Below are 57,671 nucleotides of genomic sequence, written 5' to 3'. Positions count from 1 at the left end.
GTCCTCTCCTTAATACCACTAATATGAAATTTCTCCACGAAAACTTGATATCCATCTATCATGTATGTCTACCTTCCATATTCACATCTACTAGACTATTAATCTACCATTTCAATAACCCATTCATCATAAATCTTTTGAAGTTTTTCTAGTATTTCCTGTAGATTGTTGTCATCATATAATGTATCGAAAATATTCAATAGGTCCGACTCTTTCAGATCTACCATTGGTACCGTAGCCGTATAAATACGGGTGTATTTTGCTTCAGGCATAAGTCCTTTTTTATTAAATGTTATCCCCTCTTTTTTGACCTTTTTCATCAAGAGAACACGTTTATCCGATTCAATAGGACCTATCTCTAACGTAAAATACAAAGAATCTGATTTAACATTTATCCAAAATAAAAATGGACCATTATGCCACCACCATTTTTCTCTTGTTTCTCCCAGTATCCCTTTGAACGAATCAAATAATGGGATTTTAAAAGATAGATTCCGTGTAGATACCCGGTAATGCTTTTCATGGAAACCTTTCGAAAACATCCAATTTTCAAAAGATTGTTGGACATGGACATTTGTTTTATCTATGACGGAAGTTTCTACACGCTTTGCTATTTTATCTTTTACTTGATTTTTACTATTTAAAATAGTGGCTACTTGTTCTCGAATTATCGCAAACTTAGGTCCATCATATAAATCTATCATTGCTCGTGTGAGTTCTTCCATATCATCCCACTTGTTTATATCCATTTTTTGAGAGAAAAACCTTGTATAACGTGCCTTTTCTAATTTCGAATTACTCTTAATAGATACTCCAACTTTTTCTAACTGCTCCAAAAGCCAAAGTCGCTTCGTATATTCCATCGGCCCTATTTCTGCAATAAGACGTAATCGATTGTCCTTTGTCTGTTCAAACCAAACAATGAGTCCTTTTCCTAACCAATAGTTTGCTTCCTTTAATGAAATACTACTAACAGCATGCCATTCAGGAGGTAGTAAATGTGGGACTGTAGGATGAGCGTGATAAAGAACTTCCTTATTAAACTGTTGATGAATAAATTGCTCAAAACTATAAGATAAAATGTTTTGACCATGTTTATAAATATATTGAATGGTATTTTTATATTTCGTCATGAATTCAAATGGATAGCCAGATTCAAATAGTAATCCATTAGGAAGTGACGAAATTCTCTGGAATAACGCATCAATGATCGATTTATGATTACGGTATATTTCTATAGCTTTTACGATTTGATCTTGATTTGGATTATACCGTTCCCTTAATAGTTGATTATAATTTTCAATAAATGTATAGACACGATTACTTAATTGATTCTGAAAAGACATAAGTAACGTATGTAAAATCGCTTCAATTCGCTCATAGGTTAGAATAAAGTATTGTTCATTGGATGGTTCTTCCCCATCAAGCGTTAGGTATATTGGGATAACGGTAAAGTCACTAAAGTAATCCTGAATATAGTTTAAATAATCATCCAATTGATTCTCTGATTCCGTAGAATAAAATTTATTTTCTATCAGAAGGACAAACTTCAATTGTTGATTAATAATCACTAAATCAATATATCGGTTGTTATCTGTTTTAACCTCCCGATAGACATAGCTATCCACTAAAGAATAATGAAGGAATCTACCAACTGCTTCATATATCGTATTATTGTAATTCTCATCGATTAGCATAAGATGTTCCATCATTTTACGTAAAAAGTAATCTTGAAGCCCATGATTTTCTTTTGGACTTAATAACCATGCTAATACATTCGAATGACGAATTTCGTGGTTTTCCAATTTTAAAATTTTTAATACATTAAACGAATTCACTTGTTGATTAAGTTGTTGAAAGGATGTGTCATTCTCTAATTCAAACAGATCCCGTATGTCCATGTAAAATCCCCCAATTATTTATATCAAATTACCATACAAGTATTAATAACCTTTAATCTTTATCTTACACTACTTATAGTAAGTTTTTATAAATTTTATATTACTTTACATTTTTAACCATGAAAAAACACCCCAGGAATTAGATTTTTTCATTCTAACTCCCAGGGTATACCTTTTGGAAGGCAATTTTATTATTGTAAACTATTTAACACCAGGTACCCAGCCAGGACGTGATTGCATCATGCGCATCATTTGTCCGGGAATGACATGATCACGTGTCATATCCATTTCTGTCATGACTTCTTCCCCTGCCTTCATTTTTTCAACCCAATGCGGTTCAATTAATAATTCTCGACCCAATGCTAAAAGTTCTGCACCTGTTTCCATAGCTTCTAGTGCGTCTTTTTTCGAATGAATGGCCCCCACACCAATAAGCGGTACACGACCATCAATGACACGATGTATGATTTTGATGCGATTTTCTTTCTCACCTTCGTAACGGCGTGCTAAGGAACGGAAATCTCCGAGTGAAATGTGTAAATAGTCAAGTGGCTCATTCGCTAAGCGATCTACTAACTGTACCGTATGATCAAGCGTAATACCATCTTCTTCCGACTCTTCTGGGCTAAACCGATAGCCAACGATAAATGAATCATCTGCAAATTGTTGCTTTACGCGATTGACTTCCGCTACTACTTCTAATGGGAAACGCATGCGGTTTTCAAGCGTACCTCCATATTCATCTGTGCGTTTGTTAGTGAAGCCAGAGAAAAATTGTTGTAGTAAATACGTATTTGCACCGTGTATTTCAACGCCATCATAGCCTGCTTCAATGGCACGACGCGTTGTTTCACCAAATGCTTTCACAATTTCTTGAATCTCCTCAACCGTTAATGCGCGCGCCTTTCCCCCATCTGCCGCTATCGTATCACTTGCACTGACAACATCGCCATTTGGCACAAGTTCACGAGGCGATTGTCTACCTCCGTGGTAAATTTGTAAAATCGCTTTAGCGCCACCTTTATGAATCGCCTGTGCTACTTTACGTAAACTATCAGTATAAGCATCCGTATGTCCCGCGAATTGGCCCGGGAAGCCTTTACCGCTTGGAATTACATATGTACATGCCGTAATCACGGCCCCTACTCCATATGAACGCTCTTCATAATACGCTAATTCTTCGTCCGACACCGTATCATCTGGATTAGCAGAATATGTCGTCATCGGCGCCATCACATAGCGATTACGAAGCTCGACACCGTTATGAAATGTAAATGGTTTTAAATAAGTTGTCATTCTACTTCACTCCTTGTATTTCATCGTAAAAGAATAAGTTTTATTGGTCAAAGGTTCTGCCTGTCCTCCTGTGAAACGTATAAAAAAGAGTTATCATCTACAATGATGAGCATAAACCCTATTTAACTTGGAGCCATTTTAACTTAAAAATGATATGTTGATGTAATACTTCAGGTTTTTTGTAATGGTTCGCATCAAAGAGTCTATATCTATTGCAGCAGAAGAATGCGAATATTACGTAGGTTGCTTACGAGTTGGATGGAACAGGTTCCGTCTTAGAAAAGAAGGCAAAATTAAAAATGAGTCCGGTATACTACCGAACTCATTTTGAGCAATTAACTGATGAAATAACCATGTCTAACTTTTAAGTGTCACTTCAGTTAGTTTAGGTTACAGAAGAGCTTTTTACTATAAATGATTATTTAACAACGTTAGCTGCTTGTGGTCCACGATTACCTTCTTCGATATCGAAAGAAACTTGTTGACCTTCTTCTAACGTTTTGAAACCGTCGCCTTGAATTGCTGAGAAGTGTACGAATACATCGTCTCCACCTTCAACTTCGATAAAACCGAAACCTTTGTCTGCATTAAACCATTTTACTGAACCTGTGTTCATATGAAATTCCTCCATTGTGCATCATGCACGTTTATTACTTTGGTTGTTCTGATATTAATTCAAGACGATGATATACGTTGTAAAGATATGACATAGGTCCTGTATTGCTAACACGAACAATTAAGTTACTCTAAGTATAACACGTATCACTCTAAAAAGATACTGTATTTTTTAAATTAATTAATAGTACCATCTAAGTCTGTTTCTTGTTGATAAAACATCCGACACAAATTAAATCAATTTCATAATTGCCCTTTTTAATAATGTATGTAAATCACTAAGTGGAACATCAATCTTTTATATTACATTAAGTAATATCTCACATTATAATGAATTACGGAAGAGAGTGTAGAAAAATTTGCATAAAACTTCCAATTACAAAAAAATAAAAACTTCCTATACCTGTGTTAGAATGGTAAGTTGTGAACGAGGCAATGGTAAAAGTAGATTGGAGGATTAGCATGGCCAACATACCCTTTATTACAATTGAAGGACCCATTGGAATTGGAAAGACCTCACTTGCTAAAAAGCTATCTAGTCATTATAATTTTCATTTACTAAAAGAGATAGTAGAGGAAAACCCGTTTTTAGATAAGTTTTATGAGAATATGGAAGCATGGAGCTTTCAAACAGAAATGTTTTTCTTATGCAATCGATTTAAGCAATTAGAGGATATTAAACAACAATATTTGTCGATGGGGAAACCTGTAATGGCTGATTATCACATATTCAAAAACATGATTTTCGCTCAGCGTACCTTATCCTCCGACAAAATGATTAAATTTGAGAAGATCTATGAAATTTTAACCGAAGATATGCCAATGCCTAATATGATCATTTATTTACACGCTAGTATCGATACTATTATGAATCGAATAAAGAGACGTGGTAGAACCATAGAGAAAAATACACAAGTATCCTATCTTGAACAATTGTCATCGGATTATGAGGACTATATCAATTATTTAGAAAGATCTCATTCAGATCTCTCCGTTATCCGAATTGATGGCGATATAATGGACTTTGTTCAATATCAAAGTGATTTAGAAGAAATTATACAAATGGTCGATGAACAACTTAGAAAATTAGCATAATAAAGGGGGATTCGGATGAATCTTAGAGAAAAGTACCAAATACCTGGTGATAGCGTCATTACTATCGCAGGTACAGTAGGCGTTGGCAAATCAACCATGACAAAAGCATTAGCCAATGCACTTCAATTTAAAACATCATTGGAAAAAGTTGAAACAAATCCATACTTAGAAAACTTTTATAGTGATTTTAAACGCTGGAGTTTCCATTTACAAATCTACTTTCTTGCAGAGCGTTTTAAGGAACAGAAGAGAATATTTGAGTATGGTGGAGGATTTATACAGGATCGTTCCATCTATGAAGATACAGGGATTTTTGCAAAAATGCACTATGAAAATGGCAACATGTCTAGGACGGAATATGAAACGTATACTAAATTATTCGAATCCATGGTAATGACACCTTATTTCCCCCATCCTGATTTACTTATTTATTTAGAAGGTCCTTTTGAGGTAATATTAGAGCGAATTAATGAACGTGGAAGGACAATGGAGAAAAGCACCCCTACTTCTTACTGGGAAGAAATGTACCATCGTTATGAAGATTGGATAAGTAATTTCAATGCTTGTCCAATTTTAAGAATAGACATCACAGACTATGACTTAATAAAAGAGGATAATACCCTTGATGTTATATTAGAAAAGGTCGGAAATTTCATTCGGGCAGCTAGACTACGTTCATCTAAAAATTAAATAGTAATAAGGGTGGTTATTCAAAACTACCCTTATTTATCTTTATTATCTTCTAAAGTTCTATCTACATTATCCAACCGTAACTGGTACTAACCGCTTTGGTAACCTCTATTAAAAACGAATTCATATTCTGGTTCATCTTAATCCCTAGCTCATTAATGTTCCATCAAATTTCACATAATCCCCTTCTTTGATTCGGTTCTTTTCAAACCATCCCCAATTCACTTCAATGGCATAATGATAAGAAATTTGTGGATCATAGATAGGACATATATCTCCTATACAAGGCGCCATATCCATTATTTTTAGAATTTCCCCATCTGAATCAACAAAAGCAATAGATAAAGGAATGAATGTGTTTTTCATCCAAAAGCCACCATATATTTCTCTTGGAAACACAAATAACATCCCCTCATTTTCGGGTAATCTTTCAACAAACATTAAGCCTTTTTCTATTTTTCCTGGAGTGTCTGCAACATGAACGGTTAATTTAATTCGCCTGTATCCGCTAAATATTATGATCGTTTTTGTTTTTAAGCTGTTTGTCATGTTCCCACACCTTCACGTATTATTATAAGTAGTTTATTGCTCGCCAAGTGTAGATGTTCCAGATGTCAAGACATGAAACAGTATAAAAAACCCTAGATTTATTCAAAAAAATCTAGGGCTTCATGTCTCATTAACTTTTTTCAAAATCTAATTAACTAATCATATTCATCAACTCATATTGACGTAATTTTAACTCAAACAAGGTAAGCGGGTCTCGATAGATTTCGGGTCTTTCGCGCATCTTATTTAAGGAATCGTTATGTTTTTCAATATCCATCTGCACTTCTTCTATTAAACTATGAAGCTCTTTTTGTGGATTGGAGAAAAATCGATTAATATCCCATTCAATGGATTCCTCAAACAATTCTAATTGTTGTATGAATGAATTAATGATTTCCCCTGTTATTTCGCTATAATCCACATTTTCAATATGGTTTTTATATTTAGTATGGAGCATATCATTATTTTTCGAAATCGATCCTAAAAGTTTTCCCACACCTTTTAATAACAGCTGGGAAGGATTATTGCGCAACAATATATTTACTTTTTCAAACCGTAGTACTCCCCTTGAGATACGGTCTATATCTCGTTGCCAGTCATCCAATACCTTAAAGTCACCTGTCAATGTTAGCTTCTCTTCATTAAATTGTTGGTTCATACTATCGTTAAAGGCATTACATCTATTCTGGCTGTCCTGGAACTCTCTTTCGCAATCCTCTATCCATGCTTGAAAACTATCTTTAAACTCAGGTATAGCATTCTTTTCCATATAGTCTGTAATCCGTCTATTCATTTCTTCATTTAATTCCATATGGATTTTAGAAAAGTCACTGTCCTCCTTCACTAATTCGGAACAATTTCGAAGGATTTTGGGCAATTCAACCTTAATATTCTTGGTTAATTTATTTGTTAATTTATGGAACGATTCTGTCATGATGCTGGCTTTTTCTTTTTCCATCTCACCTAACTGATGCTCGATATCATACAGTTCTGTTAAAACTTCTTCGTTCCAATTAATTTCTTCCAAAATAACATTTTCCAATTCTACCCTTTGTTCTAACATAAATTCGATCGCAGCTTTAATCAAATTCCGTATTCTGGTCGGACTTGCCACATCCATGTTGAATTCATCTAGCATAGGCTTCATAAATTCAGATAAATCTTCTAACAAACCTTCTCTCTCCGCCCATGTTTTAATAGAATTGAAAAGTTCCATTCCTTCTTGGCTGCCATTTGGGTTAGGAGTTGAATTTTCAAATTGGTGTTCAGCTTCATTAATCACTGTGGCAGCAATTTCGGATGGAAAAGTCTCTTCCCAGGCAAGGACTGCGCTTGATGAACGTAAGGTATCAGAACCAGAAGACAACTCTATCCAGTTCGCTAAATGATTGTTTACTAAATTCGAAATATCCTTTATTAAAAACTCTCCGCTAATTAAATAGAAATACGATTCTTCAAATAAGGTCGGGAGCTTCTTGCAGGTATAAGAGGCTTCCATGCTGTGATTCAAGAGAAGTTGGTTAATCACTTCTAGCCATTGGATATAAAAGTCACTTTGCTTATAACTGATCCACAATCCTTCAGTCAGACTTTCAAAACGATATTTGTCGATTTGTAATAATGTTGCTAGCACATCATTAAAATAGTTTGGTTCCATGTTGGATGTAAAACCTTGCCTAGCATACCCTTCTAAAATCTCAAACCATGAAAGAGATTCTGTTCGTATTGCCTCATTAACTGCAAGCTCTACTGCGCTATCCCAATCTTTGATATCCTCAAAATAAGTCTTGGCTATTTCTGTTACATCGGTATAATCCGGATTTAACGTAACAGCGTTTTTAATCGTATCAACAGATTTTTCTAGTTGACCTTGTTGTATATACAGAGAAAATAGCTGCAGTAAGACTTCCGATTTCAACTTAACGGATTCCGTTTGAACTTCCATATAATATTTTTCTGCATGATCCAATAAGCCCATTTCCATATGTGAATCTGCTATATTTTTCTGAGCCCATGGAATGAATTGTTCGTCTAAAGGATATTGCCACTTATAAATTGCCGCTTCATAATCTTTATTCAAGAAGTAAACTTCCCCTTGAGCAAAACGAATGGCGGATAGCTCTGGCCGTTCCTTTTGCATTTCCTCCATGTACATTTCACCCAAAAGCTTGATTGGGTGTTCTTCTTTGTTTTTATCTATAATCGTTTGATAATAGGATTTATTAATTAGTTCATTCTCCGTTGACACAATAATCCCCCACATCATTATTTATTTTTTATGTGATTACAATTTTTTAGAATACATAACTAATATAAGATATACCATTCACGAATTAAACACAATAATATCATAAAAAGCTCCATATGTATTAAGATTGCGCCCCTTGGGAAGTCCAAATTTTATATTCGGATGTAGAAATACACATCCAAAAGAAGGCCGAATATGCTGGTAAAAACACTAATGATGGTTAGATAGGAGGAAAAATTATTGATACAACTAGCAGGAATGGATTTTCAACAAAGTGACATGTGGCAAACGGATGACATTGAAAGGTTAATCATTCGGCTAATGCAAGATAATCCCATTGTTTATTCGTATCAGTCCAAAGATGAATTTTTGTTTGAAATTAAGTTGCGAAAAAACATCATAGTAAGTGCAAAAGCCATGAATCAAGGCAATTCACCATTTTCACTACTAGTAGAATCTCGTTGTAATCCCGAATATTGGCTATTGACAAATGCTGGTGGATTCCAATTAAGGGATGGTGTAAAACCATCTGATGCGATTCGAGACATCTACCAAAATAGTTCACTATATGCATTTGAATGTGCTACCGCAATATTGATTATCTATTACCATGCCGTTCTAAATAGTATGGATGAAAATGCATTTAATCAATTATTCCGAAATCTCTATTTATATAGTTGGCATGCAGATCCCGATCTTGGAATACACAACATGATAACGAATTATATCTTACCTGGAGATGTCGTCTACTTTAATAATCCAGATTATAATCCGGAAACGCCTTGGTGGAGAGGAGAAAATGCCGTTGTTCTTGGAAATGACACATATTTCGGACACGGAGTAGGAATAGAGAGCGCTGAACATATGATTGAATTTTTAAACAAGACAAGAAGGCCAGGAAGTAATCTATCAGCCTATCTGAAAAATTTTGTCACAAGACCATCGTTTAAACATTTAGCAAAATATTCGATCCTGCCACGGGCTTATATAACTCCCAAAATTCTGCATCCCATTATACTCCATAATCAAAGTTCCATTTCATATGATCAATACCTATACTATTTAAATAAGGTTTATAGTCCCTAAAAGAACTTTCAAACATAAAAATAAATGAACTCCGGAAGACCGGGTCTATTTCCCGTTTTCCGGATAGATGTTTACCATGATGACTTGTTCCACACCATTTATAACCATCTGCAAAAACGATACAAAGCATTCACATTATACTAGCGAATGAAAAGTAAAACCCTATTCAAGTGCAACTGTACACTCACCTAATATTTCCTTATCCCAAAACAACTTTAATTTATCCCCATTTTCGACATTTCCTACCCCTTGAGGTGTTCCGGTGAATATAATATCCCCTTCCCCTAAACCAAATTCAAGACCTACAAAATCAACAATCGTTTGTAAATCAAAGATCATATCCTTTATATTTCCAACCTGAACGGTCTTCTCATTTTTTTCTAGACTAAAGTTTACTTTTTTACAATCTTCCACACCCGGAAAGGGAATAAATGGAGTGATAATTGCTGAATTTTTGAATCCTTTAGCCAATAGCCAAGGCTGGCCTTTTTTCTTTAAATCATTTTGAACATCTACTAGTGTCATGTCAAGCCCAAGAGCCATGGAATGGACTAGCTCATCAACTGTAATACCTCTTTTATAAGATTTGCTAACTTTTAAAACTAATTCCGTCTCATACCTAATGGCTCCTTTGTCCTTAGGCAGCACAATTTTTTCACCATTTGCCTCAACAAGTGCATGAGATGGTTTTAAAAAAAGGAAAGGCGATGTTGGTACTGGATTATTTAATTCTTTAGCATGCATAGCAAAATTACGACCAACACAATAGATATTATTCATGTGATTATTTTTTAAATTCATTTTGCACCTCTTCCATTACATTTTCCTATACATTAGGTAATATATATTCATTTTTTTAATTTGAAGGAAGCATGGCTCACGATATTTTCCCTCAGCACAATATTCCTACAGTTGCTTCACCAATATGAAATTCATCATGGTGTACCCCTTTATTCAAACCGACTGTTGCGGCTATTGGGTCAGTTAGTCATATTCTATCACTCTAGTGCCCGAACTCTACCCTATTTTTGAGGAGTGGTCTTTACAACAACTTTCGTAGAGTTCTGAACATGATAAAGAAAATTCCATTGAATAAAGCTAGCGTCAATCCATCAACGATAATCGCATCGAACATCCCAGTTGGAACCGTTTGAAACAATCGCAAAAACGCCCCGCCTAACAGGTGCGCAAATAAAAGAAGCCCGACATCTCTTAAAGAACGATACCATCTCACCTTTTCACGCCAATAAGCCCCAACTATTATAAGAAGCATAAAGTTTATTATATTTATTAAAAAAGATGGAGATTCATCACCGAACATGCCATCATCCAACTGCCATGATGGCATCCAATTCACCGCAATAAGAAAATTCCCGATGATCAGTGCAAGCAAAATAGGATTGAAGAACTTCTTATCATGCATTTTTTCCTTGTTTCGTTTATTCTCTTTCATTTCCGAACTAAGCCATGGCTTTAAGTCTCTATAGCGAATCGTGCCAATCCTAGATGAACTTCTGTCACTATCATATGGCATCTTCGGCAAATCATCGTAACCATTCTTGTAATCTTCTAGCTGTACCCTATTAACATTTACCGCTGAGCTATAGACTGGGATATTGTTTTGAGTGAACTACCCCCTCTTACCACCCTCACGGGTTGCTTGAAGTGGGGGCTTCTTGGGTAATCGCCACTTTTGGTAGCTGACGAATTTGACCAAGCTAACCCTCTTGTTCCAAGAGTTTATTTTTTTATCAGGCACTTTCTAACAATCGAATGCCTTCTTTTTTGATATTGAGTGCTGAATTGTAATCCCTATCAAGGTTTAGTCCACATGCACATTGATAAGTGCGTTCTGATAATTTGATTTCTTTTACTGCCCCACATTTCGAGCAGGTTTTTGTAGAGGGGAACCATTTATCTATTTTGACAAGTCGTTTCCCTTGTTCTTTTAATTTGTAGTGTAAGAAAGAAGTAAACATCCCCCACCCATTATCAGCGACACTTTTACCAAACTTTAGTGCTTGTGACATCCCCTTCATGTCTAAATCTTCAATCACAACAGCATCATAGTTAGTTACTAGTTCTTTCGACTTATGATGAAGAAAGTTCTTCCGTTGATTGGCGACCTTCTCCCCGATTTTAGCTACTTGAATACGTTGTTTATTCCAATTAGAAGAGCCTTTCTTTTTACGCGAAAGTTTACGTTGTTCCATTGCTAATTTATCAAGCATTTGTCGATAAAACTTAGGGTAATTGGCTTTCTCACCCTCGCTATCGACAAACAACCCATCCATCACAAAATCTAACCCGACTACTTTTTCAATTTCTTTGCTTTCTATCTCCTTCTCGTACTCTGTAAGAATAGAAATATAGTATTTTCCTGATGAGGTCATAGATAGGGTACAAGATTTGATTTTGTATTCGGATGGTATCTTTCTATGTTGCTTGATTTTGACCATTTTTAGTTTAGGTAATTTGATATGACTATCCAATAACTGAATATTACCGTTTACAACATTTGTTGTGTAGCTTTGCCTGTGTCGTTTACTTTTGAATTTCGGGAATTTGGCATTTCCCTTGAAGAATGCTTTATATGCCTTATCCAAATTTAGTTGTGCGTTCGCTAACGCTAAGGAATCTACCTCCTTTAGCCATTCGTACTCTTTCTTGTATTTGGCAGGAGTAGGGTTCTTCACCTTTTTTAAGGCATCTTTATCATCCTTTAATAAATCATAAGTCTCTTTACGTTCAGCTAACATCTTGTTATTGTATCAGTAAAGTAGACAATTTTAGAAAGTGTCCTATTCATTTGATAATCTTATAGTAGAAAAAGATAGAAATTAGGGGATGAATATGGCAAGACAACTAAAAAGATACAGTTATGAATTAAAGAAAACAGTAGTTGAAAAATATTTCGAGGGGCACGCGATCCGTGATTTGATAAAAGAATATAACATTAGTGCACCTCGAGTAGCGAATCGTTGGGTTAATAAAGTACGTGAAGGAGGTTATGAAGCGTTAAAAGATACAAGAGGTATGAAAAGCATAGGTAAACAGAAACGAAAAGAAGAGGAAACCAAAGATGAAATTATCGAAAGACAAGCATTACAAATTGAATATTTAAAAAAGCTTTTGGAGCTGGAAAGGATGTGAGAAAGCAGAAAGAGGTACAATTTTCCTTTATAGAAGCGAATGAGAAAGATTATCCTGTTACGATGTTAGTTCAACTGACTGATGTATCACGATCTGGTTATTATAAATGGAAAAAACGTGGAGGGGGTAGTGTTCAGGCACAAAGGGATGAAGAATTATACAACTACATCATCAAATTACATCATAAACATCGTGGTACGTTGGGGAGAAAAAGAATGAAAATGGCATTAAAAGATGAATATGGCATTGAGGTTGGAGAGAGGCGTGTATCCAAGATCATGCGGAAATATGGTATTCGTTGTAAAATCCGTCAAAGGCGTTCTGTCAAGCGTAACGAAATAAATAAAAAAGTACCTAATCTATTAAACCGCAACTTTCAAGCGAAGAAACCTGGAATAAAGTTTGCGATTGATATTACCTATTTACCAGTGGAAAAGGGACCAAACAAATATATTTATCTGTGTGCGATTAAAGATTTATTTCATGACGAGATTGTGGCGTATGCAATTAGTCATCGTCAAGATATAGAACTTGTGTACGAAGCATTAAATCGTTTAAAAGAAAAAAAGTTTGTGAAAGGTGCCATTCTACATAGTGATCAAGGCACACAATTCACAAACGCTGGTTATCAAATGCGTGTCAAAGAGATGGGCCTCACCCCATCTATGTCTCGCAAAGGCAATTGCTGGGACAACGCATGCATTGAGAACTTCTTTAGTCATTACAAGTGTGAAATAGAATGCTTCTTTGAAAATGCAAAGAATGTATTTGAAGTTCAAAATGCGGCAAACCAATATATCCATTACTTTAATCATAATCGAATCAACACAAAATTACAAACAAGTCCCGTAAAATACATCAAGCGTTATGCCAGTTAAAAATGCATGCAGGGAGCCACAGCGGAGCTGCTTGCCCTTGCCAGGCATGCCTCTTCTTGGCGATTCGTTGTGTTGGGGATAGGGGCCCCGACCAACGAGAGCTTAGAAGAGATGGTTCGTGGTACGCTGTGTGTGCGAATAGGGAGCTTTAATAGCTTTATTTTTCCCGATTCGCCACTTTATTCACCACCACGAACCCAAATGCCTGGCAAGGGTGGTGGATATGATAAGAGCTCAAATATTTGGTAAGACAATGTATTGAGTAAAAATTTAGAGACACTTCAGTACTGTCTACTTGACAGAACCAGGTGCATCTTGTTGTAGACAAAACGGACACATCCAAACGTTTTGCGTATGATCAAAGCCTGTTCATCTGTTGGATACAATCTAAACTTGTACGCTTTATTTTGTTTAGCCATATCAAATCACCTCACTTTGCCCCTTGATTTTCAATATATTTTTTCACCACTTCAATTGGTGAACCACCAGTCGTCAACAAACAAAAACTTCTTGACCAAAACATTTCTTTCCATAATTTTTTACGAACATGAGGAAAATCCTTCTTGATAAGTCTTGAACTGGCACTTTTATAGGCATTGATGAATTTCGATAATTCACTGTTAGGTTGTGCTTTGAACAAAATATGAATATGGTCCATATCGTGGTTCCATTCAACTAATGTAATATTATACCTTTCACTCAATGTCACAAATTTATCTTTGGCATAATCTGAAATGGTATCATCTATTACTTTTCTACGATACTTCACGACTAACACAAGATGATAATACATCGAGAACACTGAATGGTTATTACTATCTAATTTCATTTTTATATCAATCCTTATGTTTTATAAGACTGATTATACCTTAATGAACAATAAAGGCAAAAGAAAAAGCCTTGAGGCTGTCGCCCAACCGAAATTCATCTCCCCTTACCATTGGGCTACGCCCTTCACACGCTTGAAGAGGGAGACTTCTTTCGGAAGTGCGTTAAATCGCTGGACCCATTCTTCCATTTTTTTAGAATCTTCCAAACCGAATAAGGAATATTGCGGGTGTCCCTGCTCATCCGTCCATTTCATAATCATTTTAGCCCCAATAACCTAGCTGATCCGAGCCCTTAGACTGATAACGGGTTGTCCGAGCGATCAATACTTCTTGCATTTGTTCGAATGGAACGAATTGTTTCCACTCCTCTCTTGTTTTTTTTATTCTGAACGTATGTATAATAACCTTCTTCTTGCAATTCGCATTTCAGGTCAATGTCGGAATACATCTTGTTGGATTTTTTAATAATAGAGCTAGCCCATAAAATAAAACCGCTCACAGCAAAACAAGCAATTACGCCAAACCATTGTTGCCAATAGATTAATAAAATCCCGAAGCCAAATGCTGTAATTCCGATCAAATATAAGAACCATAATATAATCATTTGAACAATTCTTGCCCATCCCGGAATATCGTTTGAGTATTTCAGATCTTCTTTTTCACGCATTTCAATCAAAACTAGTTCCTCCCATTGCCATGGATTCAACTTTAATACGAATAATATGAACAGAGGTTTCATTATTTTATAAAAAATAGTTAGTAAAAAAGACTATAATGGAAATACACGAAAAAAAGTCCCCTACTATACAAAACCATTCATATAGTAGGGGACCTTTTACCTGGTATATATCTAATATAAAACTCATTGAAAGGTTATTTTACTTCAATAATTCGGCACCAGCAATTCCAGGATGTGTCATTTCATCTGGATTTAATATCAAATTTAATTCCTCTTCTGTTAATACATCGTATTTTAAACATAGTTCTCGGATAGAAGTCCCGTTTAGTATTGCCTCGCGTGCAATGTTGGATGCTGCTTCATATCCAATATGAGGGTTAACCGCAGTAATAATTCCGGCACTCTTTTCTACATACTCTTTTAATCTTGCTTCATTGGCTTCTATTCCTTTTAAGCAATTGTCTGTAAAAGTACGGAAAGCGTTATTCATGATACTAATTGATTGCAATAAATTAAATACGAGTACAGGCTCCATGACGTTCAACTCAAACTGTCCTGCTTCAGATGCAAGGTTGATGGTTTGGTCATTACCTATGACCTGGAACGCCACCTGATTAATTACTTCCGCTATAACTGGGTTTACTTTACCAGGCATGATAGAAGAACCAGGCTGTCTTGCAGGTAAACTGATTTCACCTAAACCGGCTCTTGGACCTGAAGCCATTAAACGTAAGTCATTCGCTATCTTTGACATATTAGTCATACAAACTTTCAATGCTGATGAAACCTCTGTAAATACATCTGTATTCTGCGTTGCATCAACAAGATGTTCGGAGCCAACTACCGGAAGACCGCTAATATCGGCGATGTGTGATACAACTAATTTTATATAACGAGGATCTGCGTTTAAACCGGTACCGACAGCCGTTGCGCCCATGTTCAATTCATATAAATACTGGCGCGTTTGTTTAATCCGTTTTATATCGCGTTCCACTACACGACTATAAGCTGCAAACTCCTGACCGAGTCTTATTGGCACCGCATCTTGAAGATGGGTGCGTCCCATTTTAATGACATGGTTAAATTCTTCGGCTTTCAGTTGGAATACAGAATGCATATCCTCCATCGTTTCCAATAACTTCTCTAATAGTCGAAGTACAGCAATATGAATCGCTGATGGTACGGAATCATTCGTCGATTGCGACATATTGACATGTGTATTCGGACTGCAATGGGAATAATCCCCTTTTTCATACCCCATTAATTCAAGTGCACGGTTAGCAAGGACTTCATTTATATTCATGTTGGTGGAGGTCCCTGCCCCACCTTGAATCGGATCAACTATGATTTGATCATGCCACTTACCGTTAATCATTTCATCCGCTGCCCTAGTGATTGCTTCCCCAATTGTAGTATCAAGGCGCTTCACGTCCATGTTTGCAAGCGCTGCAGCTTTTTTCACGATGGCCATTGTCGCAATCAATTCTTCATGAATACGGTATCCTGTAATAGGAAAATTTTCAACCGCACGAAGGGTTTGAACTCCGTAATAAGCTTCAGCTGGAACTTCCCTAGGCCCTAAAAGATCTTTTTCAATTCTCGTTTGACTCAACGTGATGGACATCATTTTCACTCTCCCAAGTATATTTAAAAAAGGAAAAGAGGAGCTGTAATTTTTGCTTCACATTTTCCAATATAGACTATCCATTAACAATATAACATAAGATAAATCTTCAGCAACAAATACTTTTAAGAATTACAATCAAATAGGTTATTTCTTTTAATTCTCCATTATCTGTCCATTCAGACAATCTTATTTGATACATTATTTATCCAAGTTTATATAAGAACGCTTTAGTTTCCCATTGTTGATAAAGCAATAAAAATCATGTAATCTTTATTCATGTGACAAAAAATAAGGTTTTTTATAGATAAAAGGCCTCGTTGTTCCAAGATGAGGCCTTTTTTTCGGGGCAGAGAAGAATAAAAGATGTGTCCCGTTTTTACTTTGGAGGTAGACAATGAAGCAAGGAAATCCATGGGCACTGATCCCATTTGTTGTTTTTTTAATTTTATTTATAGGTTCAGGGATAATTACAGGTGATTTTTATGCCTTTCCCGTCATTGTCGCCATCGCCATTTCAGGTGCTGTGGCTCTAGCAATGAATCGAAAAGAACCGTTTGCACGTAAGGTTGATATTTTCTGCCAAGGCGCAGGAAATTTAAATGTCATGCTGATGGTTGTCATTTTCCTCTTGGCTGGGGCCTTTTCAGAGGCGGCAGAAGGCATGGGCGCAGTGGATTCCACTGTTAACTTTGCTTTATCTTTCATTCCTCAGAATCTGCTTGTTGCAGGCTTATTCATTATTGCTTGCTTTATCTCCTTATCCATGGGTACTTCGGTGGGAACGATTGTTGCACTTGCACCAGTTGGGGTTGGAATAAGCGAGCAAACCGATCTTGCTATGGCTTTAGTAATGGCGGCCATTATTGGCGGTTCCATGTTCGGCGATAATTTATCCTTTATTTCCGATACAACCATTACTGCCGCCCGTACACAAGGTGCAGAAATGAAGGATAAATTTAAGGTGAATTTTTGGATTGTATTACCAGCAGCTATTGTAACATGCCTAATTTTAGGGGTAATTACCATGGGTGAAACGACATCAGTAGAGCATGTAAGCTACAATTGGGTAAAAATCCTCCCCTATGTTTTAGTTATTATTTTTGCGTTAGCTGGTATGAATGTTTTCCTTGTTTTGGCATCAGGGATTGCTCTTACAGGGGCTGTTGGCTTAGCGGATGGCAGTTATCATGTCATGAGCTTTTTGCAGAAGATTGGTGAAGGAATGGCAGGTATGTACGAAATTGCCTTTCTTGCCATATTAATAGCTGGAATGGTAGAGGTAATTAAATTTAACGGCGGAATTGACTATCTTCTTCACCTTGTGACACGGAAGATTAAATCGAAAAAGAGTGCTGAATTAAGTATTGCCGGTCTCGTGGGCCTAACTGATTTGTCGACTGCTAATAATACGATTGCTATTTTAATTGCTGGCCCACTCGCAAAAAATATTGCAGAGCAGTATGAAATTGAGCCACGAAAATCCGCAAGTCTTTTAGATATTTTTGCCTGTGCAATCCAGGGCCTTCTGCCATACGGTGCTCAATTTTTGGCAGCCGCAAGCGTAGCCAGAATATCACCAGTGAGCATTATGCAATACTCTTTTTATCCAATTCTTATAGGAGTTTGCGGAATCATCGCTATACTTATTGGATATCCGGCAAAAAAGAGAGCCTAGGAAAATAAAAACAGAATCCCGGAATTTTCTATCATACGATGGTGGTGCTTAAGCCCTTTGTCTGCATTCATATGCGGCAGAGGGCTTTTTCATGAAACTTTATCATCTATTCACCTTTCTGCTTGGATGGAAAGATGGTATACGACCATGAATATATAAAATCAACAATAAAAACTAATCCCCAAACCATCGAAATCCCATATAAGGTTTCATTGGAATATGGTGTTTCTTCAACATATTCTGTACCTATCCATGATAAGTCTGTTAAATATGGTATTGCTTGTTCCATACTATCTAGGCTATAAGACAAAAATATCAGTTGCGCAATTACAAAAAGCAGGAAATGGATCATAGAACTGTATCGATATTTCTTAGCAATATACTTTGGATCTTTTTGTTTCTTCATCACGTACTTATCTTTTTCCGTCAGTAGCTCTGTACCTCGCCAATTTCCTATTTTTAAACGCATCCAACGATCTAGCTTCTTGAAATCACTAATCCCAAACGTGCAGGCATATATAACAAATATCGTAATGACGATTTGGAATGTAGAAAATTCTCCAGTTTCCCTATAAATAAAAATTGCCAAAGCAGCTTCTAGAAATAGCAATAACACAAACAAAAATAAAAAGGATAAGCTTCGTTTCTGTTTATTAAATACATAGCGAACAACCCCAAATAACAAAAGGGAAACTAATGATAGCACTTCTATTCCGATAAAAACTTCCCACTGGTATTCTAATATAACGTCCATTTTACCCCCACCCTTTATCTACGCAGTAAATATATATCCGGAGTATATATTCATTGTGTACATATGTCAATGATAGGTTAGAAAATTCTGATAAGTACTTTTACCAAATACATACCGAAATTCCTGATTAGGAGTAACTAAGTATCTTCCTCAAAATGATTATCCACACACAATTAGATCGAATCCAAAAATGTTTGAACAAATGGTATGGCAGCACCTTTGGGAACTCCCATTGCTGGTGAACGGCTAATATGAATAAATGGCTCATTCGTTGGAAATGCCGTTTTTTCGTTAACTTTTTCATGAAGAATTTCCATATCTTCTTCGTTTAAGTATGGAGAAAGATGGCCACCTAAAATAAATTCTCGATTAATAACAAGATGTATATTATTGATTGACAACGCTAAATGATCTAAAAAGACATTCCATCTTTCCGCATAAGAAGGGACATTAGAACGTACCTGTTGAAAGAAGTAATCTAATGATTCATCATCCTCTAGAAGCGCGCTTATAGAGCTGTAGGTTTCCATGCAACCCCTTTTTCCACAATAACAAGGAGGGCCTTCGGGATTAATTATCATATGTTCAACTGTACCACTGTGGCCGTCTTTCCCCATATAAAGTTGATCATTTATAATAATCGCACCCCCAAGATGTATACCAATAGACAAATAAACAGCATCGCCAATATCATTTCTTACCCACAACTCTGTTGTTGCGGCGCATTTGGCATCATGAACAAGCTCGCAAGGATAATCGAGATATTGGGAAAATGCATCAATTTCTAACCCTGTAGGCAGTAATATTTTTCCGTAAGTTATTTTTTGTCCATCATTTGATGTTAAAGCTTCTACGGCAAAACCAATACCGAGAACCTGTTCTTGATCCACATCAAGTGTTGTGATGAAAGCTTGTACAGCCTCGCTCACCTCCTTGTAATAACGGTCGACATTAGAATAATGAATGGATAGTTCCGTTTGCTGAAATACGCTTCCACGCAAATCGATTGCTAAAATTTTCACATGTTTTTTCTGGATTTCCACCCCGATGCTAATTTTAGCCCGAGTACATATCCCGTAAGCAGTTGCGCGTCTACCAATAGAAGATTGAAAGTATCCACTCTTCTCTATCAGTTTCTCTTTTTCCAACCGTACTAGATTCTGAGTGATAGTTGGTAAACTCAAATGAAGTTGATTCGCGATTTCTTGTTTAGAAATTTTCCCTTTTTGATAAATAAGATGGTAAATGGATGAGTAATTACTTCTCTTAATATCTTTAAAAGTGATGTTATTATCCATGAACATACCTCATTACATAAAATAATTTTATAAAATACGTTAATTTAATTCCGTTTAAAATATATCATATTAGACTATGCAAAAACAATTTCTTCAGAATTCATGGGATTTAACTTATTGACTATCCTAGAAAAAAACCTTATTATATAAATGAATTTTATAAAACCATTTTACAAAAATAATTAACAAAAGGGAAAGGAACATAAAGATGGGGATTATTGAGAAAATGCGGCTAGATGGAAAGAAAATTTTTGTAACAGGTGGCGCTAGAGGCATTGGTAAAAGTGTTGCAACTGCATTTGCCGAAGCAGGAGCAGATATAGCCATCATCGACCTAGATATAGATGAAGCAAAAAAGACTGCTATAGAACTAGAAAAAAATCACGGAATTAAGTCGATCGCTATCAGAGCAGATGTAACAAATCCAGATGATGTAAATGCGATGATTGACATAATATTAGATAAATTTGGTCGTTTAGATGTTGCTTTCTGTAATGCGGGAATTTGTATGAATGTTCCAGCGGAAGAAATGACGTTTGAACAATGGAAGAAAGTAATAGATATTAATCTTTCAGGTGTATTTTTAACTGCACAAGCAGCTGGAAAAGTCATGCTAAAACAAGGTGGGGGTTCCATTATTAATACAGCCTCTATGTCAGGACATATTGTAAACGTTCCACAACCACAATGTTCCTACAACGCTTCTAAAGCAGGAGTAATACAATTAACTAAGTCTCTTGCGGTGGAATGGGCAGATAGAAATGTACGTGTAAATTCAATTAGTCCAGGATATATCGGAACAGAACTTACATTAAATTCTCCGGATTTACAACCTTTGATTAAACAATGGAATCAAATGGCACCGCTTGGCCGAATGGGCAAACCGGAAGAACTCCAATCTATATGCGTTTATCTTGCAGGAGATACGAGTAGCTTTACTACTGGCTCAGACTTTATAGTAGATGGAGCGTTTACTTGTATTTAATAGAATAGGAGGATTATGATGAACTACTTACTCGGAACAGATATTGGAACATCTGGTACTAAAACAATCTTAATGGATACAGCGGGAAATCTAATTGCTCAAGATTTACAAGAATATGATGTATTAACCCCAAAACATCTATGGGCTGAGCAGTGGCCAGATGTCTGGCTAGATGCAACTAAAAAATCTATTAAAAACACGGTTAAAAAATCAGGAATACCGGCAGAGAAAATTCGCGGCATTGCTATTAGTGGTCTATATGGTGGTTCTGGGATTCCATTGGACAAAGAAATGAAACCGGTTAGACCGTGTATGATTTGGATGGACCGGAGAGCTGATGAAGAAACACAATGGGTCTTAGATAATATCGGTGAAGAAAAACTACGAGAAATCACACATAATGGGGCCGATCCTTATTATGGCTACACGAAAATGTTATGGATGAAAAAGAATGAACCGGAAAACTGGGAGAAAACAAAACTCTTTCTACCACCAAATGACTATGTAATTTATAAACTTACTGGTGAAATTGTTATTGATTATTCTTCTGCAGGAAATATTGGCGGCATTTTTGATATGAATAACAGATCCTGGTCTAAAGAAATGATGGACGCAATGGGAATCCCTCTTTCGATGATGCCAGAAAGAATTGTGGAATCAACCGATATTGTTGGTGGAATTACAAAAGAAATTGCGGAAGAATTAGGGGTTTCTGAAGGAATGCCAGTGATAGCGAGTGGTATTGACTCTGGTGCCGCTAATATCGGACTTGGTGTATTTGAATCCGGTATTTATGCTGCAGCTATTGGAACCTCTATGTGCGCAGCATTAATTTCTGATAAACCAGTGAAAGGAAAAGATTTGATTGCTTGGCCATACTTATATGATGCCAAAAGATTGTCTTATTACTTCGCTGGTGCAAACACAGCCGGAGCAATTGTAAAATGGTTCCGTCAAATCATGTGTCAATATGAAATGGAGTTGGAGAAGGCTGGCGGGAAAAAAGCGTATGACATTCTGAATGAACAGGCAGCAGACATTCCAGCTGGCAGTGAGGGGCTAATCGTACTCCCCTACTTTATGGGGGAAAGAAGTCCTATTTGGAATTCAGATGCAAAAGGAACCATCGTAGGCCTATCATTGGCGCATACAAAGGCACATATTTACCGTGCATTTTTGGAAGCAGTTGCATTTTCTTTAAGAGATGCAATGGAAGCTACCGGAGAAGATCTTGGCGAATATATATTACTCGCCGGTGGTGTGACAAAGTCCAAACTATGGAGACAAATCTTTGCAGATGTGACTGGCTACCCAGTTGTCTGTCCCGTAAATGATGTAGAAGCAAACATGGGTGATGTCATGCTTGCTGGCATTGGAACGGGTCTACTATCTTATGAAGATGTGAAGCAATGGCAAGTTTTGGATGAAAAAATTATACCAAATAAACAGAATCACCAAACATACAATGAGTATTATAAAGTTTACAAATCTGTTTATAACAATTTAAAACAGGATATGAAACAATTGACGGTACTTTCTTAAGAATATAAAGTTGTACAAAAAAATACCAAATTCTCCTCTATAATTGTACTTGATTTTAAATAGCATTTTCAGAAAAAAACGCCCTTTCTGTCGAGAGACAAAAAGGGCATAAAATAATCAATATATTTTTTTCAACACCGATTTAACCCCCCAATTACACGCCAAAAGGATTGCTCTCTACCTTACTTTCTTCATTAAACAACATAGTTTCTCGTTTGGTTAGATTATATTCTGGCCAGTCCGGAATTCCCTCGTGATTCGGGTTGCCTGAATGAGCGAACGCAATCCACGCTTGATGCATTTGTTTTGCAATCCCCTTCTGTTCTGGAGAATTACCTGTTAACTGGTTGGTCTGAGGTTCGTTAAGGTTGTTCCATACAAATGGAATTTCTAGTGCGTGACATGCCTTTAATGCACCACCTGCGACAGGACTTTCCCAGTCGAAACGATACATATAAGTAGGTGCACCCTGCCTTACCTGATATTCCGCAAGTTTTAGGGCTGGATTCGTGAAAATTTGCGCTGTCATTAACTTATCGTACAAATCCTGATCCAAAGTATCATTTTCCGAAAGCTGGCTTTGAATAGCTGGCATGGCAGTTCCGAATGTGCTTTCAAAAATTTGCTCTACTTCTCTTTGCTCGGCATTTTTCCATCTAGGATCAAAGTAGGTAAATAGACGATACTCATCTTTATTTACCCCAATAATTATAGGGATGTCCTTCGCAAATCCATCTTTCAAAGCTTCTTCCGGGTTATTTGGTAATGATACTCCGTCAACAACTGGCACAAGCTTCATCATTGGAAGCGTGCTTGATACTTCTATAAGCTTTTCAACTGGGATATCCCTCAATTTGAAAACTTCATTATCTTCAATGCCAAGGGAGGTTAAAATTCTCTCCGCTACCTTTGTGGCCTGAGATGATGGAATAGTATTACTCGCAGCACCACTTTGTAAAATAGCTTGATTAAAAAGCCCTTTTGCTGATGGCATGGCCAATAATACGCCAACACTCATCGCTCCAGCTGACTCTCCAAAAATAGTAACTCGGTTAGGGTCTCCTCCAAAACTTGCAATATTGTCTTGAACCCACTGCAATGCAGCAACCTGGTCTAGGATCCCACAATTTCCTGAGGTTGCATACTCCTCACCAGCCAATTCACCCAAATGTAGAAAGCCTAAAATCCCTAATCGATAATTGATTGTAACAACAACGACATCCCCCAAACTTGCAAAAGAAGTTCCATTGTACAACCCACTAGAACCGGAACCATTCATATAAGCTCCCCCATGAATCCAAACCATAACAGGACGGAGCTTATCTTTATTTATACTAGGAGACCAAATATTAAGATTCAGACAATCTTCACTAGAATTAACAGAGTCATTCCCTAAGGTTTCCATTATTTCACTTTCTGGCTGAGGTGCAACCGGGCCAAACTGGGTAGCATCTCGAACTCCATCCCACGAATCTGGCACTACAGGTGGTTGAAAACGTAATGACCCTATAGGTGGTTGTGCATAAGGTATTCCCTTCCACACATAAATATTTCCATCCTTTTCCCCTTTAACTTGACCATACGTCGTATTTACAATCAATGATGACATTTCCCTTCCCCCTAACTTTTGTCTATTTTATCTATTCTATTGTACCACTTGCTTGAATATTCTATCCCTAAAATGAATGCTCCCACTACTTAATTTATTTAAAAACTCACTACTAATATGATACTTCTTGGATGATAAAATCCCCCTTCGCCAACTATAATACTATTTACCCAAAAAAACTTATCCTTAAGTAATCCGTCCTATTTACCATATGATAATAATAAATTAACATGAGGTATGGAACGTAATCTAGTAAATGAATACTAAGGAGGAACCGATGAAAAAAGTTTAATAGTATCATATATCTAGCTATCCTATTTCTATTATTCCTTTCGGCTTGTTCTACTGACAAAGTACCGAAGTCAGATGCAAATCAGAAAACAGAATATACGGACGCGGCAAAGGATGAAAGCGAAAATCAAGTGGAAACAGTAGATGAAAATAATTCTAGGGACTCTAAAGAAACGGCTGAAGAGGAAAACTTAGAAATTAAAAATGCCCCAGCAATTCCTACTTCTTTTGAAGAGTCCATAGAATATCCAATAATAGGTCAATTTGCTGGGGTTGAATTTACAGATCAGGATGAGATTATCGAAGTTTTAGATTCATTTCCAAAATTAACTTCGGATAGTTCGAAGGAAGAATTGGAACAGTGGAAACGGTATCTTTGGACATTATTTAAAGAAGATCTAAAGCCAGTGAATGTTCCTATTGATCAATGGGATTCTATGAAATTTGACAATCCAACTGCAGGAAATAAAGAATTCCAGCTTAAAGAAAATTATAATATCGCTCTTTTATTAGATTCTAGTGGAAGTATGGGAAACTATGAAAATGATCGGACTAGAATGGATTTGGCAAAGGAAGCAATTCAACAATTCGTCCAAGACCTCCCCGAGAAAGCGAATATTTCTCTTTATGTATATGGACATGAAGGAACTGGTAGTGACGCCGATAAGAAGAAATCATGTTCCACTGTGGAAGAAGTCTATCCTCTTTCCACTTACAATAATGGTGAATTTACAGAAGCTTTGAATCAATTTGAACCAGCTGGGTGGACTCCAATGGCAAAGGCAATCGAATTGGTTACTGAAAGGTTCCAAAAATATGATGGCAAAGAGAATACAAATGTTATTTATGTAGTAAGTGATGGGGTAGAAACATGTGAAGGTGATCCTATTGCAGCAATTAAATCTCTTGCGGATTCAAATATAGAACCTGTGGTCAATATTATCGGTTACCAAGTAGATAATGAAGGTCTTACTCAATTAAAGGAAATGGCAGATGCTTCACAAGGACGTTATATTAATGCAACAAGCCAAGCAGATCTAGTATCAGAATTTGAACAAACGGTCGACATGTCAGAGATTTGGTCCGAATGGCATAAAGACTCAAATGAAACCATTGAAAAATTATATAATACAATTAATGAACAATTAAATAATTGGTATAATGAGCAAGGCATACTAATAAATCGTGAACATACAAATTTAGCTAAAGCTGTAGAATATTTACAAAGTAAGGGGATCATTGGTCCTAATGTTTTTTTAGATTATAATGCAGAAGTTGCTAATTACTTTCTTGATGTTAATGTAGACTATTCCAATTTATTCCTAGATCTAAATAGTGCAAATGCAAATGAATTTCTAGATGCGAACGGAGATATATCAAAGCGTTTCTTAGATTCTCTGGGGGAATAAATTTTTTAAAAAAACAAAGAGCAGGTCCTTCTAACTTTATCAAGGTTTAAGGATTTAAGATTACCCAACCTTGTTTTGTATCATTATAGCCACCTACTTTTATTGTAACTAAAGAAAGATATGATTCCTATCAAAAATTCAGGAATCATATCTTTCTATTTTTTATCCTTCACTAACGGCATCTTCTCCTGATACTATGCCTGTTGAATCCCCTTCTAAAAAGGATCTAATTACCTCTTTATTTTCTTCAAAGTCAATATCCAATGCCATTCCTACCCCTTCATATCTTACATTTGTATAAGAGTTTTCCACGGGTATGGTTAATGTTTCTACGGTCTGAGGTGGCTCTAGTGCAATGTCTTTTACAAGATTAAATAGATCAGCGCTTTGAAAATTCGTTTGAACATATGGTTGAACAGTACCAATTAGCTTTGGTAGCTTTAATGCACCATTAGTGCTTAGAAGTTCGTTGCTCATGGCATTTATAATCTGTTGTTGACGTCTCACCCGACCAAAATCAGCTTCTGCGTCTTTACGGAAACGGGCATATCCTAATAATTCCTTTCCATTTAACTTTTGTAAGCCAGAATCTAGGGAAACACCTATATTAGCAGACATATTTTTCTCTACATCAATCTCAATACCATCAGGCGCAAGAACATCGACCATTTTTTCAAATCCCGTAAAATCGATAATCGCATAATATTCCACATCTAAGTCAAAGTTGTTTTTCAAGGTTTCACGTAGCAATTCTGGTCCACCGAGATAAAACGCGGTATTGATTTTATAATTCTTATAACCGGGAATCTCTGAGTAAATATCCCGCATAATAGAGATGAGTTTTGCCGTTCCTTCCTTTGGGTCGTATTGCGCTACCATTATAGAATCCGTGCGAGATTTACCTTCATCGGGGCGGGCATCAACTCCAAGCAATAGAACATTAACCTTGTCAAGATTTTTCTGCCCGTTGAACTCATAATCCTGTTTCTGAACTTCCATCGGATCTGCCATGCTCACCCCTTCGTTATACTGGTAAACAAAATACCCTACCGCTACTACTATCATTGCTAACAATGCAACTGCTATCTTAAAAATCCTGCTTTTTCGTTTATTATGTTTTTTACTTCTCATGATTTATTCCAATCCTTTTTTGTGCTGTAGTTTTTTCATATTCCTCCATTTTTCATCGATAAACCATTCATGACCCAATTGATAACAATGGCATCATCTATAAACCCAATCGGAAACAGATAATCTGGGATACAGTCTACGTTAACAATAAAGTAGAGAAGCGCTCCGCCTATTAGAGTAAGCTCCGTCTTCGTCCCCATTTTTCGGCAAAATTGCTTGTACATCATCTTTAATGAGTGAATAAATGGTCCGATGCTCCCCACTTTTTCCATTTTCTTTTCAAATTGTCCAAGGATGGTTTCATCCCCCTCCTTTTTTAACGATAATTGTTGGTATTTTTCTAATTCTTCTTTTACGTCATTTAGACGAAACTCTTTATCTACTAAATTAGTGTTTTCCAAAATTGCTTGTATATGTACAATGGATTCCTTAAGATCTGAATGGTTTTGATAGACAGGATATCCAGCAGCTTCATATAATCTTAAGATGGAAATGTCAAGCTTGTCCGCAAACCGCTGCAAATGATCCAAGGTAGCTTTTCGTTTTCCATTGATAATTTTCGAAATAACCGCAGTATCAATCCCCGTCAATTGGCTCAATTTTCTCATAGATAAAGATCGCTTCTTAAGCAATTCCTTTAGTAGCAGACCCAGTTCATTGCTTTTCTCTACCATATTCTTTTCCCTTTCTAACTATCTTATCTACTATCAATTTACAATGGTGTTGACATTTTGTCAACACCACCAAAAAATACAACTCGGGATCTCCCAAAGTTACGAAAATCCGGAAATTGCATTTTCCAAAAGACAAACAAAAATCCCCATCATGTTGTTGTAACAACATGATGGGGATTTTTAATGCTGATTTAACTTAATGTTTAGAAGCCTTGCGTCCCGCTTCAAACAGTAGAAAATCCATTCCTTCTTCCAGGCATTGTTCCCAACTTAAAAAGGACCCCTTCCAAAACTAGAAGGGATCCCCAAAATAAAACCATCTTATAATTTATTCAATATTTCTCTAATAAATGCTGGCTCGTCCTGAGGTGTACGAGAAGTAATAATATTTCCGTCCACCACTACCTCTTGGTCTAAAAAGTCAGATCCAGCGTTTTTCAGATCATCACGGATTCCAAGATATGAAGTTGCATTTACTCCTTTAAGAATATCTGCACTAATCATGACTTGTGGACCATGACAAATACCGGCAATCACTTTACCTTGTTCATTTGCTTGTTTTACGAATTCTACTACTTCGTCATTAACTCGTAGTGCTTCAGGAGCTGATCCACCAGGAATAATAACCGCATCGTAATCGTCAGCCTTCGCTTCACTTATGGAAAGGTCAGAAGTATAAGATACAGTTCCTTTCTTCCCTTTAAGTTCCGCTCCTTTTTCAAGTCCTACAATAACGGTTTTGTGACCCGCTTCATTCATTGCATCATAAGGGCTCTTCATCTCTGAGTCTTCATAGTCATCAGCAAGTAAAAAGCATATATTAGCCATCTTGTATCCACTCCTATATAAAATGATTCAATTTCATTTTAAATGAATTCATAGGGGTATTTCAATGAAAGTGATTCTCTTGGAATAATACATCCTTTAAAATGTTTCATTAGAATCTACTATTTTGTGTTCACAACTAGTTTGTGAATATCTAAAACTATATTTCCATCTGCATCTATACCATATCCTTGCTGGAAGTGCGTTTCATTTGCTAGTCACCAATTGAATACCTATTTCTTTTTTGGCGATATAAATCAATAGATTTATATCCAAGGGAAAGAATATCGACCATTTGTGCTTGTCGTTTTTCACGTGTTTTCTGTTGTTTTGCTGAAAAGATATAACGTGCCCAATCTCTTTGATAACCTGGTGTAAGTTCCTGATAAAATTTTAATTCATTTGGATGATCTGCTAATAGCTTTTTGATATCTTTTACATTATCCTCATAATCTGCTACGCACTGACTGGGAGCAAGGGACTTTTTCACTTTCTTTTTTTCCCGTTTTAATCCAACAACCGTAAATACATCATCCATACTGACCATTCGTGAAAATTTCATATCGCTGTTTTCAACATATCCATCTTCCGTTACTTTCATCGCTGGAAAAATATCATCTCGATGGACAAATGTATCGTACCGTTTGTTCCCTTTTTTTGGATAGGCAAAAAATAGGTATCCTTTTTCAAGCAATTGTCCCTCATTGATAATGCGTTCTGTATAATTTACCATCTCATCTAAAGTTTCAACAAAAACAAAAATAGCATCATGCTCTTTCGATAATGATGTCTTGTACCCATTAAATAAGTCATAGTCACTTGGTTGATTAAGAACGGCCATATTTTTATACTTAGTTAATTTTAATTTATCAATAATTGTCATCATGTTCTCCTTTACTATCCATGGATCATTCGCACACAGGAATCTTCTTACTAGATTATAGCATAAACTGGAAATGTCTTAATCTAATTTGCAAGATGGTATTTGTAGTTAATGGAACTAGGGGCCTAAGTGTAAAAGACATCATTCATCAATCAAAAACATTTTACGAGAATTGGGATTTTATAACTTTAGGCGAGGAAATTAGCTTATCATGGAGAACGGATATGCAGGTAGCCATTAAAGAAAAAATGATGAAAAGGAAAAGACGGATAAATGTAATGGGACTGATCGCACAACCATTCGAAATACACCGTCATTCCCTTTTTGTAACTAGTCAAACCAAAGTATTATTTGCGAATCATATTAGTGAAGGGGGAAAGATGTCAGTCCCCTATACATGGGTGACATATCCCCCCCTTCATTTACTCTTTGGTTAACCTCTAAATACGCATTAATGCGCCATTAGGCTTTGGTAATTCTTGGCCTCTTATTTGATTCATTTTACAAAAATGTTCAAAAAAGCGTTGTGCCAGCTCTTGTTCCTTTGGGTCACTTTTCAAAGAAACCATATCAAGCAAAATTTGAGCCATCCATAAATTATCAAAATAACGGTATTTACCTGTATTCCATGTCATTTTGTGGGGGAATTTCTCATTTACATAATATTTCCAAAAGAGCATCTGATCTGATTCCTGTTCTGAAAGCTTTAGTCTGTATTCTGAATGAGCGGGAATATATCCATCTTCACAAAGCTTACCGATAAAATCTTCATTTACCATATAGACACCTAAGATACGTCTGTCTTTTTCGGGCATGCTAGAATCCCTTGCTGTTAAAAGGCAAGCACTATTTTGGTGCATACGATTAGGTTTGTTTGGTTTCCCTTTGTTAACACCACTTTTTATTTCGCCTGAAAAAACCTTCCACTCAGATAGGGAACTATTCTGTTCTTCCGTGTCACACCAATAAACCATCTGTGATTGAGGATGAAGTTTATGATTTTTCATAAGTCTTTCATGTTCCAAGCGAAGTTCCTGTTCTTCACGCCTTCGTTTTTTTTCTTCTTCCTTCTTCCATTCTTCCTGTTTCCGTTCTATTTCCTTTTTCTGTATAACTTTTTCAATTGAATGAGCAGCGCTTTTATCATGGAGTTTTAGGTGTTTTCCAAATACATCGGGAAAAATAAACTTTTTATTTTCCGTTCCGAAATGTATTTCAATAAAAGAATCACTTTGTTTAACTATACTACCCATGCCAAAATGCTCGTGTGTAACTTTCTTATTGATTAAATTCATTATTTAATCCTCCCTCGCAGTATAAAAACTCGGTTCCATATAAGAAATTAAGTTGATAATTCCAATCAACTAACTTACTTTTAAAGCTCAGCCAATTATTATTAAATTTTTCTTTTCTTCCGTTTAAAAAGGAAAAATCGATGTTAAGATTTATTATAACATTTTTTCGAAAATACCACAAACTCTTTATTGACAATACGTTTTATGATGGTGTAAAATAAAAAGTTTTATTTCATTAACCACAAAGCATAAGGGGAATTCAAGTGGTTTTTATTTCAAAGTTTTTATTACTGATAAATACGTATGTTTCTATAAGTCAGACAAATAATAAAATCGTCAACTCAAGAAATATAAATTTCAGTTTTGGTTACGGGTTACATTCTAAAGGTTCATATTTCTTGACGCCTATTTGAAATTAGGAAGATAATTTAAGTAGTTTCTTTAACACCAAGATTTAAACAGGAGGTAGATATTAGCGAAGATGAAGGTAATAAAGTATTACAGGAGATAAAAGAGATTAATAAAGATGCACTATTCGTGAAACACGATGTTAGTAAAGAAGAAGATTGGAAAAATGTTGTTTCTGAAACGACCAAAACGTTCGATAAAATTGACGTCTTATTTAATAATGCTGGTATTTATATTATCAAACCAATTCCGGAAATTGAATTAGATACATGGAATAAATTAATGGGGATTAATGTCACAAGTGTATTCCTAGGATTAAAACATGTACTTCCGGTAATGGAAAAAAATAATACTGGCTCTGTTATCAACGCATCCTCAATCGCTGGTCTTAGAGGATCTGCTGGTCACCTACTTTACGGAGCAAGCAAAGGTGCCGTACGTGTAATGACAAAAGACGCAGCAGCAGAATATGCAGGTAAAGGAATCCGTATTAACTCGATTCATCCTGGTTATATCACTACCGCTATGGCTGATTACGCGTCAGAAGCCACAAAATTATCCAAAAAAGAATTGGATGCCACTTACCCGTTAGGTAGAATGGGAGATCCTAAGGAAGTAGCAAAATTAGTGCTATTCCTTGCATCAGACGACTCATCCTTCTCAACAGGAGCAGAATTCGTCATCGACGGTGGAGCTACAAATATTTTATAAATAAGACAATAGGACATCCACGCTATTGTCTGGAGCTTTCTATTGCGTTTCAACTCATTAATAAAGCTATCATAGATAGAACCTATCTCAGTTCTGTCTATGATAGCTTTTTATTTGAATTGACCATAATATACCATATTTACTTAAAGCCAGTAATGTTGTTATCATAATAAAGCAACCATTATCCCTAGGAGGTGATTACACTGGAATTCATACCAAGCGTCATTATATTAACCATTTTATTTGTCCTTTATAAAAAAGGAATACTATCAATAAGAAGACAAACATATCTATCCTATATAACAAAAAAACGAAAAATCGTTTTCGTGCATCTTATAAGAAATATAATGGTTATCATTACTATCGTTTCTGGGTGAAAAAAGGAAGTAAAGTTACTGTATCATATGATGTTACCGTTGAAGCCGGATCTCTCATCCTAGAATGGAAGGATATCAAAATGAATCATTATTTTCATAAGGAATTTTATGATAGCCAATCGGGAAGCTTTTCATTTGAAGCAGAACGACGTTATTATACATTAAAATTTACGGGGAAGAATACAAAAGGCGGATGTATCATTGAGTTGAATGAATCCGCTTCATGAGACAATTTTTAAGTAAGTCTCATGCTTTTGGATCTAGCAGGACATAATCACCGAAACCATCCTACATAATCTTGCTATCACCCACCCGTAACACCTGCTTCATTTCTATCTTTTATAATGTCTTGAATAATCTCAATATGAAAGGCAGCCCAAGCATTCTCACGAAAGTGTAAAATCACAGTTATTACTAAAAATAGTAAATAAATTAAGCTGAAGAATAACCAAAGCATACTACCATCTTGAAAAAGAAAATTTTCTAAATGTGTGGAGAATAAAAAGAGTAGCCATGGTATGGCGGTTACAAAGATAGGAATCATTCCTGAGCCATTCTTTTCTTTGATCATACGATAGTGTATTAACTTTAATACGTCCGTCTCTATGGATTGATAAAACGTACGGATTTCTTCAATTTCTTTTAAATATTTTGTCTCCCGAATCTGATGAGGCGTTTTTCTTAAATGAAGGTAAATTTTATGTGCATCCCCACGTAAATTAAACATATCACGACATCCTTTTTAATTTTAGCAAGCTATTTTTTGTACTTCTCGAGACCATTTTCATTTGATTTTATATTTTTAGCTTTTGTGTAGTTATATGTTTTTATTCTAATGAGATTACTTTAAGGTTAAAGGTTAGGTTTGAATATTTTTTTACCTTATACAAAAACTATAAAAACAAACATAATCAACAAATACATACATAATTCTTTCACTACTTCACAGGATGTCCAAGTTCATTTATAATGTTTAGTAGGAGGTGAAAAAGTGGAACAAGAAACTATGTTAAAGGAAATTCTACACGCATTAAAAATTCATTCCGAAGAAATTGAGAAGAAATTTGATGTATTGAATTCTAAGATGAACAATTTTGAAACTAGAATGGATAACTTTGAATCTAGAATGGATAACTTCGAATCCAGGATAGATAATTTGGAATCTACGATGAATAACCGCTTTGACCGGCTGGAAAAAAAGGTCGATGGAATTCGAGTGGAATTGACAGAAACACAAGAAACCACGGATTATTTGTTGAGTAAAAATGCTCAACATGAGAGAAAACTTCGCGAACTTTCCAGACAACCATGATAACCACCTCATGTTGCATTACTTCGTTCAACAGATCTTCACATAAGGTTTCTCTATGGTAATATGCTGATAATGTTAGTTAAAGGTTTAAAATCATCCCATTCTATTAATGAGAAAATCTAATGAATCCCCCTTATCTATAATGTTTAACAGGAGGTATAAAAATGGAACAAGAAACCGTACTAAAGGAAATTCTACATGCATTAAAAGTTCATTCCAAACAAATTGAGAAAAGATTTGATGAAATGAATTCTAAAATAGAGAACTCTATATTTGACCTGGAATCCAAAATGAATAACCGCTTTGATCGGCTTGAAAAAAAGGTCGATGGAATTCGAGTAGAATTGACAGAAACACAAGAAACCACGGATTATTTGTTGAGTAAAAATGCCCAACACGAGAGAAAACTTCGCGAACTTTCCAGACAACGATGATAACCCCTCATGTTGTACTACCTCATTCAACAGATCCTCGCTGAAAATGCAAGACAAGCATTTAAAAGCATTTCCCAAATTAACGGGAAATGCTTTAGATTTATCATTCAGTGATATTCAACATTAGACAATCGCTACTTTCTTTTGTATCAACTAAATAAAAGGTTGATTATGGGACTTCTATTTTTTCCATTTTTAATTACCAGCTACCTCCGTTGTCTCAAGAACATAATTTGCTGCAGATTGTCCTGATAATCTACCAAATACCGCACTTGACATTAATCCGGATCCACCTGGATAATTATGGTAGAATATGCCACCAATCATTTCTCCTGCCGCAAGCAGCCCGCGGATTGGAGAATCATTTTTGTCTAGAACTCTTCCTTTTTCATCCACACGAATACGAACATTCGCTATACACTTCACAGCAACCACCAAGGACGAAATAATTATCAGATTTCAAAAGAATTGCTCAATAAATTAATTTCCGATATTTTCATATAAACAATCAGAACCTTTGACAATAGATTCCTTTCATAATAGAGTTATATGCAATATGCTTATCATCGTTTAAGATGTTATGTAGTTAAAATAAAGAAGACTTCCATCAGAGGGGGGTCCTTCATCCACCACTAATGGTTAGTCGCACTTATCGGACCTTTACGGGCAGTTGATCTCCCACCTACCTTCTTTGTTTGAGATGGGAGTCTTACTGTCCGTTTAGGTGGAATAAATAGATTACGAGTCATCATGTTAAGGGAGTATTGGTATGTGTGAGAATTTCAGTTTTATATGAAGATAATCATCTATTACTTGTGGAGAAGCCAATAAACATACCTGTTCAGGGAGATCGTACTGGGGATATTGACTTTCTTTCTATGCTGAAGCAGGATTTAAAAATTCGATATCAAAAACCGGGAAACGTTTATCTTGGTCTTGTTCATCGTTTGGATCGTCCTGTTGGTGGTGTGATGGTTTTTGCGAAAACATCAAAAGCTGCTTCACGCATGTCGGATTTAATCCGGAGGCAAGCAATGGAAAGAACGTATTTGGCTGTTGTACGGGGCGTGCCACAAAAAGATCAGGCATTACTGGAACACCACCTTGTGAAGAACAACCGTGAAAACAAAGTGTATACGGTAGCAGCCAATCATAAAAACGCAAAGAAGGCGCAGCTCGACTATAAAACGATTGCCAAAATAAAAAAATTAAGTCTTCTATCCGTTCAACTTCACACTGGGCGACCACATCAAATACGTGTCCAGCTTTCTGCAAATGGAACGCCGATATACGGAGATCAAAAATATGGACAAAACGTAAATCGACCTGGACAGCAAATTGCACTCTGGGCACACTCATTACGGTTCGAACATCCAGTAAAGAAAGAAATGGTAGAAGTCCTTTCCCCTCCACCAACAGAAAAATATCCATGGGAGATTTGGAAGAATGTGTATAATAAAATAGAAGCATAAAGTTGCGAAAGGATATCAAGGGTACTGACTTTAGTTAAGGGCCATCGTAGACTAAAGGATGAAAAAGCATTTAAACAATCTATTCTTAATACAAAATCGCTTCCGCCTACATGCTAATAATGTCAATGTAATCATTATAAAAGCACTCAAAAAGATTGGTTTTACAATCTTTTTGAGTGCTTTTGATTATTTTTGTATACCTCTAGACTTACAGGCTTAATTATTGTTTATTCCCCAGTTTCCGCAAATCGTATCATTCGTTCACCTATCTCATCACGAACGCGCCGAAATACTGCCCATATTTCTTCTTCCGTACCTTCTGCTTTGGCAGGGTCATCAAAACCCCAATGTTCCCTTTTCACATGCGGAGGAGTCATCGGACAGCGGTCCTTTGCATCTCCACACAATGTAACTGCTAGCGTTGCATGATTTAAAAACTCCGTATCAATCATTTCTGAATGTTGGTTAGAAATATCAATTCCAACCTCATTCATTGCCTTTACCGCTTTGGGATTAAGTCCATGTGCTTCAATACCCGCACTTCTAACTTCCCATTCATCACCAAGATATTTTTTTGCCCATCCTTCTGCCATTTGGCTTCTGCATGAATTTCCTGTACATAAAAAGTAAATTGACCTTTTAAACATATCGGTTCTCCTTTTCATTACGACGTAGTATCATCTCTGTTAAGAAATTAGTAACGTTAAATATAGGCCGATTAGTGTGATAAATAATATTGGGATCGTCAAAATGATTCCTGTTTTAAAATAAGTACCCCATGAAATTTTAACCCCTTTTTGGGATAATACATGAAGCCAAACTAATGTAGCTAACGAACCTATTGGTGTAATTTTGGGACCTAAATCCGATCCAACCACGTTCGCATAAACCAAGGCATCTCTTAATACACCAGAAGTATTGGTTTCCGCTATGGCTAAAGCATCAATCATAACGGTTGGCATATTATTCATGATGGATGATAGGAAAGCAGCGATAAATCCCATAACAACCGTTGCTACAAATAAACCTTGATCCGCTACGATTTGAATGATACTTGCTAAAGCAGATGTAAGCCCGGCACTTCCTAATCCATAGACGACCACATACATTCCAATGGAAAAGAATACGATATCCCATGGTGCTCCTTTTATCACTGCTTTCGTATTTACAGCTTTACTATTTCTTGCCATAAGGATAAAGAATATAGCAATAACCCCAGCAACAATAGAAACAGGAAGCGTAATAAATTCACTTATAAAATAACCGACAAGTAGTAATCCTAGAACATACCATGATATCTGAAACATTTTATCATCTTTAATGGCAGTTTTCGGTTCACTTATTTTAGAAACATCATACGATTTTGGGATACTTTTTCTAAAATAAATGAACAATACGGTAATCGTTGCTACAAGTGAAAATAGGTTAGGAATAATCATTCTCGATGCATATTCTACAAAACCTATTCCAAAGAAATCTGCCGATACGATATTCACTAGATTACTAACGATGAACGGCAATGAAGTCGTATCCGCGATAAATCCACTGGCCATAATAAATGGAAAGATCATCTTTTCTTTAAAGTTTAAGTTTCTTACCATGGCGAGTACAATTGGTGTAAGAATTAATGCTGCACCATCATTTGCGAAAAAGGCTGCTACAATTGCACCTAAGATACTGATATAAACAAACATCTTTGTCCCATTTCCCTTAGCAATTCGCGCCATATGTAATGCTGCCCACTCAAATAATCCAATCTCATCTAGTATTAAAGAAATAAGAATAATAGCAACAAATGCTAAAGTGGCATTCCAAACGATTCCCGTTACTTCGATTACATCACCAAATCCTACTACTCCTACCAGTAAAGCAATCACAGCACCACCCATTGCCGACCAGCCGATATTTAAACCTTTTGGCTGCCATATTACTAGGACTATGGTTGCAACAAAGATTAATATTGCGAGTAAAAGCGTTACTGACAAAATAATACCTCCAATTCTAACAACAAGAAATGCGTGTTCCTTTTTCTTCCAGCTCTTTTAATTTATATTCTTGACTAGGAATTTGATCAAGAATTGGCTTAATAAATGGATAATACTTATTGCATTTATCTACCGAATAAAAGATCCATTGTCCTCTTCTATCTTCCTTAACCAATCCTAAGTCTTTCAATTTACGTAAATGTTGGCTAATGGAGGGTTGACTAGTTTGAAAGATCTCCACCAATTCACATACACAACAAGCTTCATCATCTATTAATTTCATCATGGTTAATCTTGTTTTATCACCAAGTAATTTCAGAATTATTGTGGCTTTCTCGATCTCCATACTTGTTTGTGGCATATTCAGTTCCCCTTCTAAGTTTATTACTTAATAAGTATATAACTATATACTTATATAAACAATAAGAAAACGTAAAATTCCCCTAAAAATCACCATCACCTGTGTTTTGCAGTTAAAATGAATAAAAAACAGCCTTGAACCCTCATAATTTCTGGTTCTATGGCTGTTATCTTTTTGTCAGAAAGTTGTAGTGTAAATCAACCTTTTTCACCTAACTTCGCTAATCCTATTCATAACGCAATGCTTCAACCGGCTGTAACTTCGAAGCTTTAATAGATGGTAGAATTCCAAAAATAATACCAATTAACATGGAGAAAATAAAGGAACCAATAATTGCTGGTACCGAAACAAAGTATGGCATATTCGCAAATATCGATATGGCTTTAGCAATTCCTAATCCAGAAAGAATACCAATGATACCACCAATACTTGTTAAAACAACGGATTCCGTTAGAAATTGAGCTAAAATAACATACCGTTTTGCGCCCAATGCCTTCTTGATCCCGATTTCCCTTGTTCGTTCTGTAACGGAAACAAGCATAATATTCATGACACCAATTCCACCTACCAGTAATGAAATACTTGCTATCCCACCAAGGATAAAGGCAAAAGCTTGATCATATTGTGATATTTCCTCCATCATTCTTTCAAAGTCAGCAACTTGATAAATCGCCGTTTCATATGGAGGTAAATCCATATTTAAGCGATCGGCTGCCATTGTTCCGACTTCTTGAATCGTTTCTGAAGAACTTGCCTGTACGGCAACCTGCATCGGCGCATCAAACCCATTTAACAATGGCCAGATTGTAGTTGGCAAATAAATGGTTGACTCGGGATAGTACCAATCGCTATCCTCTATTGCATCGGAAAATATTCCCACTACTTTAAATGGTATGCCACCAATGTCGATGGTTTGATGAAGAGCATCACCTTCAGGGAATAATTCACTCATTGCCACCTCATTGATTAGAGCAACTTGATTGTATGAAGCAAAATCTGATTCAGTAAATTCCCTTCCCTCAACCATAGTAGTTGGGAAAAGATCAAGATACCTTTCATCAATACCTAATAGTCTTGGGTGGGTAACATTTATTAAATGATAAGCCTCCTGCCATCCCTCATAATAGATAGACATGCCGTTAACGTTCGGATATGTAAGAATTTCTTCAATTGCTTCTTGTTTAATAGGAGGGGCACTCCGATTAGACATTTCTCCTCCCCACATACCTTCTTCACCATACATATCTTCTTCTTCAAAGACAACATTTATTGTATTATTTCCCATTCCAATTAGGTTACTTTTTAAGTCCTCACTTCTTCCTTGAATAATAGCAAAAATCGCTATAACTGCAGCAATTCCTATAATAACACCAAGCATGGTTAAAGACGAACGGAGTTTATGACCCCATATCGATTGAAAGGAGATACGAATGTTTTCAAGCATGAACGTCTTCGCTCCTCTCTTTAAATAACTCACCATCGCGAATATAAATAATTCGATCCGCCTTTTTAGCCACTTCCTCATCATGTGTGATCATAATGATGGTTACCCCTTCCCCATTTAATTTTTTAAAAAGGGAAAGTATTTGCTCTCCGGTTTTTGTATCGAGCGCTCCTGTTGGTTCGTCGGCTAATATAAATTTGGGTTTATTCACAATCGCCCGTGCAATGGCAGCACGCTGTCTCTGTCCACCTGATAATTGCGGAGGTCTGAATGAGGCTCTATCTTCCAATCCTACCTTTTTTAGAGCATCCATTGCTCTTTCTTTTCGCTCCTTTTTCTTCAACCCACTATAAATTAATGGTAGTTCCACATTTTGCAAAGCAGTTAAGCGTGGCAATAAATGGAATGATTGAAAAACAAAACCGATAAATTGATTACGAATTTCTGCTAACTTATTTGCATGTCCAGTTAACATATTCATCGATTCTAACTCATAATCTCCTGAACTTGGAAGGTCAAGACAACCTAAAATATTCATTAACGTTGATTTCCCTGAACCAGATGGTCCCATTATTGCAAGGAACTCTCCTTCCTCAACGTCTAAACTAATTCGCTTTAGAATCGGAATCTCTTCCTTACCCAAATTGTAAGATTTACTCAAATTCTTCAAACGTATCATTGTCAATGATCTCAACCTTCTTTCCTTCTTTTACGGAAGGATCCGGATATACAATATAATCTTCTAGTGTTAATCCTGATGGAACTTCAACAAAAAAACCATCATCCATTACATTCATTTCTACAACTTGCTTATACGTTTCGTTCGTCTCCGTATCGACAGCCCATACATACGGTTCTTCTTCGTCCTGCACAATATAATCAATCGGAATAACAATGGTATCACCTGCTGATTCACCTTCAGCTCCTACCGGTTCTAGATTAACGTGAAAACCAATTTCAAGACCTTCATGTTCTTCTAATAATACAGTAAATGGATATTTAGAGGTTTGGGGATTACCTTCCTCATAATATTCGTCCACATTTTCTTCGTCATTACCTACAGGAAGCTTCCCTATCTCTACAATTCTACCAATCCATTCACCATCAGTTCCATTTTTCGTTGTAATACGAACTTCATCGTCAACAGCAATTGTGTCGAGTAATAGTTCATTTACTTCACTTTTTATTAAGTAAGCTCCCGTCTTAACTATCGTGATTAGCGGACCAGGGCTTCCACCTTCTTGTCCATACGGAGCCCCTTCTATTAAATCCTGATTAATGGATTGGACAACCCCTGAACCTTTACTAACAACAATTGGGGAATCTACTTTCTTCTTCAATGCATCAAGCTCGTTTTGGATTTGCCCTGCTTGTAGGTTATTCACTCTTAAATCAAAATTTACTTGCTCTAGTTCGGATTCCAATGACGCTTTATCGTCTACCCCTTCTTCCCCAATTTCTTCCGAGGTTTTTACATTACTAGAAGCTCCTTTGATACTCTTTTCCAACTGTTCTTTTTGTTTTTTCAAGTGGTTAATTTCCACATATGCCATTTCTAACTCTACTTGTTTTTGATCCTTTTCCACCGTTAAATCATCTGTCAATTCATATTCAAATAGTTTAGTGCCCTCTTTTACTTCTTCTCCCTCTGAAACAAAAATTTCCTTAACCGTACCTTTCTCCGGATCAGGGAATACCTTTTCCATCTTTTCTGCCTCTACCTTACCGGAAAAAGCAGTATATAAAGACATATCTTCGTTCATCTCCATTAGAAGTTCTACTTTTTCCCCATACGGTTCGAACTCCTCATTACCAAAAGCAGCAATTGCTGAACGCTGTAACAAGAATAAACCAGTTCCCCCTGAAAGCAGAAGTATTACAACACCAATACTCACCCAAATCCAAATTTTTTTCTTCGACATATCTTTCTCCCTATCTTGTAATATTTTTGTAAAAAAATCGTAATACTGATAACAATATTATAGTATCTAACCAAAATTTGGCAATATACTTTTTGAACTTTACTAAAAATTTTACAAATATCTACATGGTATTCTAAGGTAGCGCGGAGCCACGGTGTCTCATATCTCCTAAAATAATTTTTAGAAATAGTAAAAAAAGAGGGATTTACACTACAACGAAAAAACACTTAGTAAACATAGATAAATTCAATGTTTACTAAGTGCCTATATATACTCTTCCCAGCTGCCCCATAGCCCCTTCACAACATCAAGTACCTTAAGAACGATTTTTCGTTAAGGAAAAGCGTTTTTTCTCGGTTGTGTCTATTTGAGTAATCTTTCCATCATGGACTGTAATAACTACTGATCCATATTCTAATTCTTTTAATGCAGTTAAAATATGATTGAGTTGTACATCATCAATCTTATCCAAACTGTTTTCCCCCTTTTTCAAGAAATGTCATGAGAAATAAAAAAGACTTCCATTAGTGGGGTTTTCCTTCATCCTCCACTGATAGTTAGTTGCACTTATCCGACCTTTACGTGCATGATCTCCCACCTACCTTCTTTGTTCCCTGGAAGTTTAAGGTGGGAGTCTTGCTGCTCGTTTAGGTGGGATAAATAGCATAATCATTAAACTTCTGTTTTCTTCTATTACTTGATTTCCTAAATGAAGAGCTTAAACATTGCATGCCTTTGGTAGCCCAATCAGCATGAAAAAACCCAATTCTAAAGAAGAAAAAGGGTGAAACAACAAGGTTCACTTTGCTCTTCTTATCTATCAAGTTAAATACTTGCTGGAATTGGCACAGTTCTTATTAAGTCTGTTGCCGAGGCTTCGTTGGGCCAGTCCCTCCACCTCTCTAGATAAGTTACTATTCCTAGCGGTTTAATTGTATTTATTAGTTTACATAGTATTTTTTGAAATGTCAATCACCTTTTAAACTAATTTTCTTATTTTATGGCTTCAGGTTAATTGGAGCCTGTAACAAAGTGGTAATTGTTAAATGAATATATTTTTTAAATCCCTTTTTCTTCCAATATAAGACAAGACGGTTTCTACAGAATACACTCTATAGAAACCGTCTTTGTTAATAGGAATGGGATCCTGTTCATCCCAATTTATTCTTCAATTTTTATAATGTTTTCTTCTTCTCGTTCGACATTTCTTTGTTTCTCAATAACCACTTTTTCCCCGGCTTTAAGGTTTGTAAATACGATTGGTGTAATTGTTGATTTCGCATGATCACCAATATATTGTAGATCCGCTTTTAATAGAGGTTGTCCAGCTTTTACCACATCTCCCTCTTTTATTAACATTTCAAAGCCTTCCCCATGAAGATTCACGGTATCAAGCCCGACATGAATGAGAATTTCTCGCCCACCCTCGGATTTAATCCCAAGTGCATGTTTGGTAGGGAATGCATTAAGAATGGTTCCATTAACAGGTGATACAATCAATCCTTCCTCTGGCTTCATTGCAAATCCATCACCCATCATTTTTCCAGCAAATACTTGGTCTGGAACCTCTGTGATCGGAACAATCTCTCCTTTAATCGGAGCAATAATATCTTCATCGATTATTTCATTTTGTAGTGCTTCTGGATTCACTTCCTCGATTTGTTGTTTTAATTCTGACTCTTGATTTACCTCTTTTGCCGGACGAGGTTTTTTCCCAGACATAATATCTTGCATTTGTCCTTTAATAATTTCTGAACGTGGACCAAAGATAGCCTGAATATTATTGCCAACTTCAAGGACACCAGCAGCCCCTAAATCTTTTAATCCATCTTTATCAACCGATTGAATATCATGGACAGAAACACGGAGTCTTGTGATACATGCATCCAAGTGAGTAATATTTTCTTGTCCACCCATCGCCTCTAAAACATCAAAAGCCAAATCTCCAGCATTACCTTTTGATTCTGCTTTTTCATCTTCAACTGCTTCACGACCAGGAGTCATTAGATTAAATTTCTTGATGAAAAATCTAAACAAGATGTAATAAATGACCGCAAATCCGATACCAACTAAAATAGCAAGCCACCAAGGCTCTTTGCCTGGTAAGATTCCGAATAAAGCAAAGTCGATAAATCCTCCAGAGAAGGTATATCCAATGTTTACGCTTAAGAACGTCATAATCATAAATGATAGTCCATCTAAGAAAGCATGGAGTAGGAATAATAATGGTGATACAAACATAAACGAAAACTCAAGTGGTTCCGTAATACCAGTTAGGAATGATGTTAGTGCACCTGATGCAAGTAATCCTGCAACTAACTTTTTCCGCTCAGGTCTTGCCGTATGGTACATCGCAAGTGCGGCAGCAGGAAGACCAAACATCATAATGGGATATTCCCCAGCCATGAAATTACCCGCTGTAATGTCAACGTTATCACGTAATTGCGCGAAAAATATCGTCATATCTCCACGAACTGTATCACCTGCAGCAGTTACATACGAACCAAATTCATACCAAAATGGCGCGTGAAAAATATGATGTAAACCAAATGGAATAAGTAGTCGTTTAATAAAACCAAATAAAAATACACCAAAATAGGTTCCTTCTTCGATTAACCAATAGGACGCGCTATTCATTGCATTTTGCACAGGTGGCCATACGAATAATAGAATTAAACCAGCAATAAATGAAAAGACAGCCGTTGCAATGGGTACAAACCGCTTTCCGGCAAAGAATCCTAAGAAAGATGGCATCTCAATATTATGGTATCGATTATAAGAAAATGCTGCGATCAAACCAACGATAATACCGCCAAATACACCAGTTTGCAATGTCGGGATTCCTAATACACTTGCAAAGCTGGGATCGGCATCAATCATCTCTGGTGTCACACCAAGCCAGGATCCCATCACCTGGTTTAGTACTAAGTAACCAACCAAAGCAGCAAGAGCAGCAGCCCCATCACTAGCAAGGCCGATCGCTACTCCGACAGCAAAAATTAAAGCTAAGTTACTAAAAATAATATTACCTGCATCTTCCATCACAGTTGCAACAAGTTGAATCCAATCTGCATGTAAGAATGGCAAGTATTCAAGCATGGTTTCCTGTTGCGCCGCATTACCAAAACCAAGTAATAGTCCCGCAGCTGGAAGTAAAGCAACTGGAAGCATTAGTGCTTTTCCAATCTTCTGTAAAACACCAAAAGCTTGTTTAAACATAAAACACCCTCCTCTTTTTGTTTGAACTTATTTCTCTACAGCAACCCAAACTATTTTGCAAATAAAAAAGGCATGAATAGAGTATGGGAAAATAAGCGATAGGGTTAGTTTTACCCAATCTCTCTTTCCTCATTAATCTCTACTCATGCCTGATCGAATCAGTTACACGTAATGAAATTATGAATTCTTTTTTACAAGTAAACGCTGCAGATGCATGGTTAAATAAACCGCTTCCGCATCATAAACAGGTTTTTTTAAGGTTTGCTGTATGATTTTAATAAGCTTCCATGCAAGATTATAGCACACTGGATATTCGCTTTTCAATAGGTTAGCTAATTTTGTTGGTTCTTCCATTTTTTCTCCTTTTAACACACGTTCAATCGTATAGCGAACATGTCTAATTAGACGGAAAAAATCAATACTTTCGCGGTCTATATTAATATCCAGTTGTTCCTCAATGGTTTCCACTATTTGCGAAATTAAATTAGAATACGTACTAAGCTCTGATAATGATTTATCGGTTATTGCACTATGGACATGTAAAGCAATAAATCCGATTTCTCCCTCAGGCAGATGAATGTCGAGTGTATGGTTCATATAATCGACCACCTCTGCAGCTATTTCATATTCAAAAGGATACAAGGCTTTCGTTTCTGCTAGAAATGGATTTTTTATTTCCATTCCTCGATGAAGACGGGTAAGCGCAAACAGAATATGATCGGTCAAAGCAACATGCACCTTTTCTTTTAGTAGTACGTTAGATTTACGTTTAATCATTTCTGTTGCAGTGATAATAGCCTCAAGAATGGATTCATCCATATTAGGAAGTAACTTTAAATAGTTCTCCTGCTCTACTTTATTTCGTAACACAAATAGTTTTTCTACCGTTTCTTCTTTTATGACATCCTCTTTCTTTTTATTAAATCCAATACCTTTTCCAATTAAAACGACTTCTTCTTTATTTTCATTTAAAGCAATAATGACATTATTATTCAAAGCCTTAGAAACTATGTATCTCAAAATTGTCTTCTCCCTTTATTAGCCAATGCTCTTGATGATAATTAAACTTACGTCAATATCACAACAACATTATACCATTGTGCATGTTAAGAACTAAAGTGAAAGCGCTCAACACTGTTTGCTGATTAATCACAAAATGATTTGCTTACATAAAGGAGACTTCCATCAGTGGGGGTCTTACTGCCTATTTAGGAGGGATAAAAAATAAATCAATACTTCGGTGTTACCCGAAGCATTGATTAGAAAGATGGTCCCTTAACTGATTGACATATAGAAAAGACATCATACATTTTATTAAATTTCAATCAAAATAGGAATAATCATTGGTTCTTTTTTCGTTTTCTCTTTTACATACTTCCAAACTAATTTCTTAATCTGTTTCTTTTTCGCATTCCATGAATATCGATTGGCCTCATGAAGCTCTTCAATAGTATCTCTAATAATCTGGTTGATTCCTTTTCTTATTTCTGAGAAATGATCATCTAGGAATCCTCGAGAAACTATTTCAGGTTCTGCAAGCATTTCCCCTTCTGCTTTACTCATCGGAAGAATGATCATGAGCATTCCATCTTCTGAAATTCGCTTACGATCCTGTAATACAAATTTCATCATTCCTTCATCTATCCCATCGACATATGTACTGCCCACTGGTATAGATCTTGAACTACGAGCAATGGAGTTTTCCATATCTACAACATCGCCATTTTTTAAAATAAATATATTTTCTGCATCAACACCAACAGATTCAGCGAGCATTTGATGATGGTGTAGCATACGATATTCCCCATGGATTGGAATAAAATACGTTGGTTTCATAAGTGTCAACATAAGCTTTAAGTCTTCTTGATAGCCATGTCCAGAAACATGCACTCCTGAACTACTTCCAGATCCATAAATGACATTAGCTCCTAGTTGATATAAGTTATCTACAATGCTGGTGACATTCTTTTCATTTCCGGGAATTGGGCCTGCGGCAAAGATGACGGTATCTTCCGCAAGAATTTCTACACCGCGAAAATTACCTGTTGAAAGGCGACTAAGTGCAGCCATTGGTTCTCCCTGACTACCTGTACAAAGAATCGTCACCATTTCCGGGGCGAATTCATTGATTTCATCCGCTTCAATTAACATACCTTTGGGAATATTTACATAACCTCTTTCCCTTGCAACCCTTACGACATTTACCATGGAACGACCAAGCAAGGCAATTTTTCGATTCGTTTTTTGCGAGGCATGGACAACCTGCTGAATACGACTGACATTGGAAGCAAAAGTAGAAACAATCACTTTTCTTTTAGCTTTCATAAACATACTTTCCAAATTTTCACCGACCATTTGCTCTGATGGAGTATATCCGCCGCGCTCCGCGTTCGTACTTTCGGATAGAAGTAGCAGAACTCCTTTGCTCCCAATCTCCGCCATTTTGTGAATCTCCGGACGTTCCCGATTAGCAGGGGTCAAATCAAACTTAAAGTCTCCCGTATGTACGATTCTACCTTCAGGCGTATCAAACACAATTCCTAAACAATCCGGGATACTGTGATTTACTTTAAAAAAGTTGATAGTCATCTCACCAATTTCGACCTTTGAATCTGAGTTAATTTCATAAAGTTTGCTTTCTCTTAAAATTCTATGTTCTTTTAATTTAAGTTCGATGATTCCAAGTGTGAATCTTGTGGCATAAACAGGTACATTCATTTTTTTCAAGAAGAAAGGGATGCCGCCAATATGATCTTCATGTCCATGTGTGACAATCAAAGCTCTTACCTTTTCTTGGTTCTCTATAAGATAAGACATATCAGGGATAATGAGATCAATTCCTAATAAACTTTCATCTGGGAATTTATTTCCGCAATCGATGACTACGATATCATTTCCATATTCAATAGCGTACATATTTTTCCCAATTTCATTTAAGCCGCCAAGGGCAAAGACTGATATGTTTTTTTCGTCTGTTCTCAATTGAATACTCTCCTGCTTTATATAATAATATAGTATGCCCTGTTGATTTATTATTAAATCATCTTATTAAATACAGTTGATAAATTTAATGATTCTTTAACGATCAAAAACAACCTAAATCCTTTTCCTTATATTTTCACAAATCCCTATCAATCTAGGTTCATTTCATGTTAAGTTATATTAGGAATAAAAAGATTTAAACCGTTGAGACCGCTAATTTTTCTAGATATCACAATAGATGTAGTTTCATTTCTAATGAATAATAAAAAGATAGATGGAGGTTTTTCTATTTGAAAGAAAATAACGGGACAAAGAAATATGAATATCTGGCGGATAATCCAGATGTTAAAGTGATGCCAATTATGCTTTCCTTAATTATTGGCGCTTTTTTTGCAATATTAAACGAAACGTTATTAAATATTGCACTTACAACCTTGATGGAGGAATTTCATATTTCCTTGCCTACTGTACAATGGATGGCAACAGGATTTATGCTAGTAATGGGCGTTGTTATCCCAGTATCTGCCTTATTACTACAATGGTTCACGACAAGACAATTATTTTTAGGAACGATGACTGTCTTTACGATTGGGACGACAATAAGCGCAATAGCACCTACTTTTCCGATTTTATTAGTTGGTCGGTTAATCCAGGCAGTTGGAACCGGATTACTAATGCCGATCATTTTCAATGTGTTTTTACTAATTTATCCACCACATAAACGTGGGAAAATTATGGGGTTAATAGGTCTGGTCATTATGTTTGCTCCTGCTATCGGTCCTACACTTTCAGGCATCATTGTTGAATATTTAGGATGGCGTTACTTATTTATTACAGTTATCCCATTCGCCCTATTCTCCATTGCCTTTGCATATAAATATTTAATCAATGTATCGGAGGTTACGAAACCAAAGATTGATATACTATCACTCGTATTCTCGACCATCGGGTTTGGATCAATCGTATACGGATTCAGTGCGGTTGGAGAAAGTGAAGCTGGTTTCCTTAGTCCAAATGTTTATATTGCAATCATTATTGGGTTTATTGGAATAGTTTTATTCTCATTTAGGCAGTTAAAATTGAAAGAGCCTGTCATGGATTTAAGAGTTTTTAAATATCCGATGTATACACACGCGGTTTTGATGTTTTTAATCATTATCATGGCGATGTTTGCTTCTGAGATCATTTTACCAATCTATATGCAGGGACCGTTAGCCTTAACTGCAGCAACAGCTGGTTTGGTTTTATTGCCTGGCAGTATTTTAAATGGACTCATGTCACCATTTATGGGGCACCTCTTCGATAAATTTGGACCTCGTGTTTTAATGATTCCTGCTACATTTGTTTTATGCGGGACGATGTTTATGATGAGCAGATTAACGATTCATACTTCATTGTGGGTAGTAATCGTTGGATATATCCTTATTATGTTATCTGTTTCGGCAATTATGATGCCCGCTGAGACGAATGGGTTAAATCAACTACCAAAACATTTGTATCCACATGGTACTGCTATCATGACTACATTACAGCCCGTTGCTGGCGCGATTGGGGTTTCTGTTTTTATCAGTATTATGAACGCAAGACAGCTTCATTATTTACAAACGGCGAGTAATCCACAAGACTCTGCCGTTATAAACCAAGCGATGGTAGTCGGTGTTGAACTTGTCTATTTAATTGCATTTGTTATGTCCATCTTGGCTATTATTCTAGCGTTTGTCGTTTACCGTGCCGAACCGAAAGAGATGGAAGAACTACAGCAAAATGAAGGATAGAGTTTTGGTAAAAAAAGCCCTATGTATTTGGGATTTCCAAATACATAGGGCTTTGCAATCTCTTTAATCAATACATTTACTGTGGAATTCTCACTTTAAAAGATTCAAACTCAACCGGCTGTATCATATCTCCTTTATATTCTAACTCTTTTTCGTTGCCATTTTCATCGACTTCTACTCCTCCCCCGCCTGACGGAATAACTACATAGGGAGTGATTGTCAATTCAGAAACATTAGAATCAATGGGATCAAAATGCTTATTACTCTTAAACACTATTTTATTCTTAACCAATTCACCTGACGCCCCACCAGAATGACCTGTAATTTCATTTCCATCCTGATCCACTACTTTAAATTCTATATTTCCCCCGCGGCTTAATTCAAAATCTGTTTCGTCTTCGGAACTTTCATAAGATAGACTTAATCCGGTTGGACTTATAGATAATTCCGATACTTTAAGATCTACCCCATCAACAGATTGTGAATGATTAACAGCTATTTTATTAATGTCGGTTATTTTTTGAACAGGAGTGGAAAAATACCACTTCTCTCCATTTTCTCCATGTAATATTAATCCAAGTTCGAAGTTTTCCGGCATTTCTTCAGTCACATTTATTTCTTGAATGGCAGTTCGAGTAGTTGGTGAAAGAATATTTTCGCCGTAACTACCAGTGGATCCACTAGGAAAATTACCGTCGATCGTAAAGTCCATCCCAGCTCCAAAATATAATTCATCAAGTTCTTTTTCAGATTCAATGTAAAGACCAACAGTAATATTATTCTGATCATATAGAATTTCATCAAGCGTAACGGCTATTCCATTTACTGTCTGTGTCTCCCCAATTTCATTCGTTAACCCTTTTTTTTGCGCTTGTTGTAAACCGATTAAATCGGAATTTGCGAAAATAGAACCGATAATCGGAATTTGCGACAAACTACTTGCTAAAGCAGGCGAAAAGTAAGAGGAGCCAACCAATATCGCAATGACAGCTGCCACACTACAGAAAGCATAAACTAGTTTTCTTTTTGCATTGTTCTTTTTAATATGAGGCGTAGTTATTTGTTCTTCTGCTCGAATAATTCCTGAACGAATCGCGGAACGTACCTGTTCTTTCGGAAAATCGTCGAACGGCTCATGTGACTTTTTCATTTAATGGATAACTCCTTTCTAACTCACTTTTTAATTTTTTCCTTGCTCTACGTAAGTACGTTTTTACTGTACTAACCGGCTTTTCCATCACTTCGGAAATATCCTTAATCGACAAATCATGATAGTAAAATAAAATGATAGACGTTTGATAGGATGATTTTAGCCTCGATAATGCCTCACTTAAATGAAAAGAATCTATTTCTTCCTCTTGCTTGCTATCTAATCTTTTCAATAATTCGCTTTCCTCATAAGGAATCATTTGGTCACGTTGTTTTAATAGCTTATAACATTCACGTATTAAAATTCTAAAAAGCCAAGTTGAAAAATACTCCGGATTTCGCAATTTCCTTATCGCAAGGAATGCGTTGTACGATGTTTCCTGAATAGCGTCCAAAGCATCTTCTTTATTACCAACGTAAGAAAGCGCCTTGTAATATAGCATTTTTTCTTCTTTAAAGAGCAATTCTTCAAAAGCTTCAACGTCGCCATTAATCGCCCTTTTCACAGTATGTAGATCGTGTTTCATATTGTCATCACCCCCTCCTCTCACTTATTAGAGTGATTTGGACATACAAAAAGTTTCAACTTTTCCTTTTTCCTAAATAAGTTTTAAATCTATTATTTATTCTTCGTGTCATGATAAGCTAATTATAGGGATTGTGAAGACGTTGCGGATAAATAGATTGCAAGCGGTCAGGAGCTAAGAATGTTAGCCGGCTGGAGTTGAAACCGGTAACGATTTTTAACAATCATAATAATAGACTACAATAATAGCTCAAATATAAAAATATCCCTCTAAGTAACTTTTTTGATACTTAAAGGGACGCGCTTTTTATTAACTAATTATGAATTAATTCCCATCCTCTTCTACTTTATGAAACAACGCCTCTGGAATCATTTCAAATCCTTCAATCATTGTATTTTCTTCTAGTTCAATCATAAGGTATAGCTTTCCGTTTAAGTGGACTTGGCGTACATGTCTTAATTCTTGTGGACTGATAGAAAGATCCGCTACTTTTGTTTTTACTTTGATTGATTTTGAAGTATATTTTGGTACCACATTACTTGCTTTTATTTCGTAGCTATTATCATCAATCACCGTCTTAAATGCAGTTTCTACCTTTTCTGTATCAATATTTTCTATTCCACTACTTTTTAGGACTTTTTCAACATCTTTGTAATCTAATTTAGGTTCTTCTTCCTCTTCATTTTCTTCTATAACACGATTAATTTCGTCGTACATATTTGATAATGTGGTTGTATCGATTTGGGGACCAGCAACTTTTTTCACAATTTCTTCAAAAACTATTTTATCATCTTCTGCTGTCATCGTTTCTTCGGCATTTAATACCTCTTCTATGAAATGATAATTCAATTCATATGCTTTTCCAGCAGAATAAAGGACATGATTCACGTCCGCTGCATTATCTGTAAAGCATGGGAATAGAAATCCCGATACTGGTTGTTTCAGATTGATAATTGGATCCACGACAAAATTATATTTAAACTCCTTTTCAACGTAGTCGAAAAGTAATTCTTTTTTCGGATCCTGTGTTTTATTCATGCTGCATAAAATAAAGGGATGGGAATAAACCGTATCTCTTTCACTTTCTTCCGATTCTTCACTACGACGCTTCATCGGTTTCATATATTCCCCGCGAATGAAAGTAACAACAATATCCATTTCATATTGTTTATCTTTTAACATTTTTTCTACAAGTAGAAGCATTTGTGCAATCCAATCTTCCGTTTCACTACTTATTAAACCTTGGTGTAGAATCAATTGACTATTATCTTCAACATCACGTTGGAACTTTAACTCAAATAATTTTTCATCCAATTGGCCTGACAATATTTTTTTAAAGTTACCCATGAATAATTCTTTTTGTTCCTCTTCTAACATTTCAAAAGGCATACTTTGATAATGATAGATATCACTGGATTCTTTCATAATATACACATTAAATATCTCATGAATTTTTAATAGATCATTATTTAATTTAAATTGTTTACGAATATTTGCAATATCCTTCTTATTCATCTCGTTCCACTCCTTATTTGCCCGAATCAAAGCGACAGTTCGCAGTCCCACTTTGGTATGTAACGAAAAACACCCACAATGGTGCTATTGTAGATGTTCCCTTCTATTTACTATTAAATTGACTATTCTAGTATAACATCTACGTAGAATTTTTCATCATTAATTATATCGCTGAAAAAGTAAAACGCCTGCAACCGTCACCATTTTGACGTCTGCAAGCGTTTGGGATTATTTTACTACATTATATGCACCGATGAATGAGACATGCACCTTTTTCCATGATTTTTTGTTATGTTTTTGTACATTTATTAATCATATTACCACTTGGAATTTGCAGTCCTTCCAAAAAGTATATTTTTTCCTTTTAAACAAACTCTAATAAGAAAATAGGAGGTACAACATTGAAAGCTGTTACGTATCAAGGAAAGTATAAAGTAGAGGTTAAAAAAGTGGCTGATCCTATTATAAAGGATCCTCAAGATATTATTGTAAAAATTACTTCCACCGCTATTTGTGGTTCTGATTTACATCTATATCAAGGAAACTTTCCTCTTCCAATAGACTATATGATTGGTCATGAACCAATGGGGATTGTAGAAGAAGTAGGTCCAGAAGTTACTAGAGTGAAGAAAGGTGACCGTGTCGTTATTCCCTTCACCGTAGCATGTGGTGAGTGTCCTTATTGTCATAACCATCTAGAAAGTCAATGCGATCACTCCAATCCGCACTATGATTCTGGCGGTTATTTTGGCTATTCAGAGAAATTCGGAAACTATCCTGGAGGACAAGCAGAATATCTTCGAGTTCCTTTCGCTAACTATACCCCGTTTGTCATTCCCGAGGATTGTGAATTAGAGGATGAATCCCTGCTATTTCTATCAGATGTATTGCCAACGGCTTACTGGAGTGTTGAACATGCAGGGGTAAAGAAAGGTGACACGGTTATTGTTTTAGGCTGTGGACCAATCGGATTAATGGCACAAAAATTCGCCTGGCAAAAAGGTGCCGAAAGAGTCATTGCCATCGATTATATCGACTACCGTATCAACCATGCGAAAAAGGTAAATAAAACGGAAGTATTTGATTTCACAAAAGATGAGGATATGGGTGAAACATTGAAAGAATTAACAAAAGGCGGAGCAGATGTTGTCATTGACTGTGTTGGAATGGATGGTAAAAAGTCACCATTAGAGTTTGTCGGTCAGAAATTGAAGCTTCAAGGCGGAACCATTGGCCCACTTCAAATTGCCACGAAAGCTGTTAAAAAAGCTGGCACGATACAAATTACAGGAGTTTATGGTGGATTATATAATATGTTTCCACTCGGTCCATTTTTTACAAGAAATATCACCTTAAAAATGGGACAAGCCCCTGCACGTAGTTACATGCAAGAGCTTTATCACCAGATAGTCGCTGAAGAATTTGATCCGACAGATATTATTACGCATAAGCTTCCACTTGATCAAGCAGAAAAAGCGTACGATATCTTTAATAATAAAAAAGATCATTGTATTAAAGTCATACTTAAGCCATAACTTTTAACAATTTATTCATATGACCAAAATCTAATTCGGCAAATTTTTCCTGGACCTTTGTTTCATTCATATTCCAGATTGCTTCATCAAGTGAACATTGGATAGGGACATCGCATTTAATTCCGGCAAGTTCCCGTGATAAATGAAGCATTTCTAAGTCGTTGTTAATTTTTGTTTGAATTCCTTTAGACAATTGATCCATATTTGCTAATAATTGATCGATGGTTTCATATTCCTGGAGTAATTTTAGTGCAGTCTTTTCCCCAATACCTTTTACTCCAGGATAATTATCTGAAGTATCGCCCATTAAACCTTTCAAATCGATAATTTGTTTAGGATGAATCCCTTTTTTATCGTAGAAATTATCCATTGTAAATACTTCATAATTCCCTTGCCCTTTTCTCATAATAGCAACATGAATTCCGTCATCAACAAGCTGTAAAATATCTTGATCCCCTGTTAAGATGAGGACATCATTTTCTTCGTTTGCATAGCTACGTGCCAATGTTCCAATACAATCATCCGCTTCAAAACTTTCTAAACCGATATTTGGTATATCAAATGCTGCTACCACTTCTTTAACTAAATCAAATTGTGGAACTAATTCTACAGGCGGTTCATCACGATTTGCTTTATATCCAGCGTACATTTCCGTACGAAAGGTTTTACTTCCCATATCCCAACAACATACAACATGTGTTGGTTCAAATTTATCGACCGCATCAAGTAAATAGCGTAAAAACTGATAGATTCCATTAGTAGGAACACCTTTACTAGTTAACATAAAATTCCCTCTAAATGAAGTAGCGAAAAAGCCACGAAATAGTAAAGCCATTCCATCTACTAATAAAACCTGATTTTTTTTCAATTAGGACACTTCCTCTGTACCATGTTTACTTAATTCCGTTTCCATGATTTTTTGTTTTTCTTTAAGCTCAGAAATATTTACTTCTGTACTCATCATATCTTCATAGTTTTTCACCTGAAGATCATTTGTTGAAATTGCTTGTTGCTTCATTTTTTCAACTAGTTCTTCCCATTGTGGCATAAAACCAGCAAACATTACTTGTTTATTTTCTTCGATGTAATTTTTTGCTAATGGTGACAGTTGGTCGAAAATCGCTTCTTTCATCTGTTCTTTTTCATTTTTTTCAAAGAAAGCTTTCGTTCCCTTAAACGAAGAGATCGCCTTATTAAACAAGCCCAAATCGATATCGGTAAACGCTCCTTTATAATCGGGCGTTTTTAATTCGTCATCTTGCCAATTCGGTAATTCAAATAAATGATCCATATCGATACATTGTTTCTTAATCGACTGATAAAAATCATTACCCTGCTTAAGTATATAAGCTTCCATTCTCAATGAGACTGCTTGGAGCTCTTGGAATAATTCGAATCCAACATATTCTATTAAATTTTCAAGATTATTCCTTAACTGTCCGACTGCTTTTCGACCAGATTCGGTTACAGTAGTCGGGTTGAAATGTTCCTTAAACATATCATGGAAGCGGATCTGTAATCTTTCTAACACATAATAAAGTTGCTTATCCATTTTATCACGAATCTGATCACTTAGGGTAGTTGTTTCAATATTTACCAATCGTTCCTTCAGTATTTGTTTCTTCGAATGAAGTTCTTCTTTCCTTTTCCGTTTGGATTCTTCATCTAAATTCATCGAATCAATATAGTCAGCTAACTTATGATAGGTTCTTTGCATATCCCAAAGTGCTGAATCTACTGTCAGCGCCGTTAAGTCGTAGTGAATGAATCGATAAAAGGAGTCCTCAAAAGTAGCCATTTGTTCGTTTAGTTGATCGTTGTTTTGTTTTTCTTTCAGTGATTGTTTACTAGAAACAGGATACAATCTTGGTAGTCTTACTCCAAGTTCTAGTAGTTGCTGGCCCACATATTGAACAACTAAAGAAAGCTCCTTCTCGTCACGTGCCAAGTCAGCCGCATTAACAATAAAGAACATCTTGTCTAACTGAAATGCCTCTTTTACCCTACCTAACTGCATGAGAAAATCTCGATCCGCACGGGATAACGCATGATTATAGTAGGTTACATAAAGAATCGCATCAGCATGTTTAATATATTCAAAAGCAACATTCGTATGTCTTGCATTTACGGAATCTGCTCCGGGTGTATCAACAAGTGTGATTCCTTGCCTAGTTAAAGCACAATCATAATAGAGATTAATCGACTCGATATAACAAGCTTTTGTTTCATCGGTAACATAAGAACCGAATTCTTCTAATGTAATCGTTTGTCTTTTTCCAATATATTCTTTTATATATGGATAGCCATTCACCAAAGCTAAAAGATAAGATTGATACATTTTATTTAATTTAGGACTCTGATAAACCTTTTCGTCTTTAACCCATTGTATAAAAGACAGTAAATCAGTTTCTTTTGGACTAAATTTCTTCGTTATCTTTAATAAATCATTCATTAATGTGTCTTTATCTTTCAACCTGACAACAACTGTTCCATGTTGGTAATCATCAGTTACCGGACATATTCGATTGACTGCAGCTGTAGTTGGATTCGGTGAAACCGGTAGCGCATTTTCGCCAATCAGAGCATTAGCAAAGGACGATTTCCCTGCACTAAACGCTCCAAATAATGCAATCGTATACGAACGGTTAGATAATCGTCTTTTTTTCTCGTATAAATCCTCCTGCAAGGTATCAAATCCCGGAAGATTAGAAATCGTTTGAATCACGTTTTCAATACTAATTACAACTTCATCTGTAGCTAATTGTTTCTTATTACCTTTATCTCCCTTTGGTAATTCAGCTTTTTTGATTTTAGTTTTTTCAATAGATAGTGTTTTTGGAACTTCAACCTTCTTCATTTTTTCTGTCCGTTGATTCAATGCATCTTCTACATGACCCCAAGCTGATTGACTTGGTGCAGGATTTTCGAGTATTTCTTCCAATCTACGTAAATTTTCTTTTAATTTATTCTCTGTGTGATCTTTATGTTCTTTGTAATCTCGAATATATTCAAGCTTCGACAGTCGTTCTTTTAGTTTGCTTTCTTTTTCACTATTTCTCTTTTCTATAGATTGTTTTATTTCAGTTAATAACTGGCTTGCTTTTTTCCTATATTTTGTTTTTATGTCATTTGCAACTTCTTTTGTGTAATTAAGAACATAATCTCCATTCACTTTTGCACCCGTGTTTATTAACTGGATTAAATCTTTTTCTCCATAATCTAGTTTCAGTGATTGGATATGTTGTTTAATAGATTCCTCTGTAATTTCATATTCCTTGATAAGCCCAGCAAATTTTTCCCTTAGTTTCCACTGTATAGAAGCTTCTATATTTTCTTGTAAAGGATGTAAGAATTCTGCTAAACGCTTTTCTTTCTCAAACGAAGTCTTTTTCTTTGAACCAAATAAACCAATTTTAAAATTACTCTGCTGTGACTCTAGGAAGTCATGTGCTTTATCTCGTAATACTGCCGGCATGATATAAGCGTTATTTAATGTACTTTTTAATTCCTGATTATACTTACTCT

The 57,671-nt window shown here is 36.0% G+C and carries 51 protein-coding genes, 2 pseudogenes and 1 riboswitch (1 of these 54 running past the window's edge); of the genes and pseudogenes, 16 read left to right on the top strand and 37 right to left on the bottom strand.

Annotated elements, in window-relative coordinates:
- Window positions 1-98 precede the first annotated feature (98 nt).
- From MHI02_RS10765 to cspD, 3 genes are all read right to left on the bottom strand, one after another.
- The gene (locus tag MHI02_RS10765) at window positions 99-1,901 is read right to left on the bottom strand and encodes a PDDEXK-like family protein (RefSeq protein ID WP_257455997.1); all 1,803 of its coding nucleotides are present in this window, start codon (window positions 1,899-1,901) and stop codon (window positions 99-101) included.
- Between the two features lie 201 nt (window positions 1,902-2,102).
- A complete protein-coding gene (locus MHI02_RS10760; protein ID WP_145524187.1) occupies window positions 2,103-3,197 on the bottom strand; it encodes an NADH-dependent flavin oxidoreductase in 1,095 nt (364 codons plus the stop codon).
- Window positions 3,198-3,615: 418 nt separating this feature from the next.
- The gene (cspD, locus tag MHI02_RS10755; RefSeq protein WP_047186766.1) at window positions 3,616-3,813 is read right to left on the bottom strand and encodes a cold-shock protein CspD; all 198 of its coding nucleotides are present in this window, start codon (window positions 3,811-3,813) and stop codon (window positions 3,616-3,618) included.
- A gap of 461 nt (window positions 3,814-4,274) precedes the next feature.
- On the opposite strand from cspD, the gene MHI02_RS10750 reads away from it, so the two are divergent.
- Together MHI02_RS10750 and MHI02_RS10745 are read left to right on the top strand one after the other, a co-directional pair.
- Complete coding sequence (locus MHI02_RS10750; RefSeq protein ID WP_204798781.1) at window positions 4,275-4,907, top strand: deoxynucleoside kinase; 633 nt, start codon at window positions 4,275-4,277, stop codon at window positions 4,905-4,907.
- Window positions 4,908-4,922: 15 nt separating this feature from the next.
- Window positions 4,923-5,597, top strand: a complete 675-nt coding sequence (locus MHI02_RS10745; RefSeq protein WP_145543323.1) for a deoxynucleoside kinase — start codon at window positions 4,923-4,925, stop codon at window positions 5,595-5,597.
- Between the two features lie 147 nt (window positions 5,598-5,744).
- Here MHI02_RS10745 and MHI02_RS10740 read toward each other — a convergent pair whose 3' ends face one another.
- Both MHI02_RS10740 and MHI02_RS10735 read right to left on the bottom strand, forming a co-directional pair.
- Complete coding sequence (locus tag MHI02_RS10740) at window positions 5,745-6,146, bottom strand: DUF192 domain-containing protein (RefSeq protein ID WP_341165893.1); 402 nt, start codon at window positions 6,144-6,146, stop codon at window positions 5,745-5,747.
- Window positions 6,147-6,297: 151 nt separating this feature from the next.
- Window positions 6,298-8,394: a tetratricopeptide repeat protein gene (locus MHI02_RS10735; protein ID WP_341165892.1), complete on the bottom strand. Its 2,097-nt coding sequence runs from the start codon at window positions 8,392-8,394 to the stop codon at window positions 6,298-6,300.
- Between the two features lie 240 nt (window positions 8,395-8,634).
- Here MHI02_RS10735 and MHI02_RS10730 point away from each other — a divergent pair, with 240 nt between their 5' ends.
- Window positions 8,635-9,480: a protein-glutamine gamma-glutamyltransferase gene (locus MHI02_RS10730; protein WP_047186740.1), complete on the top strand. Its 846-nt coding sequence runs from the start codon at window positions 8,635-8,637 to the stop codon at window positions 9,478-9,480.
- 162 nt (window positions 9,481-9,642) lie between these two features.
- Here MHI02_RS10730 and MHI02_RS10725 read toward each other — a convergent pair whose 3' ends face one another.
- The 3 genes and pseudogenes from MHI02_RS10725 to MHI02_RS10715 form a co-directional block, all read right to left on the bottom strand.
- Window positions 9,643-10,281 (bottom strand): fumarylacetoacetate hydrolase family protein, encoded by a 639-nt coding sequence (locus MHI02_RS10725; RefSeq protein ID WP_145524192.1) that lies wholly within the window; start codon window positions 10,279-10,281, stop codon window positions 9,643-9,645.
- A 241-nt stretch (window positions 10,282-10,522) separates the two neighbouring features.
- A complete protein-coding gene (locus tag MHI02_RS10720; RefSeq protein WP_341165891.1) occupies window positions 10,523-11,014 on the bottom strand; it encodes a hypothetical protein in 492 nt (163 codons plus the stop codon).
- 217 nt (window positions 11,015-11,231) lie between these two features.
- Window positions 11,232-12,245, bottom strand: a pseudogene (locus MHI02_RS10715) (RNA-guided endonuclease TnpB family protein); the annotation flags it as partial.
- Between the two features lie 88 nt (window positions 12,246-12,333).
- On the opposite strand from MHI02_RS10715, the gene MHI02_RS10710 reads away from it, so the two are divergent.
- Both MHI02_RS10710 and MHI02_RS10705 read left to right on the top strand, forming a co-directional pair.
- Window positions 12,334-12,633, top strand: coding sequence for a helix-turn-helix domain-containing protein (locus MHI02_RS10710; RefSeq protein ID WP_052771711.1), 300 nt, complete (start codon window positions 12,334-12,336; stop codon window positions 12,631-12,633).
- Complete coding sequence (locus MHI02_RS10705) at window positions 12,630-13,511, top strand: IS3 family transposase (protein WP_052771788.1); 882 nt, start codon at window positions 12,630-12,632, stop codon at window positions 13,509-13,511. Before MHI02_RS10710 ends, MHI02_RS10705 begins: the two co-directional genes overlap by 4 nt.
- A 311-nt stretch (window positions 13,512-13,822) precedes the next feature.
- On the opposite strand, the pseudogene MHI02_RS10700 reads toward MHI02_RS10705, so the two are convergent.
- The 4 genes and pseudogenes from MHI02_RS10700 to aspA all read right to left on the bottom strand — a co-directional run.
- A pseudogene (locus MHI02_RS10700) lies at window positions 13,823-13,930 on the bottom strand (helix-turn-helix domain-containing protein); the annotation flags it as partial.
- A gap of 11 nt (window positions 13,931-13,941) precedes the next feature.
- Window positions 13,942-14,340, bottom strand: a complete 399-nt coding sequence (gene tnpA, locus MHI02_RS10695) for an IS200/IS605 family transposase (protein WP_114335144.1) — start codon at window positions 14,338-14,340, stop codon at window positions 13,942-13,944.
- Between the two features lie 293 nt (window positions 14,341-14,633).
- Window positions 14,634-15,017, bottom strand: a complete 384-nt coding sequence (locus MHI02_RS10690; protein WP_060669292.1) for a hypothetical protein — start codon at window positions 15,015-15,017, stop codon at window positions 14,634-14,636.
- Between the two features lie 202 nt (window positions 15,018-15,219).
- Window positions 15,220-16,644, bottom strand: a complete 1,425-nt coding sequence (gene aspA, locus MHI02_RS10685; RefSeq protein ID WP_341165890.1) for an aspartate ammonia-lyase — start codon at window positions 16,642-16,644, stop codon at window positions 15,220-15,222.
- A 397-nt stretch (window positions 16,645-17,041) separates the two neighbouring features.
- Between aspA and MHI02_RS10680 the strand changes: the two genes are divergently transcribed.
- On the top strand, window positions 17,042-18,322 hold the full coding sequence (locus MHI02_RS10680; protein ID WP_060669291.1) for a Na+/H+ antiporter NhaC family protein: 1,281 nt from the start codon (window positions 17,042-17,044) through the stop codon (window positions 18,320-18,322).
- 106 nt (window positions 18,323-18,428) lie between these two features.
- Here MHI02_RS10680 and MHI02_RS10675 read toward each other — a convergent pair whose 3' ends face one another.
- Together MHI02_RS10675 and MHI02_RS10670 are read right to left on the bottom strand one after the other, a co-directional pair.
- A complete protein-coding gene (locus tag MHI02_RS10675) occupies window positions 18,429-19,076 on the bottom strand; it encodes a hypothetical protein (RefSeq protein ID WP_216884312.1) in 648 nt (215 codons plus the stop codon).
- Between the two features lie 173 nt (window positions 19,077-19,249).
- Window positions 19,250-20,374 (bottom strand): ROK family transcriptional regulator, encoded by a 1,125-nt coding sequence (locus MHI02_RS10670; protein WP_060669289.1) that lies wholly within the window; start codon window positions 20,372-20,374, stop codon window positions 19,250-19,252.
- Between the two features lie 208 nt (window positions 20,375-20,582).
- Between MHI02_RS10670 and MHI02_RS10665 the strand changes: the two genes are divergently transcribed.
- Both MHI02_RS10665 and MHI02_RS10660 read left to right on the top strand, forming a co-directional pair.
- Window positions 20,583-21,359 (top strand): SDR family oxidoreductase, encoded by a 777-nt coding sequence (locus MHI02_RS10665; protein WP_047186496.1) that lies wholly within the window; start codon window positions 20,583-20,585, stop codon window positions 21,357-21,359.
- Between the two features lie 18 nt (window positions 21,360-21,377).
- Window positions 21,378-22,901, top strand: a complete 1,524-nt coding sequence (locus MHI02_RS10660) for an FGGY-family carbohydrate kinase (RefSeq protein ID WP_047186497.1) — start codon at window positions 21,378-21,380, stop codon at window positions 22,899-22,901.
- A 154-nt stretch (window positions 22,902-23,055) separates the two neighbouring features.
- On the opposite strand, the gene MHI02_RS10655 is transcribed toward MHI02_RS10660, so the two are convergent.
- Complete coding sequence (locus MHI02_RS10655; RefSeq protein ID WP_341165889.1) at window positions 23,056-24,510, bottom strand: carboxylesterase/lipase family protein; 1,455 nt, start codon at window positions 24,508-24,510, stop codon at window positions 23,056-23,058.
- A 422-nt stretch (window positions 24,511-24,932) separates the two neighbouring features.
- On the opposite strand from MHI02_RS10655, the gene MHI02_RS10650 reads away from it, so the two are divergent.
- Window positions 24,933-26,210, top strand: a complete 1,278-nt coding sequence (locus tag MHI02_RS10650; protein WP_257457436.1) for a vWA domain-containing protein — start codon at window positions 24,933-24,935, stop codon at window positions 26,208-26,210.
- A gap of 162 nt (window positions 26,211-26,372) precedes the next feature.
- Here the strand turns inward: MHI02_RS10650 and MHI02_RS10645 are convergent, their stop codons facing one another.
- The 5 genes from MHI02_RS10645 to MHI02_RS10625 form a co-directional block, all read right to left on the bottom strand.
- A complete protein-coding gene (locus MHI02_RS10645) occupies window positions 26,373-27,341 on the bottom strand; it encodes an LCP family protein (protein ID WP_047186500.1) in 969 nt (322 codons plus the stop codon).
- Between the two features lie 35 nt (window positions 27,342-27,376).
- On the bottom strand, window positions 27,377-28,015 hold the full coding sequence (locus MHI02_RS10640; protein WP_047186501.1) for a helix-turn-helix domain-containing protein: 639 nt from the start codon (window positions 28,013-28,015) through the stop codon (window positions 27,377-27,379).
- A 321-nt stretch (window positions 28,016-28,336) separates the two neighbouring features.
- Window positions 28,337-28,843, bottom strand: a complete 507-nt coding sequence (locus tag MHI02_RS10635; RefSeq protein ID WP_047186502.1) for a type 1 glutamine amidotransferase domain-containing protein — start codon at window positions 28,841-28,843, stop codon at window positions 28,337-28,339.
- Between the two features lie 211 nt (window positions 28,844-29,054).
- Window positions 29,055-29,723, bottom strand: a complete 669-nt coding sequence (locus tag MHI02_RS10630) for a YdeI/OmpD-associated family protein (RefSeq protein ID WP_060669135.1) — start codon at window positions 29,721-29,723, stop codon at window positions 29,055-29,057.
- Window positions 29,724-30,163: 440 nt separating this feature from the next.
- Entirely contained in the window at window positions 30,164-31,018 is an 855-nt protein-coding gene (locus tag MHI02_RS10625) for a hypothetical protein (protein ID WP_047186505.1), read from the bottom strand.
- A gap of 471 nt (window positions 31,019-31,489) precedes the next feature.
- Here MHI02_RS10625 and MHI02_RS10620 point away from each other — a divergent pair, with 471 nt between their 5' ends.
- The gene (locus MHI02_RS10620; RefSeq protein WP_084824126.1) at window positions 31,490-32,137 is read left to right on the top strand and encodes an SDR family NAD(P)-dependent oxidoreductase; all 648 of its coding nucleotides are present in this window, start codon (window positions 31,490-31,492) and stop codon (window positions 32,135-32,137) included.
- A 457-nt stretch (window positions 32,138-32,594) separates the two neighbouring features.
- Window positions 32,595-32,741 (top strand): hypothetical protein, encoded by a 147-nt coding sequence (locus tag MHI02_RS10615; protein ID WP_157851601.1) that lies wholly within the window; start codon window positions 32,595-32,597, stop codon window positions 32,739-32,741.
- 77 nt (window positions 32,742-32,818) lie between these two features.
- Here MHI02_RS10615 and MHI02_RS10610 read toward each other — a convergent pair whose 3' ends face one another.
- On the bottom strand, window positions 32,819-33,241 hold the full coding sequence (locus MHI02_RS10610) for a hypothetical protein (protein WP_047186507.1): 423 nt from the start codon (window positions 33,239-33,241) through the stop codon (window positions 32,819-32,821).
- Window positions 33,242-33,505: 264 nt separating this feature from the next.
- Between MHI02_RS10610 and MHI02_RS10605 the strand changes: the two genes are divergently transcribed.
- Window positions 33,506-33,826 (top strand): hypothetical protein, encoded by a 321-nt coding sequence (locus MHI02_RS10605; RefSeq protein ID WP_047186508.1) that lies wholly within the window; start codon window positions 33,506-33,508, stop codon window positions 33,824-33,826.
- Between the two features lie 164 nt (window positions 33,827-33,990).
- Window positions 33,991-34,260 carry a hypothetical protein gene (locus MHI02_RS10600; protein ID WP_047186509.1) on the top strand — a complete coding sequence of 90 codons (270 nt, stop codon included), beginning with the start codon at window positions 33,991-33,993 and terminating at the stop codon, window positions 34,258-34,260.
- Window positions 34,261-34,455: 195 nt separating this feature from the next.
- Here the strand turns inward: MHI02_RS10600 and MHI02_RS10595 are convergent, their stop codons facing one another.
- The gene (locus tag MHI02_RS10595; RefSeq protein WP_047186510.1) at window positions 34,456-34,686 is read right to left on the bottom strand and encodes an FAD-binding protein; all 231 of its coding nucleotides are present in this window, start codon (window positions 34,684-34,686) and stop codon (window positions 34,456-34,458) included.
- 347 nt (window positions 34,687-35,033) lie between these two features.
- On the opposite strand from MHI02_RS10595, the gene MHI02_RS10590 reads away from it, so the two are divergent.
- Window positions 35,034-35,732, top strand: coding sequence for an RluA family pseudouridine synthase (locus MHI02_RS10590; RefSeq protein ID WP_047186511.1), 699 nt, complete (start codon window positions 35,034-35,036; stop codon window positions 35,730-35,732).
- 227 nt (window positions 35,733-35,959) lie between these two features.
- Here MHI02_RS10590 and arsC read toward each other — a convergent pair whose 3' ends face one another.
- The 10 genes from arsC to MHI02_RS10540 form a co-directional block, all read right to left on the bottom strand.
- Window positions 35,960-36,379 (bottom strand): arsenate reductase (thioredoxin), encoded by a 420-nt coding sequence (arsC, locus tag MHI02_RS10585; RefSeq protein WP_047186512.1) that lies wholly within the window; start codon window positions 36,377-36,379, stop codon window positions 35,960-35,962.
- Between the two features lie 39 nt (window positions 36,380-36,418).
- Window positions 36,419-37,717, bottom strand: coding sequence for an arsenic transporter (locus tag MHI02_RS10580; RefSeq protein WP_257457426.1), 1,299 nt, complete (start codon window positions 37,715-37,717; stop codon window positions 36,419-36,421).
- 16 nt (window positions 37,718-37,733) lie between these two features.
- Window positions 37,734-38,078, bottom strand: a complete 345-nt coding sequence (locus MHI02_RS10575) for an ArsR/SmtB family transcription factor (protein WP_060668956.1) — start codon at window positions 38,076-38,078, stop codon at window positions 37,734-37,736.
- 226 nt (window positions 38,079-38,304) lie between these two features.
- Complete coding sequence (locus MHI02_RS10570; RefSeq protein ID WP_145543145.1) at window positions 38,305-39,522, bottom strand: ABC transporter permease; 1,218 nt, start codon at window positions 39,520-39,522, stop codon at window positions 38,305-38,307.
- Window positions 39,515-40,201, bottom strand: a complete 687-nt coding sequence (locus tag MHI02_RS10565; RefSeq protein ID WP_341166111.1) for an ABC transporter ATP-binding protein — start codon at window positions 40,199-40,201, stop codon at window positions 39,515-39,517. The genes MHI02_RS10570 and MHI02_RS10565 overlap by 8 nt, the downstream gene beginning before the upstream one ends.
- Window positions 40,176-41,444 carry an efflux RND transporter periplasmic adaptor subunit gene (locus tag MHI02_RS10560; RefSeq protein WP_341165888.1) on the bottom strand — a complete coding sequence of 423 codons (1,269 nt, stop codon included), beginning with the start codon at window positions 41,442-41,444 and terminating at the stop codon, window positions 40,176-40,178. The genes MHI02_RS10565 and MHI02_RS10560 overlap by 26 nt, the downstream gene beginning before the upstream one ends.
- Before the next feature lie 316 nt (window positions 41,445-41,760).
- On the bottom strand, window positions 41,761-41,907 hold the full coding sequence (locus tag MHI02_RS10555; RefSeq protein ID WP_083452611.1) for a YezD family protein: 147 nt from the start codon (window positions 41,905-41,907) through the stop codon (window positions 41,761-41,763).
- A gap of 347 nt (window positions 41,908-42,254) precedes the next feature.
- Window positions 42,255-42,357, bottom strand: a riboswitch (SAM riboswitch).
- A gap of 248 nt (window positions 42,358-42,605) precedes the next feature.
- Window positions 42,606-44,663, bottom strand: coding sequence for a glucose-specific PTS transporter subunit IIBC (gene ptsG, locus MHI02_RS10550; RefSeq protein WP_341165887.1), 2,058 nt, complete (start codon window positions 44,661-44,663; stop codon window positions 42,606-42,608).
- Between the two features lie 177 nt (window positions 44,664-44,840).
- Window positions 44,841-45,686, bottom strand: a complete 846-nt coding sequence (gene glcT, locus MHI02_RS10545; protein WP_047186518.1) for a glucose PTS transporter transcription antiterminator GlcT — start codon at window positions 45,684-45,686, stop codon at window positions 44,841-44,843.
- Window positions 45,687-45,977: 291 nt separating this feature from the next.
- A complete protein-coding gene (locus MHI02_RS10540; protein ID WP_244987041.1) occupies window positions 45,978-47,579 on the bottom strand; it encodes a ribonuclease J in 1,602 nt (533 codons plus the stop codon).
- A gap of 419 nt (window positions 47,580-47,998) precedes the next feature.
- Here MHI02_RS10540 and MHI02_RS10535 point away from each other — a divergent pair, with 419 nt between their 5' ends.
- Window positions 47,999-49,420 (top strand): MDR family MFS transporter, encoded by a 1,422-nt coding sequence (locus MHI02_RS10535; RefSeq protein ID WP_341166110.1) that lies wholly within the window; start codon window positions 47,999-48,001, stop codon window positions 49,418-49,420.
- A gap of 76 nt (window positions 49,421-49,496) precedes the next feature.
- Here MHI02_RS10535 and MHI02_RS10530 read toward each other — a convergent pair whose 3' ends face one another.
- From MHI02_RS10530 to MHI02_RS10520, 3 genes are all read right to left on the bottom strand, one after another.
- Window positions 49,497-50,570, bottom strand: a complete 1,074-nt coding sequence (locus tag MHI02_RS10530; protein WP_060669167.1) for a DUF4179 domain-containing protein — start codon at window positions 50,568-50,570, stop codon at window positions 49,497-49,499.
- On the bottom strand, window positions 50,554-51,096 hold the full coding sequence (locus MHI02_RS10525) for a sigma-70 family RNA polymerase sigma factor (protein WP_047186521.1): 543 nt from the start codon (window positions 51,094-51,096) through the stop codon (window positions 50,554-50,556). The genes MHI02_RS10530 and MHI02_RS10525 overlap by 17 nt, the downstream gene beginning before the upstream one ends.
- Window positions 51,097-51,420: 324 nt before the next feature.
- A complete protein-coding gene (locus MHI02_RS10520) occupies window positions 51,421-52,611 on the bottom strand; it encodes a DUF4317 domain-containing protein (protein WP_047186522.1) in 1,191 nt (396 codons plus the stop codon).
- A gap of 401 nt (window positions 52,612-53,012) precedes the next feature.
- Between MHI02_RS10520 and MHI02_RS10515 the strand changes: the two genes are divergently transcribed.
- Window positions 53,013-54,146 (top strand): zinc-dependent alcohol dehydrogenase, encoded by a 1,134-nt coding sequence (locus tag MHI02_RS10515; RefSeq protein WP_341165886.1) that lies wholly within the window; start codon window positions 53,013-53,015, stop codon window positions 54,144-54,146.
- Here the strand turns inward: MHI02_RS10515 and MHI02_RS10510 are convergent.
- Together MHI02_RS10510 and MHI02_RS10505 are read right to left on the bottom strand one after the other, a co-directional pair.
- Window positions 54,136-55,014 carry a 5'-3' exonuclease gene (locus MHI02_RS10510; RefSeq protein WP_047186524.1) on the bottom strand — a complete coding sequence of 293 codons (879 nt, stop codon included), beginning with the start codon at window positions 55,012-55,014 and terminating at the stop codon, window positions 54,136-54,138. The two genes, MHI02_RS10515 and MHI02_RS10510, sit on opposite strands and share 11 nt — an antisense overlap.
- A protein-coding gene (locus tag MHI02_RS10505; protein WP_060669164.1) for a dynamin family protein crosses the window boundary here: on the bottom strand, window positions 55,015-57,671 show its 3' portion. 979 nt of this gene lie beyond the right edge of the window; only the last 2,657 of its 3,636 coding nucleotides appear in the window; the start codon falls outside the window, past its right edge — the gene reads right to left on this strand; it ends in the stop codon at window positions 55,015-55,017.

It is taken from the genome of Oceanobacillus sp. FSL K6-0118 (assembly GCF_038006665.1).
Taxonomy (GTDB): Bacteria; Bacillota; Bacilli; order Bacillales; family Amphibacillaceae; genus Oceanobacillus; species Oceanobacillus caeni.
The sequence above is the reverse complement of the archived record's forward strand: the minus strand, read 5'-3'. Positions and strand labels throughout refer to the sequence as shown.

Bases quoted from the DNA above. Each gene is read 5' to 3' on its own strand.
- MHI02_RS10765 (WP_257455997.1), bottom strand. From the start codon at position 1,901: ATGGACATACGGGATCTGTTTGAATTAGAGAATGACACATCCTTTCAA.
- MHI02_RS10760 (WP_145524187.1), bottom strand. From the start codon at position 3,197: ATGACAACTTATTTAAAACCATTTACATTTCATAACGGTGTCGAGCTT.
- cspD (WP_047186766.1), bottom strand. From the start codon at position 3,813: ATGAACACAGGTTCAGTAAAATGGTTTAATGCAGACAAAGGTTTCGGT.
- MHI02_RS10750 (WP_204798781.1), top strand. From the start codon at position 4,275: ATGGCCAACATACCCTTTATTACAATTGAAGGACCCATTGGAATTGGA.
- MHI02_RS10745 (WP_145543323.1), top strand. From the start codon at position 4,923: ATGAATCTTAGAGAAAAGTACCAAATACCTGGTGATAGCGTCATTACT.
- MHI02_RS10740 (WP_341165893.1), bottom strand. From the start codon at position 6,146: ATGACAAACAGCTTAAAAACAAAAACGATCATAATATTTAGCGGATAC.
- MHI02_RS10725 (WP_145524192.1), bottom strand. From the start codon at position 10,281: ATGAATTTAAAAAATAATCACATGAATAATATCTATTGTGTTGGTCGT.
- MHI02_RS10720 (WP_341165891.1), bottom strand. From the start codon at position 11,014: ATGCCATATGATAGTGACAGAAGTTCATCTAGGATTGGCACGATTCGC.
- MHI02_RS10710 (WP_052771711.1), top strand. From the start codon at position 12,334: ATGGCAAGACAACTAAAAAGATACAGTTATGAATTAAAGAAAACAGTA.
- tnpA (WP_114335144.1), bottom strand. From the start codon at position 14,340: ATGAAATTAGATAGTAATAACCATTCAGTGTTCTCGATGTATTATCAT.
- aspA (WP_341165890.1), bottom strand. From the start codon at position 16,644: ATGTCCATCACGTTGAGTCAAACGAGAATTGAAAAAGATCTTTTAGGG.
- MHI02_RS10680 (WP_060669291.1), top strand. From the start codon at position 17,042: ATGAAGCAAGGAAATCCATGGGCACTGATCCCATTTGTTGTTTTTTTA.
- MHI02_RS10675 (WP_216884312.1), bottom strand. From the start codon at position 19,076: ATGGACGTTATATTAGAATACCAGTGGGAAGTTTTTATCGGAATAGAA.
- MHI02_RS10670 (WP_060669289.1), bottom strand. From the start codon at position 20,374: ATGGATAATAACATCACTTTTAAAGATATTAAGAGAAGTAATTACTCA.
- MHI02_RS10665 (WP_047186496.1), top strand. From the start codon at position 20,583: ATGGGGATTATTGAGAAAATGCGGCTAGATGGAAAGAAAATTTTTGTA.
- MHI02_RS10660 (WP_047186497.1), top strand. From the start codon at position 21,378: ATGAACTACTTACTCGGAACAGATATTGGAACATCTGGTACTAAAACA.
- MHI02_RS10655 (WP_341165889.1), bottom strand. From the start codon at position 24,510: ATGTCATCATTGATTGTAAATACGACGTATGGTCAAGTTAAAGGGGAA.
- MHI02_RS10645 (WP_047186500.1), bottom strand. From the start codon at position 27,341: ATGAGAAGTAAAAAACATAATAAACGAAAAAGCAGGATTTTTAAGATA.
- MHI02_RS10640 (WP_047186501.1), bottom strand. From the start codon at position 28,015: ATGGTAGAGAAAAGCAATGAACTGGGTCTGCTACTAAAGGAATTGCTT.
- MHI02_RS10635 (WP_047186502.1), bottom strand. From the start codon at position 28,843: ATGGCTAATATATGCTTTTTACTTGCTGATGACTATGAAGACTCAGAG.
- MHI02_RS10630 (WP_060669135.1), bottom strand. From the start codon at position 29,723: ATGACAATTATTGATAAATTAAAATTAACTAAGTATAAAAATATGGCC.
- MHI02_RS10625 (WP_047186505.1), bottom strand. From the start codon at position 31,018: ATGAATTTAATCAATAAGAAAGTTACACACGAGCATTTTGGCATGGGT.
- MHI02_RS10615 (WP_157851601.1), top strand. From the start codon at position 32,595: ATGAATCATTATTTTCATAAGGAATTTTATGATAGCCAATCGGGAAGC.
- MHI02_RS10610 (WP_047186507.1), bottom strand. From the start codon at position 33,241: ATGTTTAATTTACGTGGGGATGCACATAAAATTTACCTTCATTTAAGA.
- MHI02_RS10600 (WP_047186509.1), top strand. From the start codon at position 33,991: ATGGAACAAGAAACCGTACTAAAGGAAATTCTACATGCATTAAAAGTT.
- arsC (WP_047186512.1), bottom strand. From the start codon at position 36,379: ATGTTTAAAAGGTCAATTTACTTTTTATGTACAGGAAATTCATGCAGA.
- MHI02_RS10575 (WP_060668956.1), bottom strand. From the start codon at position 38,078: ATGCCACAAACAAGTATGGAGATCGAGAAAGCCACAATAATTCTGAAA.
- MHI02_RS10570 (WP_145543145.1), bottom strand. From the start codon at position 39,522: ATGCTTGAAAACATTCGTATCTCCTTTCAATCGATATGGGGTCATAAA.
- MHI02_RS10565 (WP_341166111.1), bottom strand. From the start codon at position 40,201: ATGATACGTTTGAAGAATTTGAGTAAATCTTACAATTTGGGTAAGGAA.
- MHI02_RS10560 (WP_341165888.1), bottom strand. From the start codon at position 41,444: ATGTCGAAGAAAAAAATTTGGATTTGGGTGAGTATTGGTGTTGTAATA.
- ptsG (WP_341165887.1), bottom strand. From the start codon at position 44,663: ATGTTTAAACAAGCTTTTGGTGTTTTACAGAAGATTGGAAAAGCACTA.
- MHI02_RS10540 (WP_244987041.1), bottom strand. From the start codon at position 47,579: ATGTACGCTATTGAATATGGAAATGATATCGTAGTCATCGATTGCGGA.
- MHI02_RS10535 (WP_341166110.1), top strand. From the start codon at position 47,999: ATGCCAATTATGCTTTCCTTAATTATTGGCGCTTTTTTTGCAATATTA.
- MHI02_RS10530 (WP_060669167.1), bottom strand. From the start codon at position 50,570: ATGAAAAAGTCACATGAGCCGTTCGACGATTTTCCGAAAGAACAGGTA.
- MHI02_RS10525 (WP_047186521.1), bottom strand. From the start codon at position 51,096: ATGAAACACGATCTACATACTGTGAAAAGGGCGATTAATGGCGACGTT.
- MHI02_RS10520 (WP_047186522.1), bottom strand. From the start codon at position 52,611: ATGAATAAGAAGGATATTGCAAATATTCGTAAACAATTTAAATTAAAT.